Raw genomic sequence first — 57,671 nt, forward strand, 5'->3', positions numbered from 1 at the left:
AACAGGCTTATCTCCCCCAAGAGTCCACATCGACGGGGAGGTTTGGCACCTCGATGTCGGCTCATCGCATCCTGGGGCTGTAGTCGGTCCCAAGGGTTGGGCTGTTCGCCCATTAAAGCGGTACGCGAGCTGGGTTCAGAACGTCGTGAGACAGTTCGGTCCCTATCCGTCGTGGGCGTAGGAAATTTGAGAGGAGCTGTCCTTAGTACGAGAGGACCGGGATGGACACACCGCTGGTGTACCAGTTGTTCTGCCAAGGGCATCGCTGGGTAGCTATGTGTGGAAGGGATAAGTGCTGAAAGCATCTAAGCATGAAGCCCCCCTCAAGATGAGATTTCCCATAGCACAAGCTAGTAAGAACCCTGAAAGATGATCAGGTTGATAGGTCAGAGGTGGAAGCGCGGTGACGTGTGGAGCTGACTGATACTAATCGTTCGAGGACTTAACCAAACATGAAAGGCGAAAGCGACTGTACAACCTCGACAAACACTGGAGGCTCCGACGAAGAAGCGAGATCTTTCTTCTGAAGGAGGAGGTGATGTGGTCTAGAGGTTAGGAGCTGTAGCTGGACACTATCTTAGTTGAATGTCTAACGTTATCTAGTTTTGAGAGAACGAATAATTCTCTTGAAAAAACTAGAAAATATATTATAATAGTAGTTGTCTTCAAAAAAAGTCTGGTGACTATGGCAAAGAGGTCACACCCGTTCCCATGCCGAACACGGAAGTTAAGCTCTTTTGCGCCGATGGTAGTTGGGGGTTTCCCCCTGTGAGAGTAGGACGTCGCCAGGCTTGTAACATTCCACAGTAGCTCAGTGGTAGAGCTATCGGCTGTTAACCGATCGGTCGCAGGTTCGAGTCCTGCCTGTGGAGCCATTTGGAGAGCTGTCCGAGTGGTCGAAGGAGCACGATTGGAAATCGTGTAGGCGGTTACCACTGTCTCAAGGGTTCGAATCCCTTGCTCTCCGCCACTTTAAATATAATAGATTAGAATAGTATCAAAAAGGCCCATTGGTCAAGCGGTTAAGACACCGCCCTTTCACGGCGGTAACACGGGTTCGAATCCCGTATGGGTCACCATTTAAACGGAAGGCATACTTAATGCGCGACTTCCTGTCGCAACACAAGCATTTTCGCATTCTGTGCTACTCGGAGGATTAGCTCAGCTGGGAGAGCACCTGCCTTACAAGCAGGGGGTCGGCGGTTCGATCCCGTCATCCTCCACCATTTTATACTAATAATATTATCGCGGGGTGGAGCAGTCTGGTAGCTCGTCGGGCTCATAACCCGAAGGTCGCAGGTTCAAATCCTGTCCCCGCAACCAAATGGTCCCGTGGTGTAGCGGTTAACATGCCTGCCTGTCACGCAGGAGATCGCCGGTTCGATCCCGGTCGGGACCGCCATTTTATTTAGTAGATCAATTGGTAGAGCATGCCCGATTAAGTATCTATTAATAATAATCAGTGTACTCAATGAGTTATTTCTTGAATTTGATATTTGAGGTGTCTACGAAGTATACTAATTAATCTTAGAGTTAAGTAATAGGAAATTAAATATTAAATGGCTCAGTAGCTCAGTTGGTAGAGCAAAGGACTGAAAATCCTTGTGTCGGCGGTTCGATTCCGTCCTGAGCCACCTTTTTAAATTCAAGAATATATTTGCCGGTGTAGCTCAGTTTGTAGAGCAATGAGCGTTACATCAATGAATATGCTACGAATTGTACACATCGAGCTGCTACTTGATTTAGCTTCCTGAGATGTGGACACATCAGAGTGTATTTCCACAAACTTTTTGTACTAATCGAGCCACATCTTGAATAGCTTTTTGAGATTAGGACTACAAGTACCAACTATTAGAATTAGTAATTATACTTTCTTAGTTTGCCGGTGTAGCTCAGTTGGTAGAGCAACTGACTTGTAATCAGTAGGTCGAGGGTTCGACTCCTTTCGCCGGCACCATCTTTCCTTATAATGTGGAGGGGTAGCGAAGTGGCTAAACGCGGCGGACTGTAAATCCGCTCCCTCCGGGTTCGGCGGTTCGAATCCGTCCCCCTCCACCATTATTTTAATAGGGGCATAGTTTAAAGGTAGAACTGAGGTCTCCAAAACCTCCAGTGTGGGTTCGATTCCTACTGCCCCTGCCAATTTTTTTGCTTATGGCGGTTGTGGCGAAGTGGTTAACGCACCTGATTGTGGTTCAGGCATTCGTGGGTTCGATTCCCATCAGTCGCCCCATAATTTTTAATTATTGAATTGGATATTGGGCTATAGCCAAGCGGTAAGGCAACGGACTTTGACTCCGTCATGCGTTGGTTCGAATCCAGCTAGCCCAGCCATTTGCGGAAGTAGTTCAGTGGTAGAACACCACCTTGCCAAGGTGGGGGTCGCGGGTTCGAATCCCGTCTTCCGCTCCAGTGGCGGCATAGCCAAGTGGTAAGGCAGAGGTCTGCAAAACCTTTATCCCCGGTTCAAATCCGGGTGTCGCCTCCAAAAAATTAAAGACCACCTTATTAACATGCCGGGGTGGCGGAACTGGCAGACGCACAGGACTTAAAATCCTGCGGTAGGTGACTACCGTACCGGTTCGATTCCGGTCCTCGGCATATTTTCAACTAGAAATACACAGTAAATATTACCATATTTTGCCGGTGTGGCGGAATTGGCAGACGCGCACGACTCAAAATCGTGTTCCTTCTGGAGTGTCGGTTCGACCCCGACCACCGGTATCATATTACAGCTAAAAACGCTGATAAATCAAGCTTTGCACTATATGTGCAGAGCTTTTTTTATTTTTATCACACACTACAGATTTACCACTAATAATGTGCGGGGGTAGTGTGCAATGGCTAAAAAAAGAAGAACTTTATTATCCGAAGACGAAATCAAAATAGCAACAAAGTCCTCATATGTAACCACAAACGAAGAAGCTTATAAATTATTTTTCGATGATTGTAAGCTTAGAAATTTACGACCCCATACTTTGAAATACTATCGTGAGCAGTTTCAAGCAATCAAAATGAATTTGGTAACCATGACAGAAAACGATATTAAAAACCTAATTTTAAATATGCAGCACTCGGGTTTAAAAGTAACGTCTATCAATTCAAGATTGCGAGCTTTACGGAGTTTCTACAACTTCCTTCATAAGAATAAACACATCAAAAGAAATCCAATGGCTAACATAAAGCTTTTGAAAGAGCGTAAACAAGCAGTTAATTCACTTTCACAAGACCAACTACAATTATTATTTTCGCTATGTGATACAAAAACTTTTGTCGGCTTAAGAGATTACACAATCTTAATGTTATTCGTTGATACTGGTATTCGGCTCAATGAATTAGCTGGTATTGAAATATCAGATGTAAAAGAAAGCTCAATATTGATACGACAAACCAAAACATATTTTGAACGATTGCTACCGATAAGCAAAAAGATGAAAGAACAACTTGATATTTATATGAAGATACGAGGAAGGGCAGATACTGAAGCGCTATTTATCAATCAAGATGGAGGAGCTTTGAAACCTAGGAGCATACAAAATCGAATTGAACATTACGCAAAACTATCAGAAATTGACGGAGTTCGTGTTTCCTGTCATACCCTAAGACACACTCATGCTAGGTTGTTTATACAAAATGGTGGGTCAGCATTTCATTTACAATCGACACTTGGTCATACATCAATGGAAATCACAAAACGATATGTAAATTTATTTGCTACAGACATTGCAGAAAGCCATAAGAAGTACACACCATTAAAGAATTTGTTTTGATAACAAATGCAAATAGGTAGTTTAGAGCCACGCTGATTTATGTTAGTATCATTTAGTTTACAAAATAAAGAACGCTCCCCACAGTTTGCAGACCCAAGGGAACGTTCACAAAATAGCAACTTCATTTTAGCATGATTGCTTGATGAAGTCCAAAGGAGACATTTACAAATGACGGAATTGAATGGAATTGTAAAAAGACGTAAGACCTCGGATTATGCACAAATCCACAACACTGCTCTACAACAGCTCGAAGATATTAGGTCAATCGGTTTAATATCACATTTAATGTCATTACCAGAAAGCTGGGTAATAAGTAAAATGCAACTTTATAGCAAGTTTGGTCGAGGTCCGATAACCAATGCAATCAAGGAGCTTGAAGCTAAAAAATATTGGGTGACAATCAAATATCGTGAAGGGAAAAAGACCTTTTATTACTACAACGTCAGTGACGTAGCTTTTGACGATACTGAGGTGTTAGCAATGATTTGGGAGGTAAAGGGTGCAGGGTTTAAAATACTCGCAATATCGCAAAGCTTTCAACATTTAGTTTCAATTGGTGAAAATCGACAGCCCAAAGGGTCTGACGAAACGCAAGACCCTTCTGAAATTGTGAGTTCTTCAATTGTTGGTTCTCAACAATTGACGGTCAACAATTCACCATCAACAGTTGAAAATCAACAGGTAATAAATAAAGAAGTTAAAAAAGAAACAAAGAAAAATAAAAAAACTAAAAACAAACATTCAAATACATATTTTGAAGAAGAAGGAAATGCAGAAAGCCAACCTAAAGGTAAATTAAAATTTCAATCCGATTTTTCAAATGATGAAATAATCGAGGCGAAAAAATTTATCGCTCCACAAATGATTGAAACATTTAATGATTTAGTTTTGTCAGATGAATTTAAAGACAGAATTATTTGTTACATGGCTATGGCTGGAATGAAATACATATCAGCTTCTGAAATCCGTAAAAAACATTTAGAGATTGAGCGTGGTAAAAAACATATTGCAGACAAAGCTTTTTATATCGTTAAAGGCGTTTTGCTTAATCGTCACAGTGCGAATGGCGACCAATTGGAGTATTCCCTTGAAAAGGCGAAGAAACAGCAACAGGAACAAAAAGCTCAACGAGAAAAGGAAATGTTACATCGTATGTTGCATGGCACAGAAGAGCGAACAGTTCCTTTCTATAATTGGCTTGAAGAGTAAATCGTGTGGATCAACTCAATACGTTCGCAAAATCATTAAGGTCATTAGATATTGCCTTGAATTTTAGGGTCGTTTGAAACGACCTTGAATAAACGCCCAGCTTTGCATTTAGTTGGGCGTACTATACGAAACTATTACAATATCAATTTACTATCAAAGCTGACACATTCAGTGCGTTTTGGTGACGAAATGGGGAGTATACAATGGGGAAGAAAATTAAATATACAATTTTAGGTTTGCTTTGTATCGTTATGGTAGGAGTCATTGGTTACGAATTTTGGAATGGCATATTTCCGTATGATGAAGAGGAAGCGAAACTTGCTGAGTTTAGAAAAGAGCGTGCTGAGAAAAGGGCGAAGTATTATGCAGAAAAAGAAAAAGAGTCCAAGGTCATTAGCAATGACCTCGAAAAAGAGTTTCCTTCCGTTATATCCGAATATGCAGTGCAAGATGCCATCCATAAAATGAGCCATCAGAAAATAAAAGCCGAGGACGGCAAGAAATGGGGCAGCCTACAAATTACCGATGAACGAATTGCAAGGCTGATTGAAGTGGTTAAACATAACCAAGGAAGATATGAAGACCCACAATTATATTTAAATATCTTGGAACGGTGGCAAGCTGGGGATTTTTCACAAGCTGATGAAGACCACAACGATATCTGGAATTTACAAGGTGGCACAGTAGGGAAAGCAACTGGAGTGTTATCGGAAAAGGAAGAAGCTGAATATGTAAAGCGTAATTTTGAAAATTAATATTCAATTTTAGTTATAAATATAAGGGTGTATATTAAATATACACCCTAGTAAATTTTTTATTTTATATCAAAAAACTGGCATTTCATCTTCACAATCATCATCTGAGTATTTTGCTAACATTTCTTTTTCCCATTTTTCAGCTTCTTCTTCTGGGTCGTTTTTAAAATATCTTGTAACACCCATATAATTTTCAAAGCCAAATCCCATATACATCATATCGTGATAAGGATAATGCTTTTTGATTTCATTTTTAAATTCTTCTGATACTCCAGAAGCTACTTTTACATATCTAGCTTCTTTTGGTATATCTATATTCTTAGGAAAAGCAACATCATCTTTATAATAAACGTCTTTGTCCGTTAAAATCTGATTTTCTGGCTTTTCCATAATAGTAAATGCTTTTGCAACGTTATCTAAAACTTTTTGTAAATCTGTCATAATAATAAATCCTCCAATTAATTTGTTTGTTGTTACAATGTCATTGTATTGTGATTGGAAAATGTGTAAGGCAGCCAATAAAATATTTTTAAATTTGTCCTAATCGTTAGCGATTAGTATAATAGTAATATATTGGCAATAGGGAGCTGAAGAAATGCAAAATATCGGAGTAGAATTTAAGTTAAGAGTTTACAGCCAACGTTGGGGGCATAGGGACAATTACAACCTAACAAAAACAGAAAATGGCTGGGCAATCACAACAAATAAATTGAGAGGTCTTGAAAGCGACAAACATGGAAGTCCTGGCATTGAAAAAGCTTTTACTTCTGAGTCGATTTCATACCCTCATGATATTGGATATTTCTTATCGGATATTTGGGACGCTTCACAAAACAGAAGTGTTGAGGAAGTTCAAGGGTATTTTGACCAATTAGCAGACTGGATTTCTAAAACGGAAGAAAGTAAGCCGAATTTCGGACCTTTACATCTATAAACGCTAAACGACCATAGTCAATCACTGGCTATGGTTTTTATTATTTGAATAGGAAAGATCATAACGAAAACAAAAACACCAGCTCGAATGAACTGGTGTCATTTTTATAAACTTTCTTTTTCAACTTCGTCTTTAGCTCTCGCCCATTTTTCCCCATGAAGATTGATGCCATTTAATTCGTACTCTTTTAAAAGTTGATATAGCTCAACGAATAAAGAATGCTCATGAACTTTGTTATTGTAGTCAAAGAATACTTGAAATTGAAAAGCTTCAGAAGTAACTGATACAAAAACATCTTCAATACCATCTACAACAGTTAATAATTTAGCAAACTCATAAGCTTCTTTTCGATTGCTCGTCCAAACAGTTTCAGCCATTAATAACACCTCCTATTATTATTGTACTCTCTCAATTACAAATTCCAAAGCTACTAGAGTAATTTTTTTCAATAAATTTATATCCGTTTAATTCAGCAATATCTCGCTCCAGTTCCTCAGTCAATTCAAACATATAGCATTGATATTTTTCATTTTCTCGATTTCTTGTAGAATATAAAAAGTTATGATTTCTTTTCACAAGCTCCACGAACAGTGATTTCTTGTAAACGACTTTAACTGGCTTAGCCATCATTCAACCTCCCAAGGACGATATTTTGCTCTTAATTCAATTAATTCTTCTTTCTTATCAAGCAAATCTTGTTTGAAAAATATCGAAATGGCTCCAGATTTCTTAAGTGGTGTAAGCTTACCCTTTTTAACCATTTGATTTAATCTAGCTCTTGATACTCCTAAAATTTCTAAAGCTTCTGATGTAGTACAACTTTCTTCAATTATAAGTTTCCTCAAATCTAAAGCTTGAACTGCGTAAATTTCCATTTTACTTCACCAACTCGTCAAGCACTTGCGCTGCTTTATAATCGTACTTTTCGATTTCATCAATTAAATAAATAGCTTCTTTTTCTTTCATCGCTTCAGCTAGAGTCTGCAAATCTTTCAATATGTAATACGGACTTTCACTATCACATAAGCCTTCCAAGAACATTAAAAATACGGCTCTGTCCTCATTGTAATGTGATATTAAAGCTGATACTGATTGTTTAACAAAATTTTTGTTCAAATCATTCACTCCCAATATATGTAAATTCATCTATTACTTTACTATAATAGCAGGACTAACTGATTTCTCAACTATAAATAAAGCTACTTTCTAGTGAGCAAAAAATGCTCAACAGATTGAGAGTAAAAAAATTTTTGATGAGCAAAAATTGCTCATTAGATAAAATCTGATGTTTAAAAATTGCTCAACAAAATGGATCTGATGAGCAAAAACTGCTCACAGTTTATATAACATTAAAATAACATATTAGATAACATGGGCGATTTTTAGCAAAATCACCCTTGCCCCTTGCTGGGGCATTATCATTTCTCCCTTTGGGAGATTTTTTTATTTGTATATAAATGAAGAAACTAAGAAATCTATAAAAATATCAAATCAAACCTTACAAATTACTTCAAATCAATATAATAGCGTTGTAACAAAAAAGGAGAAAAAAAGATAAAAAAGTTTTCATTTATCTACTTATTTTACCTTTTGGTATGCACATATATTTTGTACGCAACTAAATCAAAAAGGAGTTTTATCAATGGAAAACAAAGCAAAAAAATCTGTATTTAAACTGCCAGTAGACGTAGACAAATTTTATGAAGAAGAAGCAAAAAGAAAAGGTATCAAACCTAATGCGGTAAAAATTTCGGTGCTGGTTCAATATGCAAGAGAAAACAAACTTGAATATTAATATTCAAAAATATCAAATCAAATCTAAGGAGAATGCAATTATGAAAAAATCTGAATTTATCAAACAAGCAATGAAAATCGGTGCTACAAAAGAAGAAGCAAAATTTTTAGAAAAATATTTCGGTAAATCTGAAAACAAAGTAACGCTTGAAGATAATCGAAAGCTTGAAGAACTTTTTGAAAACAGCAATTTAACAAATGAACAATCGGAAAAATTATTAAACCTTGGTTGGCCTTATGAATTTATCAAGGAAAAGCCGTTTAAAAAGTTCTTGTTTATATGGGTAATACCATCAATATTCTATTATCCAGCAGTCCTACTTTTCAATATGGGAAAAGAAGATGATTTAGCTACTTTTGGATTACTTGTATTGTTTTTAGCAACATTCAACATAGGACGAATAATTCAAGAAATAGCGATGGACGAGCTCGAATAATCGGGCTCTATCAAATCAAGCCAGATGGAGTTGATTAATATGACTAAGGAGTAATTGCTATGAAATCAAAACAAAAACCAAAACTGAATTACATAGGCAATAAACATGAAAAGCCTATTGGCACGTTTACACAATTGCCAGATGAAATATTATTCGGTTTAGGTAAATATGAAGCACTAAAACCAAATGATGTTCGGATATATGCAATCTTGTTAAAGGAAGTTTCTTGGAGAAATAAACTAAAGCAAGTCGATGAAGCTGGTGACGCTTTTTGTTTTATGACTCAAGATCAATTAGGAGAAAAGGCAAACATAGCTTCACGAAATACTATTAAAGCTTCAATCAAGAGACTTGAAGAGTTAAGTCTTGTATATGCCTGTAATAATGGCGTAAAAAAATCGAATACCTATTTTGTCGCTTACCCAGAGAAGCAAAATGATGAAAAAGCTTTAACTGATGATAGGGAAATCGGCAAGAAACTTACTGATGAACAAAGGAAAAATCGGAAAACAAGGCGTGTTAGCAATCGTGATAGAAAAGAAGTTAATAGCTTTGTTAATGGCACAGATGATGATATGCCAGATTTTAATTAAAAATTCAAAGGAGAAATGTAATTATGGAAAAATGGTCGCAATTCACTGAAACGGAAATTAAAAATTATTTTGTATCAACTGCTGGAAGGATTAAACACGTTTGCAAGACATCTGGAGAAGAATTTATAATGACACCTACTTCAAATAAAACTGGTCGTAAAATGATAACTGTAAGAGAAACTGGCAAAAGATATTACGTTTATCGACTTGTAGCACAAGCGTTTATTCCTAACCCAGAAAATAAGCCAACAGTAAATCATATTCATGGAATAGATGCTGGTGACGATGTTGAAAATCTCGAGTGGGCTACACAAGCGGAACAGGACAAACACGCCCGAGAAACAGGTTTAAAAACAAGTGGTTTTACTCCAACTGTTGTTTTAAATACAAACAGTGAAATAATCGCACAATACGAGTCTATGACAAAAGCTTTGTCGAACTATGATGGCAAAATCACTTATTATAACAAAGATGTTCAAATCCTTGGAAACACAATTGTAATGAAGCAATCATATTACAATTCATTATATAAAGGTGAGCCGAACGAAGATTTGTTTGATGAAAACGGCGAAGTCAAAAAAGATTTATCTGCTATTGTTAATGATTGTTTTGAACGTATGTTGAGATTTGCTTATGTTGTCGATGGTCAATTGGTGGATACCGTTGTAGAAACAGCTGATATTGTTGAAAGTCCAATACCCACTGTTTACACAAAAACCAAAAATAAATTATCTGTAGATATCAACGGTCTTAATGTATCACGATTTAAAAATTTAATTGGAGTGAATGATTATGAATAAAAATTACATTCTCGATACTGCTATTGGCATTAAAGGTTTTAAGCACATAGAAGGAGTAATTGAAGCTATCAATACTAAATCAGCGTTGATGGCTTCAGAAGATAAATCAATTCAAGATGGCTTGTGGTTAATACTATTGGAGATTGAAGATGACATTACATTACAACGTGATACTTGGTATCAAACAATGCTCAATGTAAGGAACCAATATGCTCTACGCAATAGGCACAATCATACAGCACTACAAATGAATGCTATTACTCTAGCGATTGCTCATGTTAGAGATTGTATGAAACTAAAGCGATTAAGAAAACAGGTGGCTTTGGTTAAATGAGCAGAATGAAATTGTGTAGCTGTGGGAAAGTCATACCAGATACTGAAACGTGTAAATGTAAGAAGCAACGAGTACGCAACAAAGCAACTGAAGATGAAACAGATAAGCTTATGCGTACTCAACGTTGGAAGAAGTTACGAATGAGAATTATTAAGCGTGACAAGGTTGTATGCTTAAGATGTATTATCAAATATAATTACATCACTCAAGAAGATTTAACCGTTCATCATATCAAACCACGAAAGCAATATCCTGAGCTTATGTTCGATGAAAGTAACTTGATTACAGTTTGCCAAAGGTGTAATGGTCAATTAGGAACAAAGGGAGAATTAGACTTTGCTTGGGAAATTCCTAATAATCATGAGCCAGTGTTGTAATAATGCTGGCTTATTTGATTTGACCTATCCCCTATCATTGCTAAGAAAAAACAGTAGGGGAATTGCGAAGACAAGGGGACAGTCACTCACACCACAGGTACCTATTGGACTTTTTAGCGGACTTTGCTCTAGCTTACTTTTGTTTGAGAAGTGTATATAAGCAGGACAAATTTATATTGCTTTGAGCAAGATCAATTCAAATAAATTTAAAAAAGTTGAAAAAAATAGCTTACTTTATGTCGAGCAGCACACATATATTAAGAAGCTAGATACGAAACGTAACTATAAGGAGTTGATAATATGGCTTTAAATGACTCAGAAATCATAGATAGAATTGGTGTCGATGATTATTACAAACATGAACGAAAGCTTTTCGTGAAGCTTTGCAAAGAAAAAGGTTTATCACAATCTAAATCACATACTGCAATTAACATTTGGCTCAAATCAGAAAGTCAAAAGCCAGTGTCATTATCTTATGTGAAAAAATATTGGAATTAGCTTATTAGCTACAGTATAGTAATCGTCAGTTCCCCCATGTTCTCGGCGGTTACTATAGTGTAGCTAATTGCTATGCGAATTTTTTAAGTTGATTTCATAGACATTTCTCCGATGAATAGAAAACACGAGTTCGGCATAGCTCGTGTTTTCAATTTTGTTGAGGGAAAACTCAACACTGAGCTTTATCAAATATTTAATGGTAAACAAAACCTTCCACTTCTGTTTACTGCTCTTTTCGGTTCTAGTTCTTGTCAATGCTCAAAAGTCCACATTTAGAAAGCACGAATTTATCGTGCTTTCGCTAATGTTGGCTTGATTACCCAACATATTTAACAGCTTTTCTCCTGTTAGATTGAATTTTTTTAACCATTTTTCATTTATGTTAGACACCAACAACTGTTTGCCCTTTTGTTGGTGTCGATAGATGAATGAAAACATTTAAGCTCGTAACTTCGGTTACGGGCTTTTTATTTTGTATGAAAGTAGGTCGTTAAATGCCTTTATTTAATAACAAACAAAAGGACGAAATAAGAGCGTTAAATGCTAAAGTTGAAAAACTTGAAAAACGTGAATTAAAAATTGGTGGCGTATCAATACCAAGCATTAGTTCAATAAATAATGTTCCTTCAGGTTCTAACGAAGACAACGTGCTAAAAATTCCTACAGTATCAGCTTGTGTTGATTTAATCACTGGCTCAATCGCACAAATGCCTGTTTATCTTTATAAACAAAATGCAAATGGCTCGATTGAAAAAGTTGAAGATAAGCGTGTTAGTTTGCTCAATCATGAAAATGAAGCTGAAGTAATGTCAGCTATTGATTTCAAAAAGCTAATGGTTACAGATTACCTTTTACGAGGACAAGCATTTGCATATTTGGGGAAACAAACTGAAACAATTGATGTTGGTGGCTCACTTGAAGAAATTGAAGAGCTTGTTGAATTAAATCATCAACCAGCTAAAAACATTCAAGTTGAACCTTTACACGATGGCATTAAATATGTTGGTGCCAAATACACGAAAACAACAATGACTGGCAAATTGATTAAACGAACTCGAAAAACAGAGTTTAGCCAAGATCAATTGCTCCGAGTTTTAAACAATCCAATCAATGCTTTTGAAGGAGTTGGCGTTTTAAAACGGGGTAAAGATGTGTTTGAACAGGCACTTGCTGAAATGGAGTATACGAAAGCACTTTACAACAATGGTGCAATGCCTAAAGGTATTTTGAAAACTTCTGGACGATTATCACAACCAGCCATTGATAGATTAAGAGACTCTTGGTCGAGTATGTATGCTGGTGTAAAAAGTTCAGCTAAAACAATAATTCTTGAAGAAGGAATGGATTATCAAGCTCTTTCGATGAAACCAAACGAAATTCAAATTTCTGAAACGAGCAAGGAAACTGAGTCCAAAATTTGTAAGCTTTTCAACGTACCCGAAAGCATGATTTCAAGTTCAGCTAACAAATACAATTCAATTGGTCAAAATCAATTGCATTTCTTAAAGCACACATTGGCTCCAATCATTACATCATTTGAAGGTGCTTTTGATAGGCAATTGTTAACCGAACAAGAAAAACGTGAAGGATATTACTTCCGATTTGATACATCTGAATTGTTGAGAGCTACGGAAAAAGAACGAGTAGAAGCAATTGGTGAAGGACTTGCAAAAGGTATTTATACAATTAATGAAGCTCGTCAAAAGCTTGACCTCCCAGACATTGACGAAGATATGTTCATGTGGGGTCTACAAACAGTTTTATACAATCCTAAAACTGGCGAAATGAAAGTTCCTAATATGGATGGTGGTAACAAAAATGAAAATTGAATTAAGGAAAATTGATACGAAGCTTGTCGGTTCTGAAACCGATGAGCTTCTTTTTGTTTCTGGCTATGTCAACAAAACAGGCCAGTGGTCGCAAATGCTCGGTAAAACAACTCGTTTCAAGGAACGGATTGAAAAAGGTGTTTTTCAACGAGCTATTGATGAAGCAACCGATATTGCATTTTTAGCTGAACATGACCCTCAGAAAATTCTTTCATCAACGAAAGCTGGCTCTTTAACATTGCGTGAAGATGAAAACGGCTTGTATATGGAAGCTCGGATTTCTCCTACTACATGGGGGCGTGATTACCACCAGCTAATCAAAGACAAGTTGCTCGAAGGAATGTCTTTCGGAATGCGTGTTCTCAAGGATAACTGGAACAAGTTAGCTGATGGAACTTATGAGCGTTCAATTAGTCAATTGCAATTATTCGAGATTACGGCAACAAGAAATCCAGCCTATTTGCAAAGTCAAATTCAAGCAAGATCAATCGAGGTCGTTGAAGACCCAAAAATCGAAGAAAGGAATTTTGAAACTATGACTCTTAAAGAGCTTTACCAAATCAAACAATCAAAAGTCCGAGAATATAAGCAATTAATCAATACTGCTAAATCTGAAAATCGGAACTTAGATAGCGAAGAAACAGCTCAAGAAAAAATTCTTGAGATTGAAATTCGTGAGCTAAATGAAGAAATTGAAAAGCTTGAAAAAGCTAATAAACCTAAAGGAGTAACAAATACAATGAATAATTTTGAATTTGAACAAGAAAAACGAGCACTGGAACAATTCATCAAACGTGAATTTAACGGCGAAGAACTACGTGCTATAACTGTTAGCGACCCTGGTCAAACAGGTTCTGCTTTAATAATTCCTACACATTTGTCTAATTTAATCGTGGAAAAGCTTTACGAAAGAGCTCCAATTTTCTCTCGTACTCGTAATTTCACACCTGTAAATGGTTACCTTGAAATTCTTAAAGAAGGTTTCCATGGTACTGCTGCTTTTGTTGGCGAAATGGCGGAAAACGTAACACCAAGTGACTTCACTATGGCTAAAGTTAAGCTTGACCAAAAACGTGTAGTATCAGCTATTGAGCTTTCTCAACATTTAATCAATGACTCTGGTATTGATGTTGTTGATTACGCTGTTAAAATGTTAGTGAAACGTATTGGTCAAGCAATTGACACTAACGTACTTCGTGGTCAAAAAGATAATGGTCAGTTTGAAGGAATTCTTACAACTGCTATCACTGACATTGACAAAGTAGCTGCTGCATCTGGTTCAGCTATTACATTGGACGAACTTTATGATTTATACCTTTCAATGAACCCCGAATATCTTGATGGAGCAGTATGGGTTGTTTCTCGTAAAACTTTCAACATGATTGCTAAGCTTAAAGATAATGACGGTAAATATTTTTTAGTTCCTAATGTAGCTTCAACTGGAACGGTTTATAAATTGTTTGGTCAACCAGTATTAATTCAAGAAGCTATGCCCGACCATAAAGCTGGTGCAGGTCGTACTGTAGTATTCGCTAACTTTGGCGAAGGTTACGCTACAATGACCAAAAAAGGTCTTAACTTGAAGCACATCGACAACGATAGCAAGCAAGCTCTTAGAGGTTCAGCTTTATTAGTTCTTGATGGCTACATGGATGGTAAAATTCTTAATGAAGATGCTATCCGTTGTTTAAAAGCTCCAGCTGTTTAATATTTTCAAAGTTTAAGAGTCGATGAAAATCGGCTCTTTTATTTTTTTAAAAACTCAGAAAAGGAAATGATTATAAATGAAAAAACGATTAGGTGGATTTAAAAATATCCACGTTGCTCAATTACTATCTGACGGCTCATTCCAAGCTCCTGTTCCTGTAACTGGTGCTAAGTCGATTGAAGCCGAATTAACATACGAAAACGTACAATTCTACGCAGACAACGCTATTGATTACTCCGACTTCATCTTTAACGGTGGCGAAGGTACATTAACAGTATCTGGCTTAACTATGGACGAATACAAACTATTGTTTGGTTCAACTGTAGCAGATGGTGGCGTGTTAGTTAAATCTGGTGATATTGCTCCAGAGGTTGCAGTACTTTTCGAGAGAAATAAACTCGGAACAAATCATAAAGTTTTATATGCTATTTATGCTTGTAAATTCGCACCTCCAGCCATTTCAGCGCAAACGATGGAAGGCTCTGTTGAAGAGGAAACCGTAGAACTCACGTTCAGCGTTCGTGAGCTAGCTGAAGGTGAAGTATTCTATATGCTCGACACTGAAACACACGTTGGCGGAAAAGACGCTGTTTGGTTTGAAACTGTTCAAAAAGCTTAATAAAGCTTGATTAAAGACGTGATTATTCTTCACGTCTTTTTTTGTTTATTGAAAAGAACATTGATACACAAACAAAGGCGTGAAGCTTTACGCAACTAAATGAAATTATAAGGAGTTTTATATATGATTAAAACAAATGCTGAACCAGGAAATTTAACAGTAGCACAAATTTTATCCGATGTAATCACTCAGTCAAAAAACGTGTCAGTAATAGCAAACCAATTCGATTTGTTTGTTACTGAAGGAATTGCAATACGATTGTTTTCAGTTGATGATAATAAAGCACAAATTGTTGACGAAGATACTTCACTTGTACCTTCCAACATTACTTTTGCTGAAATTAGGTTTAACTCGAGGCGAGTTGGAGATGCTTTTGAAGTTTCTCAAGAATTATTAAACAATGAAGCTATTGGTTTGAAAAATCATTTGAAATCAATCATAGCCAAAAGAAACTTGAAAGTTTTCACTGCACAAGCTCTTGGGTACGGTACTCCTAGTGGTACAAACACAACATTTCAGAGCATTCTTGATTACAATGCTCAAACTGCTGGTAAAAAAATAAATGGCTTATCCATCGAAGAATTTATTGGTGGAGCTACAGTAGACAACGTAAACAAAGCCTACGGAAAATTTGTTCAAGATAATGCTGGCGAAGCGATTATTGTTGTTGACTCAGCAGACACTGCTTTAGCTCTTGTTGATGGCGATAAAAGAATGTTGAATACTGATAACAGAAATTCATTAACTGGCTCAATTGGAACAATTCATGGTATCCATGTTCATGTTCACGATATGAACGGAAAAGCTAAAATGGTGCTTATGAACCCAAAAGCTTATGCAGTTAAGATTTCAGCAGACATTGATAAAACTGGTGAAAATGCACTTAGTGGTAAATCTACAATTACAGCTTCTGTATATGCAGATGGTAAAGTTGTTGACCCTAACGCTATCAAAATTATCAAAGCGTAATAGCTGTAAAATACGCATTTTATGAGAAAAAAGTTTGTGAAACTCGTTGGTATGCTTGACGCCATTTTTCACAAACTAGGGAGTCCTTACGGGCTCCCAATTTTTTTTGTTTTCTGCCTTACAGCCAAGATCAATACAATATAATAATGTTGTAAGTCACAATTATTCGCTTGATTTTTCAATTAATTTGTTTGAGCCATCGACTTAACGGTTGATGGCTACTTTTTTGTTTATATACATCATATATCCTTCTCATATACATTCCACATAGAAATTATATCTTCAGCATTTTCAATATATCTTTTATAAATCTCTTTTATATATCATTTATCAAACATAAATTCAGCTTGGTATTCAGCGTGAGTTTTTGTGACGACACGCTTTGTTGTGCCAGCCTTTTCCATCAACTCAAATAAGCCATCTCGATTAATTAATTTTACTTTGTGTTTATTTGCTAAAGTATTAGCATTTTCAGTAAAGTAGGAATTTGTTATCACATACGCTTCATGGCAATTGTAAAAGTGCATTCCAGAAAAAACTTCTTGAATAGCGCTATTGGTAATTTTGTTGCTATACCTCTTACATTGAACAGCAATTTTCTTTCCGTTTTTATATGTTATTATATCAACGCCTTCATCACCAGAAGCTTTTGTTATTTGTGGGTTTTCATAGCCGTTCTTTTGCAGAAGATTTTTGACAAAATGCTCAAATTGTTCGCCTGTCATTTTATCAATTTCCTCCATTGAATAATTCATTTTTTCTTTTTTAATTCTGGCTTGTTCAATTCTCCATTTTGATACAATATTCGCTTCAGCTTCAACAATAGAACGAGCATTAGGTATATGTATTGATTGTTGCCTTCTAAAGCTGGATATTTCGTTTGATTTCTTTTCTAAATAATCACAGCGTCTCCAGAGAATAAATGCTAATACACCAAACAAACCCGCATTTAACAATGCTAATTCCATATTGTAATTCGCCCAAATAATCATTGAGCCGAATACAGTTACCATAAGACTTATGGCAGATGCCCAATTATATTTATATGCTCTACTCGATAAGTCTACGGTGCTTTCATTACCGAACTTTTCAACAACCTTACGTGATACTTCATTTTGCTCTTCAGATATTTGTTCCTCTAAGCATCTATAACATTTTAATTCTACTTTCTTTTTATCATTATTAAAGCTTTCATATATAACTTTTTCAAACGATTGTGTATATCCAATTAATTCGCCATGCTTTGAGCAATACATTTGTAATCTTCTATTGGCTGGAACATTTTTATTGTTTGTTTTCTTTTTATATCGGCGCTTTCGATAATACCCCATGTAATCACTCCCTTACATAATTTTACCATTGTTTATTATGTAAAATGACTTAGAATTTTACAATCTTGAAATATAATATAGGAGAAATTCTTTATGATTAACTGAAATTGAATATTAATAATCAAAAAAGGAAAATTCGTTGATTAGCTTTCCAAATCAAAAAACTCCAATACAATCTTATTGGAGGTGGAAGCTTTGAACAAAAAACAGCACCCATTATATACGACTTGGAATGGCATGATTGCTCGTTGCTACTACAAATCAAACACTCATTATAAATATTATGGAGCTAAAGGAGTTACGATTTGCGATAGGTGGCGTGAAAACTTTTGGCACTTTGTTGAAGATATTGACAATCATATGTTAAACGGACATTTGTTGTATGATGATGGCTATGTACTTGATAAAGATTTAAAAGGTGGCAATGTTTACTCTTTAGAAAATTGTATGGTCATTCCTAAAGGCATAAATAGTTAAAAAGCTCGACTAAAGCAACAAAAGTCTGTGATTGCATTTAATGAAGTTCAAGAAATTGAGTTTGTGTCACTTGCTGAAGTTAGCAAAATATTAAACATTCCTCGCTCTAGCATTATCAGTTGCATAAGGAGAAATAGCCAACATAAATCTGGTTATTATTTTAAATATTCCAGCTAAACTATTGACGATTTATTAATTATTGGCGTAAAATGTGGGGAGTAGTGCGTGATGAAATTTAGCACATTAGCCGTAATAATTGATAAATCTCACTTTTTTGATGTTGAGCCTAAGTACTCGACTCAAAATCGTGTTCCTTCTGGAGTGCCGGTTCGACCCCGGCCACCGGTATCGAAAAAGGCGGGGGAAAGCCTTTAGGAATAAGGGATCTCACATATTGTGAGGTCTCTTTTTTGCGTTCCTCGAACACGTTTGATTAGGAAAAATCGTGTGCGTAAAATCGTGTTCGTAGGGGTGATAAGTGATGAACAGAAAACGTGAAAGTGAGAAAAAGCAGGATGAAAGCAAGAGGGGAAGGAGAGATGAATTAAGTCGTGAGGAGTTAATGATTTTAGGAAATGCTGTAGAAGATGATTACACTTACGATGATTTATTGAAAATGTTCATTGATGATTGTGAGCTGAGAAATCTTCGAGAACATACGATAAAATATTATCGTAGTGAATTAAATGTTTTAGAAACCTGCTACAAAAACAAGAAGTTGATATGAAAGTTAGAGAATGGACAGGGGATACTATTAAAAGGCATGGAATTCTCTATATGAAGGAAAAGGAGTTAAAGCCAGTCACTATTAACACTCGTTTAAGGGCGGTACGAGCGTTTTCAACTTCTTGGAACAACAGCATTGTTTTTTTGAGCCAATTCAACTCAACCGTAAGTTGGCCAATTTGATTGATAAGTTCCTCCTTTTCGGTTTCATGTTCTAGTTTAAGTTTTTCTGTTTCCGAAGCTTTTTTGTCAAAGACCGCGGGCATATTGTCCAAAAACTCTGTCTGCCATCTGCTAATTAACTGGGGGCTTACACCGTACTTTGGGCAATCTCATTAACTGTACTTTCTTCCCTTAATATTTCTAAAACGATATTCGCTTTTTCTTCAGGTTTGTAAGTTCTTCGTTTTTTGTTCATACCATTATCTTTATCTTATTTTATTGTCCAATGGTACGGATACATTATAACGTGCTCCGGCATCAGCCAGGTAGCGATCGTAATATGTTCGATTAGATGCCATTTGACGCGTTCTACCACTTTTTAGTTCTCGTGATATCGTTGATTGACTTACATCTAGCTCTTGTGCCATTTCAGCTTGCGTGTAGGTGCCTTGCCTTGCCATTTCCTCAAGTCGTCCTCTGTGAATATCTGTCAGGTGTTTAAAGATTCTTTCGGTTGTGGTAAAATTAGTATTGTTCATGTAGATGCTCCTTACTTATTGGTTTGGTCACTTTTAAGTATATCGCATCTACATGATTTTTTATATTTTCTCTATGCATTTCATTTTACAACTAACCTATAAATAATGTACTTCTAAAAGCACCTTGAGTAGGAGCTAAATTAAATTACTTAACAATAATTTCGAAGATGGACATGATTTTTTTAATACTATTATAATTAACTGTAACACAACCTTCCGAAAAACATACTTAAAGGTTTGTCTGAGGAAATCGAAGTCGTGTCAACCTAAACTAAAATCAACGAAGACAAGATGTCCCATAAATCCCATATCTGATGCGGGTTTTCCGACCTCGACCGACTTCCTGACCACCCGCACGACTGTTTGTGATTTTTTTTACTTTGGTGAGAATCAGATTGAAAAAGGTAAGACTTGAATTCGTTTTACACAAATTTCACACAAAAATTTTGCTAAGGTTCTTCTTTATGGCTTTGAGATATGATTACTTATCAAAAACCGAGAACAATTTAAGATGTAAAAACATTTCTTCTTTATATACTGTAGATAAAGTCCAGATTGTGGAGTAACTTTTATATTACGTAAAAGACCTATACGGCGCAGCAAAGACAATCATTTTTATAAGATTTTGTGGAAAAAGCACCTATAATTGAATTAAAAAGGATGCCATGAAAAAGAAAAGAATGTAAACTAGAAGCTAAGATCTTTGGTCTAAAAAAGTAGGATTTAGGAGAGGAGCCGTTAGTAAAATGACTTCAAAAAAAAATGACATTATTTGCACAGTTTCCACCCTCTTTCATTCTAAAGGATACGAGAACACCAAGCTTGGTGAAATTTTAGCAGAAGCAGGGATTGGAAAGGGGCAGTTCTATCATTATTTTAAGTCGAAGCGGGATTTAGGAGAAGTGGTCATTGATCATATGATTTCTGAAATGGTAGAAGGCTTGTTTGAGAACATCCTTGACCAACCTCTCCCTCCGAAAGTGAAGCTAAAGGAAATGCTCGATAAAATTCTAATATTACAATTAGAACATGAAGGGAAGCAGGGATGTCCCATTGGTAACCTAGCGATTGAATTAAGTGAGCATGATCCAATATTTAGAGAGAAGTTGGCACGTTTTTTTGAACAGTGGGTGGAAAAAGTTCAACAGATTCTTGATGAGATGAAGCAAAATGGTGAGATCGCCCCTAAACTAAACACGTTGAAAAAAGCCCGTGCAATGATTGCCACCATTGAGGGGGGGATTTTATTAATGAAAAGTAAACAGGACGTAGAAGTGTTTCGGGATATTATCGAAATGATTCAATATGAATATCGAATATAAAGCCGACATTGAAGATTGTGTAGTCTATATGAAAAGGTAAAAAAGAAAAATGGATGACAACCAAGCATTTACGTTGACTCCGTTTTTCTTTTTTGTTAAACTCTGTTGTACCTACCTGTTGGTACAGTTTTATTTAAAAAGTTAAGAATAACTTTGGTCAGTGAAATACAACCTACAGAAGACAAATATATGGAGGTTATCAAAAGTCATGACACTAGAAAAATTTTCGACTTTATTTTCATCAACGAATATAAAATATATTCAATTAGCAAATCGTATCGGTTTAGCTCCTATGACACGTACAAGTGCGACACCGGAAGGATTAGCAACAGAAGAAATGGCTCAATATTATACAAATTTTGCAAATGGCGGTTTTAGTCTCATCCTAACAGAGGGTACTTATACAGATGATAAATATAGCCAAGGCTATTTCAATCAACCAGGAATTATCAATGAAGAACAAATTAATGCATGGAAAAAAGTAACGAAGTCTGTAAAACAACAAGGTGCTAAAATCTTCGTTCAACTCATGCATGCAGGTGCATTGTCACAAGGTAATCGCTTCACTTCTGAAACCGCTGGGCCTTCTGCTATTAAACCACAGGGTGAACAACTTGGTTTCTATGGTGGGAGTGGGGAGTTTGCTCTACCAAAAGAAATGATGGAAGCAGACATTATAGATGTCATAAAAGGATTTGTAGTTGCTGCTAAAAATGCAAGGGAAGCAGGCTTTGATGGCATCGAAGTACATGGTGCAAACGGATATATTCTTGATCATTTTTTAACGGACTATACAAATCAACGTCAGGACCAATATGGTGGCTCTCTTGAAAACCGTCTTCGCCTACCAATCGAGGTTGTGAAAGCTATTCGTGAAGCTGTAGGTGCCGATTACCCAGTAGGAATTCGTCTTTCTCAGGCGAAGGTAAACGATTCTGATCATAAATGGAAGGGTGGCGAGTCTGATGCTGAAGTCATTTTTACCAAATTAGTAGATGCAGGCGTTGACTATATCCATATAGCTGAGCCTAATGCGGCTGCACCTGCGTTTGGAGAGACTGGTCCATCTCTTACAGAGCTAGTGAAAAAATATACGAATACAGTGGCCATTGCAAATGGTGCTTTAGGTGTTCCAAATGCAGCTGAAGCACTTCTTAATGAAGGGAAAGCTGATATCGTAACAGTAGGAAAAGCTGCACTTGCAAATCAAGACTGGGCTAATAAAGTGAAGAATGGTAGGGAGTTAGAGGAATTTGACTTCCAAAAAATCCTATTACCACAAGCTTCTTTAAAAGAATTTGAAATAAAGCCGCGAAATTGAGTTTTTTGGTGAAGGCATGGCGTGCGGTACAGACGATATTTGTGAATAAGAAGGAGAATTAACAGATGAAAGCAATTGTTATTGAGGAATATGGAGATAAAAACGTTTTAATAGAGAAAAATATCAAAAGACCAAGTATCTCGGAGAACCAAGTTTTAGTGGAAGTGCATGCAACTTCTATTAATCCAATTGACTGGAAGGTTCGAGCTGGTTATTTAAAAGAAATGCTTCCTTTTGAATTTCCAATCATTTTAGGATGGGATGCAGCAGGTGTCATTGTAGAAGTAGGAAGCAATGTAACAGATTTCAAGGTAGGTGACCGTGTTTTTACTCGTCCAGCAACTACAAATCGAGGAACGTATGCAGAATACCTTTCTGTAGATTCTAATTTACTGGCAGAAATGCCAGAAGAAATGAGCTTTGAAGAAGCGGCATCTATTCCTCTAGCTGGGTTAACCGCATGGCAATGTCTTGTTGACTTTGGAAATATTCAAAAAGGGGCAAAGGTGTTAGTTCATGCTGGTGCAGGTGGGGTTGGAATATTTGCCATCCAAATCGCGAAAAGCTTTGGTGCTTATGTTGCGACAACCGCTAGTGAGAATAATATTGAATTTTTAACATCGCTTGGTGCAGATGAAGTCATTAATTATAAGGAAGATGATTTCAGTGAGATGTTAAATGGATTCGATCTTGTGTTAGACACTATGGGTGGAGACATTCAGTCAAAAAGCTATAAAGTTCTTAAAGAGAATGGAAAGCTTGTTTCTATCGTCCAACCACCTTCTGAAGAAGAGGCTGCAAGTTTTAACGCTGAAGCTGGATTCGTTTGGTTAGAGCCGAATGGCGAACAGCTACAGAAATTAGCTGACCTTTATGTAGAGGGTAAAGTGAAGCCTGTTATCGGTAAAACATTTGACTTTAGTGAACAATCTCTAAAAGAAGCACATGACCTAAGTGAATCACATCATGCACGTGGGAAAATTGTCATTCACGTAAAGAAATAAGAACTTGAAGATCAAATCACAATAGTGGTTTGGTCTTTTTTCCTTTTTAGGTTTAAATAGACAGCGTAAACCCCACCTAAAACCTTCCATGACTTAAAATCGAGTTAATTCCAAAATGAATGTATACAGAAATCTTTCTAAAATATTTTTAAATATTTATACAAATAAAAGAACGGCCCAATATGGAGGATCGAACGAAAATCGTGTTCGTCTGTTAGTAGAAGTTTTACAAGCAGTTCGTGAACAAGTTTTTAATCCAGAAAAATTTTTACATCCACATGCGAAAATAGCCTTGTTCTCATCATGGTAGAACTGGTCCATGCGCTGTTGCAATCCGAGAGTCTTTAATGATTATCTCCTTTTTGTTTTTGATCGGAGAAAAGTGTGAGTGAAAATGAATACTTTTTTTCCAGAAGAGGATTATAAGACCAAAGTGAATTCAAGTGAGATCGGTTATAGGAAAAAAACAATAACTAATATTTTAATCAGCAGTGAAAAGGTTTGTGTTATCATGTTTTTCTTTGGTTGATAAACACTAGATAAAAAAATATCGTAGGAGAGTGTAAAACAAAATGGAACAAATTCAACGGTTTGAACTCAGAAGGACCAATCAAGATAGTGACACCTATATGTTAGTGCTAAACCTCGACAACCACCTTACCGAATTTTCTTCTGAATTAGGTACGGAACCTGAGGCTAAACAGCGTATTCTTGCAACAGCAATGCAAGTCTTACGGGAGCGATATCCGAACGTAAAAGTCAATATGGTCAAAGTGATGCTTGGTGGGATGGTGGTTGCTTCGATACCATTAACTGCAAAGACATCATCTGCTCAAGCAGCAGAGCCAACGATCGCCACAACACAAGTAACACAGTCAAGTACCGTTTATTATAATGTCACTTCAGGTGATACCCTTTGGGCATTATCCAAACGATTTAATACATCTGTCGATGCGGTTAGGCAGGCTAATAGTCTAACAAGTGATGTATTGAAACTTAACCAACGTCTTATTATCCCAAAAGCCTTTCATAGGGTTGCAACAGGGGATTATTTAACCGTTCTTGCCAAAAAATATGGAGTCACAGTGGATGCAATTAAGGAAGCTAATCACATGACAAATGACGCTACACGTCTTGGACAAACACTTGTTATACCGGTTGTCATGGGGAGCGGGACAAGTGAACCAGCACCAACCATTACACCAACAACCCAAACCCAAGGCTCAACTTATACCGTGGTGTCGGGAGATAGTCTGTCTGTCATTGCGAAACGCTTTGGAGTCACAACTGAGGCATTACGAAGCGCTAATGGGCTTACCTCTGATGTCATTCGGGTAGGGCAAGTACTGACGATTCCATCAAGTAGCACAGAAACGACACCAACACCAACTACTCAAGCCCCAAGTTCCTATACGGTTGTAGCGGGAGATTCATTGTGGGGTATTGCTCAAAAATTTGGTATAACTGTTAATGCTTTAAAGAGTGCGAATAGCCTAACCAGTGACAGCCTTCAAATTGGTCAAACATTAGCCATTCCAAAGGGAGGGGAAGTATTACCAAGCACAAGTCCAGAACCAGCACCGGGTGAAATCGCAACCACTCATACAGTGATAGCAGGAGATACTCTATGGGGAATTGCAAGTCGTTATGGAACAACGGTTAATGCTCTGAAACAAGCCAATCAATTGCAGTCTGATGTTCTTCGAATTGGACAGACTCTTACCATTCAATCTGGAAGTGTAGAAACACCTACGGGTAACACAGAAACACAAACCCCTGCACTAACGGCAGAAGAAGAACGAACTACGTTTATTTACTCCGTTCGTTCTGGTGATAGTCTGTCTGTTATCGCCAATCGTTTTGAGGTAGGAGCGGATGCAATTCGTACAGCCAATCAGTTACGGACTGATACCTTACAAGTCGGGCAACTCTTAACCATTCCAAACGGACTCAACGCACCGACAGAAACAAATGCCAATACGATTACTTATACCACCCATTCGGTTGCATCGGGGGATAATATTTGGGATTTAAGTGTCCGGTACGGGATTCCGCAATCAGAATTGTTACGTGTAAATAACTTAACGACTTCGAGTATGCTTTCGATTGGTCAGAAGTTGACCATTCCTGTTCACAACATTGCGGTCAAAGATGTCGTAAGTGAGCGGCATGGAGAATATCTGGATTGGTGGACCGAAGCTCAATATGTGTTTTCGATTGGTAAAAGCGCAAAGGTCACCGATTTTGCTACGGGTAAAAGTTTCTACATCAAACGAACCATTGGGGCTAATCATGCTGATACAGAAACATTAACAACCAATGAAACGAATATCGCAAAATCCATTTGGGGAGGGTTTTCTTGGAAAACTAGAGCCGTTATTTTAGAAATAGACGGAAGAAAGGTTGCTGCTAGTATGACTTTTATGCCTCATGACAGGGAGTATATTTCAGGGAACGGAATGACAGGTCACGTAGATGTGTACTTTGGAAATAGTACCCGTCATGTAGATGGAAAGGCAGACCCAAATCATCAAGCACAGGTAGAGATAGCGGCAGGAATTCGCTAGGTAAGAAGGAACTTATCAATCAAATTGGCCAACTTACGGTTGAGTTGAATTGGCTCAAAAAAAACAACAACAGGCCTCGGATTGGAGGGTTTACAATTTAAAGTTGAGGATAAGGTCTTAACTTCTATAGTTTATTTCCTGGTATGATTGTATAAATAACCAGTCTTCTCTCCGACTCAGAATTGTGTCCTTGAATGGAGTGTCGATTTGAGCCTGGCCACAGGTAGCTAATCTAAGCACACAAATAACTAATATTATTATCGCAAGAAATGAGACAGGGTATAAATCCTTGTCTTTTTGCATTTAAAATGGAACAACCGTTATTATATTAAATGATTAATTATTGTGTAATAACTTTACAGTAAATTTCAAAATGGGGTGATGCCCGAAACTCCGAAAAAAATGAAAAACGGTAATCAAAAGGGTAATCTGATGCCCGAAACTCCGAAAAAAATAAAAAACGGTAATCAAAAGGGTAATCTGATGCCCGAAACTCCGAAAAAAATCGAAAACGGTAATCAAAAGGGTAATCTGATGCCCGAGACTCCGAAAAAAATTGAAAACGGTAATCAAAAGGGTAATCTGATGCCCGAAACTCCGCAAAAAACCGAAAAACGGTAATCAAAAGGGTAATCTGATGCCCGAAACTCCGAAAAAAATCGAAAACGGTAATCAAAAGACGTTTTAATCGACGTTCCTCAATACGGGCGCCCTGTGCTTTTCTTAAAAAATTAATTAGTCAAAATTTTACACCAAATAGGTCAATCTAGTGTCCCCTAATAAAATAATCTTGCATGTATAATAGAAAGAAAGCGATTACATAAGTTAGCGAGGTGGTGATACAAGGGTGATTCCGAAGCTTGAAACGAAAGTATTAAATACAAAAGCAGAAATTAAAAGAATTTCGAGGAGGAAAATTAGATTTCAACGTTTTATTGGATACGCGGCCTTTGTTGGACCAGCACTGTTGTTCTTTTTAGTCATTCAAATTATTCCTTTCGTTATGGGGGTCTATTATTCTTTCACATCATGGAATGGAGTTAGTTCAGTTGTCGAGTGGGTAGGATTTGAGAACTATAAAAAAGTCTTTACAAGTGATCCTAAATTCTTAAATTCTTTCTTATTTACAACAAAATTTATGCTTGCTGCTGTTGTTGTAAGTAATATCATTGGTTTCGGCTTTGCATTGCTTTTAAATGCTGCATTAAAAACTAGGAATCTATTACGGACTGTTTTCTTCATCCCTAACGTTATCGGGGGACTATTATTAGGTTTTATTTGGCAGTTTATTTTTGTTAAGGGATTTGCATCAGTAGGAAATTTAACAGGTCTAGCATTTTTTAAACAACCTTGGTTAGGAGATGAAAAAACAGCTTTCTGGGGGATTGTTATTGTATTTGCATGGCAAATTAGTGGTTACATGATGGTGATTTATATTGCTGCTCTTCAGGGAGTAGATAATTCTCTATTAGAAGCGGCTAAAATTGACGGTGCATCTAATTTCACTTTATTAACCAAAATCATTATACCTTTAATATTACCAGCTTTTACTATCTGCTTTTTCCTTACAATTTCTATGGCTTTTAAAATATTTGACTTAAACCTTTCACTAACAAATGGCGGACCCTTTAACTCAACACAATCAGTAGCTATTAATATTTATCAAGAAGCATTCCAAAACAATCGATATGGTTTAGGAACGGCGAAATCGATTATTTTCTTCCTGGTGGTAGCGATTTTCACTACTGTTCAAGTGATGCTTACCAAAAAGAGGGAGGTTGAGGCTTAAATGGACCAGAGGTATACGAAGAGAACCTTTTTACTTGAGATTATTGGTGTGATACTAGCGATTATTTTCTTAATTCCCTTTTACTTCGTATTAGTCAATTCTGTAAAAGGCTTCGCTGAAATTTTAATTGATGCGGCTGCATGGCCTAAGGAAATTTTATATTCAAATTACGCTAAAGTTTGGGAAGTGATTAATTTCCCAAGAGCATTCTGGAATTCATTAGTGATTACAGTATTTAGTAATATCGGCCTTGTCGTAATAAGCTCTATGGCTGCTTGGAAGATGGTTCGAACACCAGGGAAGTTTAGTAAAATATTATTTATCTTGTTTGTATCGGCTATGGTTATTCCATTTCAAACTGTCATGATTCCACTGATGAAACTAGGTGGTACACTTGGTATAACGAATAGTATTCCTGGTCTTGTTATCATGTATTTTGGATTCGGCGTACCGCTATCATTATTTCTATATCACGGATTTGTGAAAACGGTCCCAATTGAGATAGAGGAATCTGCAAGGATTGATGGTTGTAGTCAATTCGGTGTTTTCTGGAGAATTGTCTTTCCGCTCCTTAAGCCGATAACAGTAACAGTGATCATTTTAAATACACTATGGATCTGGAACGACTTCTTGTTACCTTTACTAGTATTACAGGATGCTGAACTTCGGACGATTCCATTAGCTACAAGCTCGTTTTTTGCACAATATACAAAACAATGGGATATGGGTCTAGCAGCCCTTGTGCTTGGAATAACTCCAGTTGTGATATTCTTTCTATTTCTACAAAAACACATTATTAAAGGAATTGCGTCAGGATCTATTAAATAGTTATAAAGTCTTTGTAACTACTAATATGGTAGATACAAAAATTTATATATAAAGAACAAAAGCACAAGGCGCCCCCCTTCGGCGACAAGCATAAGTAAAGCCGGCTGGAAGGTTGTTCTTTAACATCCGGACGGATTGGCTTGTGAACTCGAGCCGATGGCGCCTGGAGCTAGACGTAGATAGACAAAGACACGAAGTTCTACACAACCTTACAATTTTATAATTTCCAAAACAACAAAAAAGTAAAGGGAGGTCACAAAAGTATGAAACGTTTTTTTCTTCTTTTTTTATCCATGTTAGTAGTAGTTGGAATTATAGCTGGTTGCTCATCCTCTAAAGAAACGACAAGCGACGAAAAACCGAAGGATGACGCAAAACCGGCAGATGAAGAAGTAACACTAAACTTCTTCCAGTTTAAGGTTGAAATTGCTGACCAGCTTCAAGCAATGATAAATGAGTTCGAAACAGAATATCCAAATATCAAAGTGAAACTTGAGACAGTTGGTGGCGGCGCTGATTATGGTGCAGCGTTAAAGGCGAAATTTGCTTCAGGCGAAAAACCGGATATTTTCAACAATGGTGGCTTTAAGGAATTAGAGCTTTGGAAAGAACATTTAGCAGATCTTTCAAATGAACCGTGGGCTAAAAATGTACTGCCTATTGGTAAGGTGCCAATGACCGACACGGATGGTAAACTTTATGGTATGCCAGTTAACCTTGAAGGATACGGGTTTATTTATAACAAAGAACTATTTGAACAAGCAGGAATTACAGAAGCACCGGCGACTATTTCAGAGTTAAAAGCTGCTGCTGAAAAATTAAAAGGCGCTAAAATCACTCCCTTCTCTGCAGGATATGGAGAATGGTGGGTTATTGGTCAACATTTATTAAATATTGGCTTTGCGCAACAAGAGGATCCTGTAGCATTTATTGATGGTCTATATGCAGGTACTGAAACGTTTGTTGGAAATGAACAATTCTTGAAATTTAAAGAAGTGCTAGATACGGAGCTTAACTTTGGAAACGATAACCCACTAACGACAGACTATAATACTCAAGTAACTTTGTTTGCTTCAGGTCAAACTGCGATGCTACAACAAGGTAACTGGACCGAGAACATGATTTATGAAATTAATCCTGATATTGAAATGGGATTCTTACCAATTCCTATTAGTGATGATGTGGCTGCAAATCGTCTACCAGTAGGCGTACCTAATAACTGGGTATTGAATAAAAATTCAGAAAATTTAGAGGAAGCAAAACTTTTCTTAAACTGGATGGTATCTTCAGACACAGGAAAGCGTTATATAACTGAAGAATTTGCGTTTATTCCTGCTTTCGATAATATCGAACCAACTGGTTTAGGAGCGTTAGGGCAATCAATTCTCGAATACTCTACGGCAGATAAAACCATACCTTGGACTTGGTTTAGATGGCCAGATGGTGCTAACATGGAATTTGCTGCGACAATTCAAGAATATGCAGCTGGCAAAATAGACTATGAAACTGTTTTAGAACGTTTTCAATTGACATGGGATAACCTGAAATAAAAATACTTTTAAAAGAAAGCATGTCCTTTATAGACGTGCTTTCTATTTTAAAAAACAAATGAACGCTTTATCCCACCTTAAGGGGACAGTAAAACCTCCACTAATTGAAGTTTTATTATATACTGTGTATATGGCGCTGCTTTTTTGGGAGGTAAAATGTTTAAGAAAAGCATTAGAAATAAACTTATAGGTCTTTTACTCATAACAACGATCATACCTTTTGGAACCTCCATCATTATTACCTATTTTCATACGAAAGACTATTTAGAGAAGCAGGTTGTTCAAGAGAATAGTAACCTTCTTTATCAAGGTAGAGTTAATCTAGAAAACTATATAAATGAATTAAATGGGTTAACGCTATCGCTTTACAATAATCCTGACTTTATAAACTATCTGAGGTCGTCTAGTAATACCGATAATTATCTAACTATTGGTATTATTAAAAATGTTATGCAAACGATTCTATATGCTGAAGATAACATCAATGCGGTCCACATTACGCTTACTCGTGATAATAGGGTCGTTTCTGCATCTAAACGTTCAACGGTTGTGTTTTCAAATCAAATGAATGGTGCAGAAAAAGAGCCTTTTTTAAAAGCAAAGGAAAGTCCGTTCAATATGTATATTGAATCAATGAATGTTAAGCAGCCTATAACAAAGACGGGTATAAATGAAATTTCCATTCATAGATCGTTTACCAATATTCCTTCGGATGAGGTGCTAGCATATATTTCACTTGAGCTATCACCAGAAAACATTTTAGAAATAAGTAAAAATCTCTATAACGATGACTCTGAGGAATTCTATCTTTTAGCTCCAGATGGAACGCTTATATATAGTTCAAACAATGACGTTTCAGTCAATGAAGACAAACAAAAATGGATTAACAAAGTAATACATTCCAATCAAGAAAAAGGGACTATGGAATGGAAAGAGGCCTCATTTAATGGTGTCATGATTTATGATCAAATACCAGAATCAGCGGGTGGGTGGTTTTTAGTTAAAAGGGTACCTTATGTGACACTGTACGAAAGTGCATTCAATGTTGCCAAAATTAATATTATGTTTGGGATAATCGGGTTGCTTCTTGTTATTCTAGCCACAATGTTTGTATCCTTTAAAATTACTTCACCTATCAGAATTCTTTCGCAAAATATTCAGCAAGTTGAAGAAGGAAAAATGGAAGTCCAATTTGAATCATTAGGAAAAGATGAAATTGGCATACTAGGCTATCGTTTTAAACAAATGGTAGAAAAGGTTAATCATTTAATTAATAGAGAATACAGACTAGAATTGGAAAATAAAACGAATCAATTAAAGGTTCTACAATCTCAAATAAATCCGCATTTTTTATATAACGCATTACAATCAATTGGTACGGTAGCTTTAAAAAATAATGTGCCACAAATCTATACTCTTATAACGCATCTTTCAAAAATCATGAGATATGGGATGAATATGGAAGAAGACATTGTTCCATTGATAAAGGAAATTAACTATACAAAGGCCTTTCTTCTTTTACAAAAAGAACGTTTTGGTGATCATTTACATTATTCAATAACCGTTGATGAAGATGCTGCGAATGTAAACATACCCAAAATGATCTTGCAGCCTATTATCGAGAATTATTTTAAGCATGGTTTTGATATCCGCGATGGCGTTGGGAGTATAAAGGTTGAATGTGTAAAAGTAGGTGAGTTTTTATTAATAAATGTGATAGATAATGGAGTAGGAGTTTCAGAAAAACGTTTTGAAGAAATTTATCAGCATTTTGAAGAAGGTTCGCGCAATGAAAGTGGAGAAGTATCAAATATCGGTTTGAAAAATGTATACGTTCGGTTAAAGCTTTATTATGGTGAGCTAGCCACTTTACAACTTAAGAATGTAAATGAGGGGGGCTTTTTGGTGTCGATTATGCTTCCAATAAGTGTCGAAGGTGGACAGAAATGAAGACGATTATTATAGATGACGAGAAGCATGTTCGAGAAGGACTTCTGCTGTTAGCGGACTGGAATAGATTTGGCATTAACAAGATATTTGAAGCAGAAGACGGTCAAGAAGCTATTAAACTCATATCAAAGCATAAACCGGAAGTCATTTTTACCGACATGATAATGCCAAAAGTAGATGGAGTTAATCTCTTAAAATGGATTCACTCATCTAACCTAAACAGCAAAACCATTGTGGTTAGTGGGTACGATGATTTTGAATACATGAGAAATGCTATTTTTTATAATAGCTTTGACTACATTTTAAAACCAATTGACCCTGAATTATTAAACGAAACGTTAGGAAGGGCTGTGGATGAATGGAAGAAGCAGTTTCTATCAGAGAATAATCACACGTTGACCCAAACGCTCCCGCACGAAAAGTACCAGGCAGCGGAAAATAGCATGAAAAAAATTGGCGACTATTTACGACAAAATTATCAGCAGGACATCAATCTCCAAGAAATTGCGGACCGTTTTTTCTTAAGTCGAGAGTATATTTCAAGGAGATTCAAACAGGAGTTCGATGAAACGATTACAGACTATCTGACTAGGGTTCGGATGGATAAAGCAAAAGAGTTACTTAGAAATCCTAAAAGGAAAATCTATGAAATTGCGTACCATGTAGGTTATCAAAATGAAAAATACTTTAGCAAAGTATTTAAAAAGGTAGTAGGGTTAACCCCAAATGAATATCGTAACTCAATGGTTTCTAAATAAAACAATGGAGGTCTTTAGATGTTGAATGTTACTGTTTGGAATGAAAATCGTCATGAACAGAAAGACGAAGAGGTGAGAGCCGTTTATCCTGAAGGTATTCATGGAGCAATCGCAGCTTTTTTAGGAAATGAACATTTTAATGTTCGAACAGCTACATTAGATGAACCAGAACATGGATTAACAGAAAATGTATTAACATCTACAGATGTACTGATTTGGTGGGGGCACCTTGCACATGATGAGGTAAAAGATGAAATCGTAGATAAAGTGAAACAAAGAGTACTAGAAGGAATGGGACTGATTGTTCTTCATTCAGGGCACTTTTCAAAGATTTTTAAAATTTTAATGGGAACATCTTGTGATTTAAAATGGCGTGAAGCGGATGAGAAAGAAAGAATCTGGATTGTGGACCCAAGTCATCCAATAGTAACGGGATTAGGAGAATACATAGAACTTGAAAAAGAAGAAATGTATGGAGAGCATTTTGATATACCGGTACCTGATCAATTAGTAATGGTTAGCTGGTTTGAAGGTGGAGAAGTATTCCGTAGTGGATGTACCTATCAACGCGGAAATGGTAAGATTTTTTATTTCCGCCCAGGGCACGAAACGTATCCTACCTATTATCACAAAGAAATTCAGCGTGTTATTACGAATGCGGTAACATGGGCAAAGCCGAATGGGAATCTAAAGCCAATTTATGGAAATGCTAAACCTCTTGAAGAAATGAAAGGGAATAAATAGGGGGAATAATCCAATGGAAAAAATTAAAGTTGGTGTGATTGGCTGCGGAAGTATTGCAAAGCACCGTCACCTGCCTGAGTATGCCTTTAACGAGTTAGTAGAAATCGTTGCAGTATGTGACATTGTTACGGAGCGTGCGAACGAATTTGCAGAAAAGTACAATGCAAATGCCTATACGAATTATGAAGATTTATTGTTAGATCCTGGCATTGAGGCTGTAAGTGTTTGTACACCGAACTATCTACATGCACCTATTTCAATAGCTGCTCTGCATGCAGGTAAACACGTTCTGTGTGAAAAGCCAATGGCTACCTCTCGAGAAGAAGCAGTAAAGATGATTGAAGCTGCTCATATAAGTAACAAAAAACTGATGATTGCTCATAATCAGCGCTTTGTTCCATCACATCAAAAAGCGAGAGTATTGATTGAAAACGGTGATGTAGGAAAAATCTATAGCTTCCGTTCTTCATTTGGTCACGGCGGACCAGAAGGCTGGAGTGCAGATGGTAAAGATAGTTGGTTCTTTAGAAAACAAGAAGCATTTATAGGTGCAATGGGTGACCTAGGTGTTCATAAAACAGATCTACTCCGTTTTTTATTAGGTGAAGAATTTGTGGAAGTAGCCGCTTTCGTTGAAACAAGTGCAAAAGAAAATACAGATGTGGACGATACAGCTGTATGCGTGTTAAAGACAGAGAGTGGAATCATTGGTACACTTGCAGCAAGCTGGTCATACGTATCGAAGGAAGATAATTCAACGATTATATATGGTGAAAAGGCAATCCTACGTTTAGAGGATGACCCGATCCATTCTTTAATTGTTCAGTATAAAAATGGTGAGGTCGTAAAATACGAGCTTGGTGGAATTCAAACGAATAATGATGGTGGACAAAAAGATACACAAGTAATAAAACATTTTGTTAACTCGATCATTTATGATGAGCAACCACCAGTAACAGGTGAAGAAGGGATGAAATCTCTTCAAGTGGTGATTTCCGCGCTTGAATCAAATGAAACAAAACAAATTGTTAGAATGTAGTCGAGGTGTGGGAATGCAAAAACTACGAATGGGCATTATTGGAGTTGGAGGAATAGCGCAAACTCGCCATATTCCAACCTTTATAAAGATAAATGACAAAGTGACGATTAATGCAATCAGTGACTTAAACGAAGCAACAGCAAAATCTGTTGCAGAAAACTACAATATCTCAAAGGTGTATTCAAATTACCGTGATATGTTTCAAGAAGTTGATGCTGTTACGATTTGTACACCTAATAAATTTCATGCCGAAATGACAATTGCCGCACTAGAAGCCGGGTTGCATGTCTTTTGTGAAAAACCAATGGCAATAACTCCTGAAGAATGTCAAGCTATGATTAACGCATCAGAAAAGTCAGGAAAGGTTCTAGCAATTGCGTACCACTACAGGTTTATGAGAGAATCACAGGCTGCTAAAAAGGCTGTCCTAGAAAACGAAATAGGCCGACCATTAGTTGCAAGAGTGAAAGCACTAAGGAGAAGGAAAGTTCCTGGTTGGGGCGTTTTTACAAACAAAGAGCTTCAGGGTGGAGGAAGCTTGATTGACTATGGTTGTCACTTTTTAGACTTGTCCCTTTGGTTATTAGGTAATCCTACCCCAGTAGAAGTGATTGGTACAACCTATAACAAATTGAGTAAAATGCCGAATCAGGTGAATTTATGGGGAAGCTTTGATCATAAGACATTTGAAGTTGATGATCATGTTACTGCTTACATAAGATTTGAAAATGGTTCATCCATGCTTTTTGAAACATCATGGTCTGCAAATATAAAGGGTGATGAGGAATGTGTAAGTATTTCAGGTGAAACAGGTGGGGTGGATTTATTTCCATTTCATTTAAATCAAGCAAAGCATGGAATGTTATTGAATAGCAACGCAGAGTGGGTGCCAGGTGATGAAGATCCTAGTTATCCGCAAGGCTTGAACTTTATCAACAGCTGTTTAGGGTTGGAGGAGCTAGTAGTAAAACCAATGGAAGCATTACAAGTATCGCAAATCATCAGTGCCATTTATAAAAGTAGTGAAACGGGGAAAAGTATCCGATTTAAATAGGAGGACTACACATGAAATTAGGTGTATTCACAGTATTATTTTCACAGAAAAACTTTGAGGAAATGCTCGACTATGTTAAAAACGCAGGACTGAATGCAGTAGAAATTGGAACAGGGGGATATCCAGGTAATGCCCATTGTATGGTTGATGAATTGCTTGAGAACGATGCAAAGCGCACAAATTACTTAAAGGAAATTACGTCAAGAGGACTAGAGATTAGTGCTTTTAGTTGTCATGGTAATCCCATCTCACCTGATCTTACTTTTGCAAAAGAATCACATCATGCACTAGTTAAAACAATTAAACTGGCAAGCTTAATGAACGTCCCGGTTGTTAATTGTTTCTCAGGCACAGCGGGTGATCATGAGGGAGCTAGCTATCCTAACTGGCCTGTTGCACCATGGCCAAACGAGTACGGGGAAATCCTCAAGTGGCAATGGGAGGAAAAACTCATTCCTTATTGGAAGGAATTAGGCCAATTTGCAAAAGAACATAATGTGAAAATTGGTCTTGAACTTCACGGAGGTTTTTTAGTACATACACCCTACACTCTCCTCAAGCTAAGAGAAGAAACATGTGATGCTATTGGCGCAAACCTAGATCCTAGTCATTTATGGTGGCAAGGAATCGATCCCGTGGCAGCTATAAAAATATTAGGCAAAGAACATGCGATACACCATTTCCATGCAAAGGATACATACATTGACCAAGATAATGTGAATATGTACGGTTTAACGGATATGCAACCATACGGAAATGTCCAAACTAGAGCATGGTCTTTTCGTTCGGTAGGCTGTGGACATAGTCTACAAGAGTGGTCAGATATGATGAGTGCTCTTCGTACGTATGGGTATGACTTTGTAGTGAGCATTGAACATGAAGATCCACTCATGTCGATAGAGGAAGGTTTCGCAAGAGCCGTTAAAAACTTGAAATCTATTATTATTGAAGATCCGCCGTCAAATATGTGGTGGGTTTAGTATTAGACGGGAAGAGAAAATAGAATCTCTTCCTTTTTACGATGTCTTCATAGTAGATTAGGTTTAATAAAAATCCCTTTTTTTGATAAAAAGGTTGCATATTTCGACAACAATCGATATAATAATAATTGTTCACTTCTTGATAAACAATCAAATTAAGTGTTGCACAAAGTAAGATACATTGGTATAATTACCAACATAATATTTTTGCGGGTGTAGTTTAATGGTAAAACCTCAGCCTTCCAAGCTGATGTCGTGAGTTCGATTCTCATCACCCGCTCCATACATAACATAGGTCACAACGCAGTGTCTCGTTTCTTAGTAAAACGATGCATTGCGTTTTTTAATTGTTTAGGAATTTACAAAATTGTAAGGTTGTGTATAACTTCGTGTCTTTGTCTATCTACGTCTAGCTCCGGGCGCCATCGGCTCGAGGTCATAAGCCAATCCGTCTGGAAGGTCAAAGAACAACCTTCCAGACGGCTCGTCTTATGCTTGTCGCCGAAAGGCGGGCGCCCTGCGCTTTTCTTATGACCTATTTGGTATGAATGAATATCTAAATAAATTTAAGTAAGTATGGAAAAGTGACCTGTGCCACCATTCACTTGAATGAACATATTTTGCAGGGATTCTACTAATTTCATACACTGTTCCGTATCTAGAGAAGGCTTAAGATAGATAATTTGGATAGCGTTTTTCGTGTCTTCATTAACTGCAGTACGGTTTGAGTCAATATATGGACTACCAAATGGGCCAATAGCATCACAAGTCACGAGCTTTTTCTCCATGTTAATTAATCGTCCATTTATTGCAGGATATTGATCACTGTTAGACCCGATTTTTAGTGTAATCTTTCCGTTAATTTTGTCTGCATCATAAATGCCAATTGGAACCTCATATTGTAAAGAAAAAAAGTTGTTCAAATCCGCTGCAGAATTGATAGTAGATAAATAATCTTGTTTTTTTATCCGGCGATATAGTGATTCTACAGAAGGACGATATCGACTAGGATCTGTCCCCACTTTTTTAAAAAGTGTTCTCCATTCCATTATTCCTTCGATATCTGTTACTAATTTGTTTTCTAAATCAAAGTAAATGGATTCTTGAAATAGTTGTAATCTTCCTTTTAACATTTGTGGTGATTGATCGATAGTCGTATTTGAATAGTGTATCACTCCTAATTTAAAATTAGGGATGAGCGATTTTATTTCTTCTGTGATCGTAATTTCCATTATTTCTCCCTCCAAACATCATTACAGGTAGTTTACCATAGGGATTATTAGTTTTAAAATGAAGGGTATTCGTTTATAAAAATTGAAAGGAGGTTTGCCTCAAATGGATGCAGGAAAATTTAAAAAAGAAATTATTGAATATAGTAAATCAATTGGTATTGATAAAATCGGTTTTGCGAGTGCAGGTGTATTTGAAGAGCTTAAAGAAAGATTAATTGTCCAGCAAGAGCGAAGGTTTCAATCGGGGTTTGAAGAACCAGATATTGATAAACGGACAAATCCAGAGCTCTTGCTACCGAAGGCAAAATCTATCATTGCGATTGCACTTGCCTATCCTTCAAAAATGAAGGATGCCCCGAAAAGTACAAGGAATGAACGACGAGGTATCTTTTGCCGGGCATCATGGGGACAAGATTATCACCATGTGCTTCGAGACCGCTTGCAAAAATTAGAAGCGTTTATACTAGAGAAAGTACCTAGTGCGAAAATGAAATCAATGGTTGACACTGGCGAGCTTTCAGACCGTGCTGTTGCAGAACGAGCAGGAATAGGTTGGAGCGGTAAGAACTGCGCAATCCTTACACCTGAGTTTGGTTCATATGTTTATTTAGGTGAAATGATAACGACCATTCCTTTTCCACCAGACACACCTATCGAAGATCAGTGTGGTACCTGTAATAAATGTGTTGAAGCTTGCCCAACTGGTGCGCTTGTTCAAGGTGGACAACTCGATTCGAATAAATGTGTCGCTTTTTTAACTCAGACAAAGGGCTTTTTAAAGGAAGAATATAGAGTGAAAATTGGCAACCGTATTTATGGGTGTGACACCTGTCAAACGGTATGTCCTAAAAATAAAGGTATGGATTTTCATTTTCATCCAGAAATGGAACCAGATCCTGACATTGTAAAACCAGTTTTAAAGCCGCTTTTACACATTAGTAACCGGGATTTTAAAGAGAAATTTGGCCCCATATCTGGATCATGGCGTGGAAAGAAGCCGATTCAAAGAAATGCCATAATAGCCCTTGCTCACTTTAAAGATGAGTCAGCAATACCTGATTTACTTCTCTTATTAAAATCGGATCCAAGACCTGTAATCAGAGGAACTGCTGCTTGGGCTCTAGGAAAAATAGGCAATAAGATGATAGTTAATGAACTAGAAGAAGCGAAAATCTCTGAAATCGATGAAGAAGTTCATAAGGAAATTGAGGCTGGTCTCATGATGCTAACTAAATAATGTATAAAAGGACTTGCCATTTGCGGTAAATCCTTTTTGTATTAAGGTGACAAAGTGTAAAATGTTTAATTTTGTTCACTGTCTAGCTCCGGACGCACTGCGCATTGCTAGTGACTCAATCAGTTTTGTTAATTCAGTATAAAAACCATTTCAAATCATATTGTGTAGTAACAAACCTAAAAAGGTTGGTGATTACGTTGTCGATAAGGAAAACGATTATAAAACGAATAGAGTCGCGAGTTGCGTCGTATGTAGGTAGTTTTCGTAATGACCTACCAAAAGAGGATATGGTATATGTAATACAGAAAAAGGAATTGTGTAGAAAGCGAAATTCAGAAATTTTGAAATGCCGAGCAGAAGGGCAGATACTGGGAAAAAACAAATTTGATAACCAAATTCACATTACCTATCTGGTACATTATCAATTTTTAATTAACCAAAACGAGAAACTATATTTAGAAGAATACTGTGAGGAAAGAAGCGCCATTTTCGAGTCAAATGAACTTATAAAGGATAGTGAGGTAATTAAAAAAGAGGAGTTTGACTTTGAGCCACTTGAAAGAGAAAGCGATACAAGAGAATCTAGGGCCTTTAAATATAACCGCTTGGAAGCTGTTCGTTATGCTGAGAGATGGTGGAATAGCTATAATTCCAACTATAAAAAGTTTGATGTAGATTGTACTAATTTTATATCTCAATGCTTACATGCAGGTGGTGCGCCTATGACGGGTCAGCCAAATAGGAGTAAAGGCTGGTGGATGGCAAATAATAATTGGAGCTACAGCTGGTCAGTAGCTCATTCGTTTCGATGGTATTTAAGTGGTTCAAAATCTGGTTTGCAAGCAAAAGAGGTTTCTTCACCAAGCGATTTATTGTTAGGAGATGTTATTTGTTATGATTTTCAAGGAGATGGACGATTTGATCATACGACTATAGTGGTCGCGAAAGATCATGATAATATGCCGTTAGTGAATGCGCATACGACAAATAGCAGATTGAGGTACTGGAACTATGAAGACTCAACTGCCTATACACCAAACATTAAATATAAATTTTTTACTATTGTAGATCATGATTAGACGAGTTGTTTTAATTTTTTTAGCTTTAAGTGTATAATAACACCGAGGTGAGTAGTGTGGGTCTGCATGTCGTATTATATCAACCACAAATTCCAGCAAATACAGGTAACATTGCCCGTACTTGTGCAGGAACGAATACAACATTACATTTAATCCGGCCATTAGGTTTTTCAACAGATGACAAAATGCTAAAACGAGCTGGATTAGATTATTGGCAATATGTAAACATCCAGTATTATGACTCTTTAGAGGAATTGTTGGAAACAAATAAAGATGGAGAGTTCTACTTCATTACGAAATTTGGTAAAAAGCCACATTCAACATTTGATTATAGTGATGAAACAAAAGAACATTTCTTTGTTTTTGGAAGAGAAACAACGGGGCTACCAAAGGAACTAATTGAGAATAATATAGAACGTTGTTTACGACTGCCAATGACTGAAAATATAAGGTCGTTAAATGTATCAAATACTGCTGCCATTCTAGTGTATGAAGCCCTAAGGCAACAGAATTATCCTGGACTGTCATAATAATAAAAATGATCTTCGTCAACTAACTGGACGAAGGTCATTTTTAGATTACATACATTATTTTTTTACACCTGGCTTATCATCGTATCCAGAAGTGAAAATGGCTGATAAAAATGCTAAGGTGACACCTAAAATAAGAATTAGTTTCATTTGTATTCCTCCTTATTACTATATTACCCAAACAAAACACAATATAGTTTTATTATAACTTAATGAAAGTGCCATGTGAATGAAAACTGGACAAATTATTATTTTTTTGTTAAGGGATTTATAAAATTGTAAGGTAGTGTATAACTTCGTGTCTTTGTCTATCTACGTCCAGCGCTTATGTTCTTCTGCATATAGTATATCAAATTTGAGATATGCACGATTCTTTAAATAGAACATATTCTAAAGGGATATTTCAGTTCATAGCAGGAGTTCTAGTCTGAAATATCTTTATGGTTTGAAAAGAAAGAATTAATGTGTCTAGCTAAATTAAAAATCGGAAATTTTAATTGTTACTATACATCTTGTGAATCCTGATGTCCCACGAATAGTAGCGTTTTTTTATATTTTCTAACGAATGATACCGGACATCCTCGCATAAAGTGTAGTAACATGCACTCAACCTAAAACCTGGAGGAGGCCCATATGGATATTTTAAAGAAAGTCGAACAGCTTCGTGAAGAAGAACAACGTTTAAAGTGGGAAGGTACCTTCGCTGATTACTTAGAGATTATCAAAGAACGCCCAATAGTGGCACAATCAGCTCACTCAAGAGTTTACAATATGATTAAAGACGCAGGGATTGAAGATGTGAATGGGCAAAGAAAGTATAAATTTTTTGATCATCAACTTTATGGCTTAGAAGAAGCCCTTGAACGTCTTGTCGAGGAATATTTTCATCCAGCAGCAAAACGACTTGATGTCCGAAAAAGAATTTTATTACTTATGGGTCCAGTAAGCGGTGGTAAATCAACGCTTGTTACGATGTTAAAAAGAGGGCTAGAGACTTATTCTCATAATGAAAGAGGAGCTGTCTATGCAATTAAAGGCTGTCCGATGCATGAAGATCCACTTCATTTAATACCACACAATTTACGACAAGACTTTTATAATGAATATGGAGTAAGAATCGAAGGAAACCTTTCCCCTCTTAATATGATGCGACTTGAACAAGAGTATGGTGGCAGAATTGAAGATGTAAAAGTAGAGCGCATTTTCTTATCTGAGGATAAACGAACAGGGATAGGTACATTCAGTCCTTCTGATCCTAAATCACAGGATATTGCCGATTTAACGGGTAGTATCGACTTTTCAACAATTGCTGAATATGGTTCTGAGTCAGACCCGCGTGCCTATCGATTCGATGGTGAGTTGAATAAGGCAAACCGTGGTATGATGGAATTCCAAGAAATGCTTAAATGTGATGAGAAATTTTTATGGCATTTATTATCCTTAACACAAGAAGGTAATTTCAAAGCAGGACGTTTTGCTCTAATTTCCGCAGATGAACTCATTGTCGCTCATACAAATGAAACGGAATATCGGTCATTTATTGCTAATAAAAAGAATGAAGCCTTACACTCTCGTATTATCGTAATGCCTGTTCCTTATAACCTCAAAGTAAGTCAAGAAGAGAGAATCTATCAAAAAATGATTAGTGAAAGTGATGTTAGCGATGTTCATATTGCACCACATACTCTGCGTGTTGCAGCTATGTTTACAATATTAACCCGCTTAAAGGCTCCTAAAAAAGGTGATATTGATCTGGTTAAGAAGATGAGATTATATGATGGAGAAAGTGTTGAAGGCTTTAATTCAGTTGATGTTGATGAGTTAAAGAAAGAACATTCCGATGAGGGGATGAGTGGAATTGATCCGCGTTATGTTATTAACAGAATATCATCAACTATCATTCGAAAAGAAATTCCTTCATTAAATGCACTAGACGTATTACGTTCACTAAAAGAAGGTCTTGATCATCACTCTTCTATATCAAATGAGGACCGTGATCGTTATCTGAACTTTATTTCTGTAGCGCGCAAAGAGTATGACGATATCGCTAAAAAAGAAGTACAGAAAGCATTTGTCTATTCTTATGAAGAATCTGCGAAAACGTTAATGGATAACTATCTAGATAATGTCGAAGCATATTGCAACAAAAATAAACTAAGAGATCCATTGACTGGAGAGGAAATGAATCCAGATGAAAAGCTAATGCGTTCCATTGAGGAGCAAATTGGTATATCCGAAAATGCAAAAAAAGCGTTCCGTGAAGAAATTTTGATTCGAATATCTGCTTATGCTCGAAAAGGTAAAAGGTTTGATTACAAATCTCATGAACGCTTAAGAGAAGCGATTCAGAAAAAGTTATTTGCAGATTTAAAAGATATTGTGAAGATAACAACTTCAAGTAAAACACCGGATGAGCAACAATTGAAAAAAGTGAATGAGGTTGTAGCAAGATTAATTGATGAACATGGTTATAACTCTACATCTGCTAACGAACTACTTCGCTATGTTGGAAGTCTATTAAATAGATAGTGTGAAAGCAAGGTCAGGCCATTTGGGTCTGTCCTTTTTTTCAGGCTTGCCACTCGCAAAATCGAAATAAGTTAGATTCCCTGCTAAGTAACCCCTAGCAGGACTCTTATCCTAAAAAAACGTTTTAAGCTGATAACTCTTATCAACAACTTGTCTAATTTTAGTGGATACTAACTCAATTTTCAAATTATTTGTCAATAATTCTTCTTTCTTGCATAGGATAGAGTAATCCACTTTATATGTAGATAATGTTTTTAAAAATCCGTCAAGATAATGTATGAAAATAGAGGTGGAAACGTGCAATTTTATATTAAAAAAATTAATAAAAATGTAGGAGGGGATAAAGTTGACAAACGGAAACGAAAAAAACTTTGCGATTTCAAGAGAAGATTGGTCCCTCCACCGAAAAGGCCACGATGATCAAAAAAGGCATCAAGAAAAGGTCCAGGAAGCAATTAAAAGTAATTTACCTGATCTAATTACAGAGGAAAACATCATTATGTCGAATGGGCGAGATGTTGTAAAAATTCCGATTAGATCCTTGGATGAATACAAGATACGCTACAACTACGATAAAAATAAACATGTTGGCCAAGGGGATGGAGAAAGTCAAGTAGGTGATGTTGTCGCACGAGATGGTTCGGGTGAAGGGCAGAAGGGTCCTGGAAAAGGTCAGGGAGCGGGAGACCAAGCAGGAGAAGATTATTACGAAGCAGAAGTTTCATTAATGGAACTAGAAGATGCATTGTTTAAAGAATTAGAATTACCTAATTTACAGCAAAAAGAAAGAGACGAAAACGTTATTGAAGAGATTGAGTTTAATGATATAAGAAGAACAGGGTTAATGGGTAATATTGATAAGAAAAGAACGATGTTATCAGCGTATAAAAGAAATGCAATGAGTGGTACTGCAAAATTTCATCCGATTTATCCTGAAGATTTAAAGTTTAAGACATGGAATGAGGTTGTGAAACCTGACTCAAAAGCAGTCGTTCTGGCAATGATGGATACAAGCGGATCCATGGGAATCTGGGAGAAATATATGGCGAGAAGCTTCTTCTTCTGGATGACACGGTTTTTACGGACAAAGTACGAAACAGTTGAGATCGAATTTATCGCACATCATACAGAAGCAAAAGTAGTTACGGAAGAGGACTTTTTCTCTAAAGGGGAAAGCGGGGGAACGATTTGTTCATCAGCATATCGAAAAGCACTTGAATTAATTGATGGCAAATACCAACCATCCAGATATAACATCTACCCATTCCACTTTTCAGATGGTGATAATTTAACTTCAGATAATGCTCGGTGTGTAAAACTTGTGACAGAGATTATGAAAGTCTCTAATATGTTTGGGTATGGTGAAGTCAACCAGTATAACCGTCATTCAACACTAATGTCCGCGTATAAAAACATTTCAGATGAGAAATTTCGTTACTTTATCCTCAAACAAAAAGCAGACGTTTTCCATGCGATGAAGAGTTTCTTCAATAATGAAGAGAATAAGATGTATGCATAGAGAGAGGGCGAACCCCTCTTCTTCTGATTATAAATAACAAAACGTACTAGAGAGATCTTTTCTAGTGCGTTTTTTTATTCACAGTGCATCTTATTCTTACTTTCTCTTTTCCAAATCTAGTCGAATATCAGACTCGTTTACTCGTTTTTATAACTAATCAACCAAAAAAATCGTGCTATAATGATAAAATGAAAAGAGGTGGATTTATTTGGGAGCGCTAGCAAAACAAAAAAATTTACATAAAACCGTTCAGACACCTTTTTATTATGGCTGGATTATAGTGATGATGGGGGCTTTAGGTGTTTTCTTTTCCGGTCCAGGACAGACCTATTCTAATGCAGTATTTATAGATTATTATCTTGCAGATTTTGGTTGGAGTCGCTCGGTTGTTTCGTCAGTATATTCATTTGCGACATTACTTGCAGGTTTATTGATGATTGTTGTTGGACGTTATATTGATAAGTACGGTCAACGGTTTGCAATGGTATTTGTTGCATCAGCATTAGCGCTAGCGTGTTTTTTTAACAGTACCGTAACGAATTCAGTCATGCTGTTTATAGGTTTCTTTCTTATTCGTCTATTTGGGCAAGGATCTATGACACTAGTTCCAAACACACTGGTCCCACAGTGGTTCATTGAAAAAAGGGGAAGAGCCTTTAGTTTAATGGCAATAGGTGGATTTTTAAGTTCAGCAACATTTCCTTTATTAAACCTTTGGATGATTGAACAATGGGGATGGCAGCATACTTGGAGAATATGGGGATTCCTTTTATTAATAATATTTGTCCCATTAACCTTATTTTTTGTCAGAAATAAACCAGAAGATATAGGTTTACTTCCTGATAATAGACAAACTAACAAAACGACATTAAAGCAAAGTGTACCAGTTGAAGAAGAAAGTTGGTCCCTATCCGAAGCAAAGAAAACAAAAACCTTTTGGCTATTGTTATTTTGCGTAAGTATTCCCGCAATGGTGAATACAGGATTAACATTTCACTTGTTGTCAATTTTTACTGGTAATGAACTCTCACCAGCTCTTGCAGCCACCGTGCTTAGTCTAATGGCAATTGTTGGCTTCCCAATTACAGTATTATCAGGATTTATTTTAGAAAAAATTCAGGCCAATTACATGTTGGTTGTTACTTTTATAGGACAAATTCTTTTTCTCTTACTCCTTATTTTCTCAAAATCTATCATACTCGCGGTAGCGTTTGGTGTTCTTTGGGGTATTGTAGGTGGAGTTGAAAGAATTGCATTAAATGTGATTTGGCCAAACTTTTTTGGTCGGAAGCATATTGGAAGCATTAAAGGTTTAGCAATGTCAGTTATGGTAATAGGTTCTGCGTTTGGACCATTACCTTTTGGGATATTTTATGACTTTTTTGGTGGTTATAATGAAATTCTACTGGTAATGATGATCTTTCCAGCTTTAGGAGCGGTATCCGCATTACTGGCGGAAAAGCCAATAATAAAAACTTAAAATTGTTTAAAACAAAACACCCTTGAGTGTATCATCATTGATAACAATCAAGGGTGTCTTTTTGTTTAAATAGTATTGCTCCAATCGGCTTATTTAATAATGTAAATGAATTATTTGAATTTTTTTTCTTTTAAATATGTGTCGGTTTTGTGAAAAATAAAGCAAGTGGAAGATATTAAGAGATTTATAGAGAATAAAAACCATGAGGTACGCTTACATCCTAATTTCATAGTTTGTGAATTTGTGATAAGATTCACTTGTTCACAACGGTCCCGACTTTCATGAGAGTTGAAAGTCATTCTAAAAAATAGGAAGAGGTGTTCTTTTGAATTTAGAGACAATTAAACAAGAATGGTTTGGTAACATAAAAGGCGATACACTTGCTGGAATCGTTGTTGCCTTAGCTTTAATCCCAGAAGCAATTGCTTTTTCGATAATTGCGGGGGTTGACCCAATGGTTGGGCTTTATACCGCCTTTATTATTGCTGTGGTCATCGCGTTTGTAGGTGGAAGACCTGCAATGATCTCAGGAGCGACAGGTGCAATGGCTCTTCTCATGGTTACATTGGTTGCAGACCATGGTTTGCAGTATTTATTTGCTGCGACTATATTAACTGGAATCCTTCAGATTGTTTTTGGTGTGCTTAAATTAGCACGATACATGAAGTTTATTCCACGATCAGTTATGGTCGGATTCGTGAATTCGTTAGCTATTCTTATCTTCATGGCTCAATTACCAGCCTTTGTTGGTGAATCATGGCCAATGTATGCAATGGTTGCGGGGGCATTAATTATTATATACTTGCTTCCGCGTTTCACGAAGGCTGTTCCTTCACCACTTATTGCGATTATTGTTATTACAATAATAGCTATTTTTACAGGGAGCGGTGTTCGAACTGTTGGAGATATGGGTGAACTAACGCAAGCGTTGCCTTTGTTTGCAATTCCGATGGTTCCGTTTAATCTTGAGACATTAACGATTATTTTTCCATATTCACTCGCATTAGCTATTGTTGGATTGTTAGAGTCACTGTTGACTGCTTCTATTGTGGATGACATGACAGATACAGGCAGTGACAAAAATAAAGAAAGCCGTGGCCAAGGTATTGCTAACGTTGTTACTGGTTTCTTTGGTGGTATGGCAGGATGTGCGATGATTGGTCAAGCGGTTATTAACGTTAAATCAGGTGCAAGAGGAAGACTTTCATCACTTGTCGCCGGTGTGTTTTTAATATTTTTAATCATGGTCCTTGGTGGAGTTGTTGTTCAAATCCCAATGGCCGCATTAGTTGGAGTTATGATCATGGTATCCATAGGTACATTTGATTGGTCTTCTCTGAAAGTATTACACAAGGCACCATTAACTGATTCGATAGTTATGGTCGTGACTGTTGTGACAGTAGTCGTTACCCATGATTTATCAAAAGGTGTATTTGCGGGTATTATTTTAAGTGCTATATTCTTTGTTGCAAAAATATCAAAGGTACATGTTTCGAGTGTGTTAGTTGAAGGAAGTGAAACAAGATTGTACCGAGTGACGGGTCAAGTCTTTTTTGCTTCAGTTACGGATTTAGTTAATAGTTTCGACTTGAAAGAAGAAATAAGCAAAGTCGAAATAGACTTTTCACAGGCACATGTATGGGATGATTCTGCTGTGGCTGCTATAGATAAAGTCGTCATTAAGTTTAGAGAGAATAATACTGAGGTTAAAATCATTGGGCTAAATGAACCTAGTTCGACATTGGTGAATCGTTTGGCAGTACATGATAAGCCAGGCGCAAAATTATCAGGGCATTAAAATATATGAGGATACTGGTTGTCCATTATCCTCACTTACATAGTAGGAGATAAGCGCATGTTTACTAAAATCTTAGTTGCTTCAGATGGATCAAAACATGCAATTAGTGCAGCAGAAAAGGCTGTATATATTGCATCAAGTAATCCAAAAGCAGAACTTGAAATTGTATATATTGTTGATCCATCAACTTCAAAATCTGATGTGTTACACAATGTTGATAAAGTGACAGTAGAAATGGAACGAAAAGCGAGACTGAAAGAAACAGAACAAAGGTTTATCGAAAAAGGTATTGAATATAAGGTCACTATGTTACATGGCGAACCAGGTCCATCAATTGTTGAATATGCAAATCAAAACCATTTTGATTTGGTTGTTATAGGAAGTCGCGGGTTAAACACGCTGCAGGAGATGGTATTGGGCAGTGTGAGCCATAAAGTAGCAAAGCGAGTGAATTGTCCAGTTTTAATTGTAAAATAAAGTAATGAATTGGTAACCTTTAAAAAATTAACTTTTAGTACAATTATGTATAAGCCCATTTTACTAAAATCCATAAACTTTTATGGGTTTTTTTGTTATTTTATTTTTTTTTTGAAGTAACCAGTCATCTCATTTTTTTATATGGGGACACTAACATCAATTACAAATTTTGAAGGGTGAGCTAAATGAACATAAAAGAAACGTGGTTCGGTGACATCAAGGGTGACCTTCTAGCCGGGGTTGTGGTCTCTTTTGCATTAATACCTGAAGCCATTGCGTTCTCGCTCATTGCTGGTGTAGATCCAATGGTTGGTCTGTATGCCTCATTTGTTATTTCAGTTATCATTGCATTTGTTGGGGGAAGACCAGGAATGATCTCGGCTGCAACAGGAGCAATGGCCCTACTCATGATCGATTTGGTAGCAGATCATGGACTCAATTATCTTCTAGCAGCTACTATCTTAACCGGAATAATACAGATTGCATTTGGTGTTGCAAGATTAGCTAAATTTATGAAGTTTATACCTCGTTCAGTGATGGTCGGGTTCGTAAATGCACTTGCAATCTTAATTTTTACTTCTCAGCTTCAACATTTCATAGGTGAGGGCTGGGAAATGTATGCCATGGTTGTAGGCGCTCTTGCAATTATCTATCTTCTTCCATACCTAACCAATGTCATTCCGTCTGCACTTGTAGCTATTATCGTGATTACTTCCATCGCATTGTTAACTAGAAGTGAAGTGAGGACGGTTGGAGATATGGGTCAATTATCCAAGGCTTTTCCGAATATTGTTTTTCCACTTGTACCTTTATCCTTTGAAACATTAGCAATCATCTTTCCATATGCTATCGGTTTAGCCATAGTTGGATTAGTTGAAACACTATTAACTGCCACAATTGTTGATGACTTAACTGACTCTCCAAGTAATAAAAATCAAGAGTCAAGAGGACAAGGGATTGCTAATATAGCAGCAGGTTTCTTTGGTGGAATGGCAGGGTGTGCAATGATTGGGCAATCAGTTATAAATGTGAAATCTGGGGGTAGAGGCAGGTTATCATCGTTGGTTGCTGGTGTGTTCTTAATACTTTTGATTGTATTTTTAGGAGATCTTGTTGCCAAAGTTCCAATGGCGGCTTTGGTCGGGGTAATGTTCATGGTGTCAATAGGTACTTTTGACTGGAACTCGTTACGTACACTACGAATTGTACCCTTAACGGACACTATAGTAATGGTTGTTACCGTAGTTACTGTTATTTTTACTCATGATTTAGCTATCGGTGTTTTAACCGGAGTTTTATTAAGTGCAGTATTTTTTGTTTCAAAAATTTCTAAAGTTAAGGTGAAAAAAATAGTCAAAGACAATCGTGTCGTTTATGAATTTAAAGGAGAACTTTTCTTTGCCTCTGTGTCTGAGGTTTTAGAATCATTTAACTATGATATCGAAAATAAGGAACATGTAATTTTAGATCTAAATCAATCTCACTTATGGGATGACTCATCAGTTGCTGCAATTGATAAGATTGTACGTAAGTTTGAAGAAAAAGGAGTAAATGTGGAAATACTAGGATTAAATAAATCAAGTTCTGATCTTATTGATAAATTAAGTACACATTAATAAGGAGTTGATCAACGTTTTTAAAAACATACTTTTAGCATGGGATGGATCCGAACATTCTACACGTGCAGTAGATAAAGCGATTGAAATAGCAAAATGTGATTCTGAATCGAAAGTGGTTGTAGTTTATGTAGCTGATACGTCAAAAGCGAAATCTGAGGTATTACAAAATTGGAATAATATAGACATAACAGGAACAAAGGAACTGCGATTCAGGAATATAGAGGAAAAGGTAAAAAAATCAGAGATTCAGTATGAAATAAAAATGTTACAAGGAGAACCTGGTCCAGCAATTGTAGAATATACGAATAAAAATCAATTTGACGTAGTTGTAATAGGGAGTAGAGGCTTAAATGCTCTGCAAGAAATGGTGTTAGGGAGTGTAAGTCATAAAATTGCTAAACGTGCAAATTGTCCAGTCCTGATTGTGAAATAGCCTAGAGTAGAGATTCCTCTTATATAGGCTATTTTAAATTTTATGAAAGCGCTTTAATTACCTTCCTTTTCATTGTATAATTTTAGTAAAAGGGGAGAAGGGATCAGATTTGTTTAAAAAGATACTAGTTGCATCTGATGGTTCTGTACATTCTTTTAGAGCGGCAGAAAAAGCAATAGAGTTAGCGAAGATCGATTCAGAATCGAAAATTAACGTATTATATGTAGTAGATGGAAATCACTCAAAACATGATATTTTACGTAATTGGGATTTAGGTGAAGTATCTGAACAAAGACAAGGAAAACTTCGAACCATAGAAGAGAAAGCAAAAGAAGCAGGCGTGAATTATGAAATTATCATTATACGTGGGGAACCAGTCCAAAAAATTCTTCAATTAGCTAAAGAACTACAAACGGATGTCATCGTATTAGGTAGTAGAGGGTTAAATGTGCTACAGGAAATGGTACTTGGTAGTGTTAGTCACCAAGTTGCAAAAAAAGCAAAGTGTCCAGTAATGATTGTGAAATAGTTAGAGTTATGGTTGTAATTATCTTAATATTCAGTCTTTTAGTTACTTATAACAAGAGTGAGGAAAACGGTAATGATAAAGGCGTTAGGGCGTAATGACAAGACTAAAAAATGGAAGATACAAGATATTAAACTTATAGTAAAGGATAAATAAGGAATCATACATTGAAGTATTTACTCTTAACTTATCGGGTGGTGGTAGATGAAAAAATAAACAGTAGCAATAGAAAAACGCAGAGATGTTAAAATAAACCTTTCCGTTTTGAGGTACATAACGGAAAATTGACATTAGAAATGGCATACGAATCGATGTATGCCATTTCCTTTTATATAGGGATTTATAATACCTCTTATAGTAAAATAAAACCACTAATGACAAAATAAATTTAAAGGACAATGCTTATTGGACACTCAAAATTAAGTGTCAATTGGGATGTCCATTCTTACGATATTTCTAAATACATCAGAAGTCATCTCCTAAATTTAGTAACCATTGATAGTTAAATTAAGAGGAGATTTTCCGGTTAAATTACGTAATAAGGCTTGGTTCGGGGTATATAAGCGGAGGTTTTCCGCTTAAGCAATGCAAAATGATCCATTTTGACGTTTTTTGTGTAAATAGTCGGAATTCTTCCGTCTATTTAAGCTATTTTAAGTGCTATTTCGTAATTAAGAGAAATTTCTCCGCTTATTTATTAAACCATGCTGATTCCCTCATCTCTTGGTCCTTGAGGGTTCACTCTTTCTTTTTATTTATGGGTGTCAAAGAGGTGTCAAATCTGTTGTCAGATTGCACGCTTTTGTTCAAAGATAAGAAAGTATAAAAGTTTTTACCAAGTTTTAGTGCCTAGCTCCGGGCGCCATCGGCTCTATGGTATAAGCCAATCCGTCTGGAAAGTCAAAGAACAACCTTCCAGCCGACTTGCTTATGCTTGACTTGCACAGGATGTGCTGATGTCGATGTTCGCCACAGGACGTGGCGGGTTTTAATCGACGCGCCGATAGGCGGGCGCGCCTTGCGCTTTTTTTATTGTCATTTATAGGATTTTCACCTCAAAACGGAACCCTTTAATGTTAAAAATCTGCGTTTTCTTATGCAATTAAGTTGTGTAATAAATATGTGATTTAGCTTGTTAATTCGAGTTCCCTACTTCATAACCGAACTACTTAGAAAATCTTACTGCTTGTATTTTTATATTTCAATAAACTTGGAGATGATAAGTGGATTCCGCTTTGTTTTTTTATAAATAAAGTCAGAAAGCGATTTTTTAATTTTGTATTCACTAATGTGTCTTTCTTCTAAGAGTTCTAAAATCGTTTTTCTAATGTCTTTAATAAGTTCTTCTGAGTCTCTAATATATACAAACCCTCTTGAAATAATCTGCGGCAAACCGATGATCTCTCCGTCTTTGCGCAAGATAAAGATAGAGATCATCCCGTGTTCAGATAATACTTTTCGTTCTTGTAGAACACTGCGCCCAACTTCACCAATACTGCTTCCGTCTACATAAACAGAAGACCCTGGTACTTTATTCTCAATATGTGCACCGGTGAAGTTAATACCTAAAACATCCCCATTGTCCAAAAGGAATGTATTCTCTTTGGCTACGCCACATTGGATGGCCAATGATTGGTGCATTTTTTGCATTTTAAATTCTCCGTGTATGGGTAGAAAGTATTTTGGTTTCATTAAACGAATCATAAGCTTTTGTTCTTCTTGCGCACCATGACCTGATGTATGGATGTCACTTAATTTATGATTAATTACTTCAGCACCGGATCTTACCAATTTATCGATCACACGATTAACCGCTACCCCATTACCTGGGATTGGTGATGAAGAAAATATGATAGCGTCCCCTGGAATAACACTAATGTACCTATGTCTTCCTTCTGCTATTCTTGATAGTGCTGCAAACGGCTCTCCTTGACTGCCTGTACATAAAATTGTAAGTTCATTTGCTGGGTACCCTTTTATTTCATGAGCCGTTATAAAGGTTTCAGGAGGTGCACTTATGTATCCAAGTTCCCTGCCTAATGCAATGTTTTTTTCCATACTTCTCCCGATCATACAAACTTTTCGGTTTGTAAGGACAGATGCTTTAATCGCTTCTTGTAGTCGATAAATATTCGATGCAAACGTAGCAAAAATGACTCTGCCTTTTTGCTTTTGTACGATATCTACAATGTTTTTCCCAATTAATTGTTCTGACATTGAAAAGCCAGGTATTTCACTATTTGTACTATCGGATAATAAACACAACACGCCATCTTTACCAATTTCACCCATACGGATGAGATCGGGTTCTTTTCCTACTGGGGTAAAATCAAATTTAAAATCTCCAGTATGGACGATTTTTCCGAAAGGGGTATCGACAACAATACCGTATGAATCTGGAATACTGTGGGTTGTAGCAAAAAAAGTAATTATTAGTTCATTGCATGAGACATCTGTGTCTTCGTTAATTTCATGCAGCACAGCGTCTCGTAATAAATGATGTTCCTCTAGCTTACTTTTTATTAATCCAAGCGCAAGTCTACCAGCATAAATAGGGATATTTATACTTTTTAATAAAAAGGGAATCCCGCCAATATGATCTTCATGACCGTGTGTGATAAAAAGACCTTTTATTTTATGGGAATTTTCAACAAGGTAGGTATAATCTGGAATAATATAGTCTATACCAAACAGCTCACTATCAGGAAATTTGATACCTGAATCAATGATGATAATTGTTTCATTATACTCGACCAGGTACATGTTTTTCCCCACTTCACCTAGTCCACCTAAGGGAATTACCTTTACAGTTGTCGCTCTATTTGCCATATTATCCTCCATCAGATGCTCTATTTCTTACTTAAAGTAGAAATTATTTTCATCTATTTTAGTTCTTAGACAAAGGAATAATATTTTTATTCCTTAACCTGTACATTGTAAATTTAAATTATCTTTATTCTTTTTGGAAATTAGAAAGGGGAGAAGAGGATACAAAATCTAAACCGTTCACTTCATCTAACGTATTTCCTTGGCTTTAGCCGTAGTTCTAATCCTTTACCTGAAAAATACTCATAGCTAAAGGGATATTTCGCTAGGTCTTCAAGTATCGGTTATATTGAAACTGAAATAACATTTTCACCAGTGTGTGGTAATACTGACACTTGCTACTTTTTATTACTTTAGAAACGGTCTCCTTTTTTCTGCTTTTCAATAAACTCTGATAAGTCAACTTTTTTTACTCTCCAGTGACGTCCCACCTTAAAAGCAGGTATTTTCCCTTCTTGTACAAGCTTATAGGTTGTCATATCGCTTATTTGAAGGTACTTTGCTACCTGTGTGATTGTCATAATTTCTTGATCCATTGGAGCAACCCCTATAGAATAGTTATTTATTTCTATATTATAATCAGTTCGTTTGAAAACGTCAAAATTATAGATGAATATAAATGGTTATAAAAGGATTAAGTCAATTTTTTTTGCTAATCAGAATTTATATCCATAAATTCTAAACCACATAAGTGCAACTACGCCTCAGTCTTCGCCCTTTTAGGCTCGCCACTCCGGCGAGTTTTCTTTAAAAGATAAGAAAGTATAAAAGTTTGTACCTAGTTTTAGTGTCTAGCTCCGGGCGCAATCGGCTCTATGGTATAAGCCAAGCCCTTCCCGAAGGCAAAAAACGCCTTCAGTCAGGGCTCGTCTTATGCTTGACTTGCACAGGATGTGCTGATGTCGATGTTCGCCACAGGACGTGGCGGGTTTTAATCGACGTTCCCCGAGGCGGGCGCCCTGCGCTTTTCTTATAATATGCATGGGTGTGGTGTTTGTTTAATATATGAAAATGTAGTTAGTTTTTCTAGAGAACTTTTACCCCGAAACCGATTATTGATTAGAGATATTTCCATTTGCTACTACTTTTTTAGTAAAAGGAACGATTTTCATTTATAATAGTATGTAGTTTAGTTTTAAAAAGGAGATCAGAATGATAGCTAACAAAGTTTCACTATTATTATTAAGTGTTACCTTACTATTTGTCACTGGTTGCAATAACCAAGCTCAAAAAAATGAGATAACAATCGCAGCTGCATCAGATGTGTATTTGGCTTTTACTGAGATTGGTGAATTGTTTAAAGAAGAAACTGGTATTAATGTTACCTTTAGTTTTGGTTCAACTGGACAACTCAGTAAACAAATTGAAGAGGGTGCTCCGTTTGATTTATTTGCAGCAGCAAATGATTCATTCATTCGAGATTTAAGTGAAAAAAAATCAATAATAAGTGATTATCAAAAGATATATGCTATCGGACGTTTAGGAGTCTATTACCCACACTTGGAAACGATGGATTTTAACGTAAATCAGCAGTTACTTGATACAACTATAAAAACGATTGCCATTGCTAATCCTGAACACGCACCTTACGGAAAAGCAGCTAAAGAGGCGCTTGAATCGATGGGGATTTGGGACCAGGTTAAAGAAAAGGTAGTTTATGCTGAAAATATTAGACAAGCCTATCAATTTGTTGAGACGGGAAATGCTGATGTTGGGATTATTGCACGAGCTTTAATTGAGGAACAAACGGTAGATAAGTTTTTACTCTTGGATAGTCAAACACATCAGCCCATTACTCAAACCTTTGGCATACCAGCACAATCGAAGAATAAGGCTTTTTCAAAACAATTTGTTGACTTTGTAATGAGTGATACGGGCCAAGAAATTTTAATCAAATACGGATTTGAGATTCCGCAGGAGTAAGCATGGAACCAATATTTTTTCCACTTTATTTATCATTAAAAATAGCATTTATCGCTACCATTTTATCTTTTATATTAGGTATCATTTTTGCCTGGATTTTTACATTTAAGAAAAATGCTTGGACAGAGCTTCTTTCGTTACTTGTTACCTTACCATTAATTTTGCCCCCAACTGTTTTGGGATATTATTTGCTCATTGCAATCGGAAATAATAGTACATTAGGGCGGCTTATTGAATCGCTAACTGGAGGGCAATTAATCTTCACTTGGAAGGCTGCAGTAATTGCAGCTACAATTGCTTCATTACCACTATTAATACGCCCAATTCAAGTTGCGTTTGAATCAATTGAAGCAGATATATTGAATTCGGCTAGGTTAGATGGAGCAACGAACTGGGACCTATTACGAGCTGTGATTCTTCCTTTATCATATAAAGGGGTGTTAGCAGGTGTAGTCCTTGGATTTGCTAGAGCAATGGGGGAATTTGGCGCAACCTTGATGGTAGCAGGAAACATTCCTGGTAAAACACAAACACTTTCCATCGCAATCTATGATGCTGTACAAGCTAATCGAATGATGGATGCACACACTATGGTTCTTATCTTAAGTATCGCGACAATCACTATCCTTTTTATTGTCCATAGATGGTTAAATAAAGGATGAAATATTAAGGTTGTCGACACCTTCGATTTCGACACCTTCACGGAAGATGTCGAATGCTGTTTTTTCGACATGTTCACGGAAGGTGTCGAAAAGTTTTTAACTCTTTTTTTCTTTGTGAGGCCAGAAATAAATATTATAATATTCAGAAAACAAATAAAATAATGTATTTTCTGTTAGATATAATTTATAATCAATATGAAGACAAACTTAAAAATGTAAAGGGGGAAATTAATTGGAACAGTTTGCGAATTGGTTAAGTGGAATCATCTGGAGCCAAGCACTTATTATTTTATGCTTAGGGATTGGCTTGTACTTCACACTTGCAACTAGGTTTATGCAAGTAAGGCATGTGAAAGACATGGTAAAATTACTGTTTACAAAAAACAAGTCGTCCGCAGGAATCTCTTCATTTCAGGCACTTAGTTTATCATTATCTGGAAGGGTAGGGACAGGTAATATAGCTGGGGTAGCTACTGCGATTGCGTACGGAGGACCGGGGGCTGTGTTTTGGATGTGGCTTATTGCCTTTTTAGGTGCTGGGTCTGCATTTATTGAGTCTGCGTTAGGTCAGGTTTATAAAACAAAGAAAGATGGACAATATCGTGGGGGGCCTGCATTCTACATTGAAAAGGGCTTGAATATAAAATGGTATGCTATATTGTTTGCGGTTGTGACAGTAATTGCAACTGGAGCGTTGTTACCAGGGGTTCAAGCAAATAGTATTGCCACAGGTATTGATAATGCCTTTGGAATCAGCCCATGGATCACCGGATTAGTTATTGTTATAGCATTAGCTCTTATCATTTTTGGTGGTGTTAAACGTATCGCTCGTACAGCTGAATTTGTTGTGCCATTCATGGCGATAGGTTATATCATTGTATCATTAATCGTTATTGCATTAAATGCTTCTGAAATTCCAGCAGTTATCTCACTTATATTTTCAAGTGCTTTTGGCTCAAATGCTGCCTTTGGAGGTATACTAGGTGCTGCGATTTCATGGGGAGTAAAACGTGGAATTTATTCGAATGAGGCAG

General features: G+C 36.6%; 57 protein-coding genes, 17 tRNA genes and 2 rRNA genes (1 of these 76 running past the window's edge). 65 read left to right on the forward strand and 11 right to left on the reverse strand.

The genetic code is table 11. The annotated features are described in order from the left end of the window. From PY093_RS10975 to PY093_RS11075, 21 genes are all read left to right on the forward strand, one after another. A 23S ribosomal RNA gene (locus tag PY093_RS10975) occupies positions 1 to 450 on the forward strand; the annotation flags it as partial. A 225-nt stretch (positions 451 to 675) separates the two neighbouring features. Next, a 5S ribosomal RNA gene (gene rrf, locus PY093_RS10980) occupies positions 676 to 791 on the forward strand. Between the two features lie 9 nt (positions 792 to 800). Continuing rightward, positions 801 to 875 (forward strand) — tRNA-Asn (locus PY093_RS10985). Positions 876 to 878: 3 nt separating this feature from the next. Then, a tRNA-Ser gene (locus tag PY093_RS10990) sits at positions 879 to 970 on the forward strand. Positions 971 to 1,004: 34 nt separating this feature from the next. After that, positions 1,005 to 1,079: transfer RNA gene (locus tag PY093_RS10995), tRNA-Glu, on the forward strand. A gap of 71 nt (positions 1,080 to 1,150) precedes the next feature. Then, positions 1,151 to 1,226: transfer RNA gene (locus PY093_RS11000), tRNA-Val, on the forward strand. Positions 1,227 to 1,246: 20 nt separating this feature from the next. After that, positions 1,247 to 1,323: transfer RNA gene (locus tag PY093_RS11005), tRNA-Met, on the forward strand. Positions 1,324 to 1,326: 3 nt separating this feature from the next. Beyond that, a tRNA-Asp gene (locus PY093_RS11010) sits at positions 1,327 to 1,402 on the forward strand. A gap of 159 nt (positions 1,403 to 1,561) precedes the next feature. Further along, positions 1,562 to 1,634: transfer RNA gene (locus PY093_RS11015), tRNA-Phe, on the forward strand. Between the two features lie 247 nt (positions 1,635 to 1,881). Continuing rightward, positions 1,882 to 1,957, forward strand: a tRNA-Thr gene (locus tag PY093_RS11020). Positions 1,958 to 1,973: 16 nt separating this feature from the next. Further along, positions 1,974 to 2,058: transfer RNA gene (locus PY093_RS11025), tRNA-Tyr, on the forward strand. Positions 2,059 to 2,068: 10 nt separating this feature from the next. Next, a tRNA-Trp gene (locus tag PY093_RS11030) sits at positions 2,069 to 2,142 on the forward strand. A 15-nt stretch (positions 2,143 to 2,157) separates the two neighbouring features. Continuing rightward, positions 2,158 to 2,233, forward strand: a tRNA-His gene (locus PY093_RS11035). 26 nt (positions 2,234 to 2,259) lie between these two features. Then, positions 2,260 to 2,334: transfer RNA gene (locus PY093_RS11040), tRNA-Gln, on the forward strand. A gap of 3 nt (positions 2,335 to 2,337) precedes the next feature. Continuing rightward, positions 2,338 to 2,412: transfer RNA gene (locus PY093_RS11045), tRNA-Gly, on the forward strand. A gap of 2 nt (positions 2,413 to 2,414) precedes the next feature. Continuing rightward, positions 2,415 to 2,488, forward strand: a tRNA-Cys gene (locus PY093_RS11050). Positions 2,489 to 2,515: 27 nt separating this feature from the next. Next, a tRNA-Leu gene (locus PY093_RS11055) sits at positions 2,516 to 2,601 on the forward strand. Between the two features lie 41 nt (positions 2,602 to 2,642). Next, positions 2,643 to 2,724 (forward strand) — tRNA-Leu (locus tag PY093_RS11060). Positions 2,725 to 2,840: 116 nt separating this feature from the next. Next, entirely contained in the window at positions 2,841 to 3,770 is a 930-nt protein-coding gene (locus PY093_RS11065) for a tyrosine-type recombinase/integrase (protein ID WP_275645941.1), read from the forward strand. A gap of 168 nt (positions 3,771 to 3,938) precedes the next feature. Continuing rightward, on the forward strand, positions 3,939 to 4,979 hold the full coding sequence (locus PY093_RS11070; RefSeq protein WP_275645942.1) for a hypothetical protein: 1,041 nt from the start codon (positions 3,939 to 3,941) through the stop codon (positions 4,977 to 4,979). Positions 4,980 to 5,182: 203 nt separating this feature from the next. After that, the gene (locus PY093_RS11075; protein ID WP_275645943.1) at positions 5,183 to 5,734 is read left to right on the forward strand and encodes a DUF6241 domain-containing protein; all 552 of its coding nucleotides are present in this window, start codon (positions 5,183 to 5,185) and stop codon (positions 5,732 to 5,734) included. Between the two features lie 69 nt (positions 5,735 to 5,803). On the opposite strand, the gene PY093_RS11080 is transcribed toward PY093_RS11075, so the two are convergent. Beyond that, a complete protein-coding gene (locus tag PY093_RS11080) occupies positions 5,804 to 6,175 on the reverse strand; it encodes a hypothetical protein (protein WP_275645944.1) in 372 nt (123 codons plus the stop codon). Positions 6,176 to 6,329: 154 nt separating this feature from the next. Between PY093_RS11080 and PY093_RS11085 the strand changes: the two genes are divergently transcribed. Continuing rightward, positions 6,330 to 6,668, forward strand: a complete 339-nt coding sequence (locus tag PY093_RS11085) for a hypothetical protein (RefSeq protein WP_275645945.1) — start codon at positions 6,330 to 6,332, stop codon at positions 6,666 to 6,668. Between the two features lie 104 nt (positions 6,669 to 6,772). Here the strand turns inward: PY093_RS11085 and PY093_RS11090 are convergent, their stop codons facing one another. From PY093_RS11090 to PY093_RS11105, 4 genes are read right to left on the reverse strand one after another with little or no spacing between them, the layout of a single operon-like run. Next, positions 6,773 to 7,045: a hypothetical protein gene (locus tag PY093_RS11090; protein WP_275645946.1), complete on the reverse strand. Its 273-nt coding sequence runs from the start codon at positions 7,043 to 7,045 to the stop codon at positions 6,773 to 6,775. A 31-nt stretch (positions 7,046 to 7,076) separates the two neighbouring features. Further along, complete coding sequence (locus PY093_RS11095; protein ID WP_275645947.1) at positions 7,077 to 7,295, reverse strand: hypothetical protein; 219 nt, start codon at positions 7,293 to 7,295, stop codon at positions 7,077 to 7,079. Continuing rightward, on the reverse strand, positions 7,295 to 7,543 hold the full coding sequence (locus tag PY093_RS11100) for a helix-turn-helix domain-containing protein (protein ID WP_275645948.1): 249 nt from the start codon (positions 7,541 to 7,543) through the stop codon (positions 7,295 to 7,297). Before PY093_RS11100 ends, PY093_RS11095 begins: the two co-directional genes overlap by 1 nt. A gap of 1 nt (position 7,544) precedes the next feature. Further along, a complete protein-coding gene (locus PY093_RS11105) occupies positions 7,545 to 7,784 on the reverse strand; it encodes a hypothetical protein (protein ID WP_275645949.1) in 240 nt (79 codons plus the stop codon). Between the two features lie 526 nt (positions 7,785 to 8,310). Here PY093_RS11105 and PY093_RS11110 point away from each other — a divergent pair. The 11 genes from PY093_RS11110 to PY093_RS11160 all read left to right on the forward strand — a co-directional run bounded on the left by PY093_RS11110 (position 8,311) and on the right by PY093_RS11160 (position 16,626). Beyond that, positions 8,311 to 8,463: a hypothetical protein gene (locus PY093_RS11110; protein WP_275645950.1), complete on the forward strand. Its 153-nt coding sequence runs from the start codon at positions 8,311 to 8,313 to the stop codon at positions 8,461 to 8,463. A 40-nt stretch (positions 8,464 to 8,503) separates the two neighbouring features. Continuing rightward, positions 8,504 to 8,899: a hypothetical protein gene (locus PY093_RS11115; RefSeq protein WP_275645951.1), complete on the forward strand. Its 396-nt coding sequence runs from the start codon at positions 8,504 to 8,506 to the stop codon at positions 8,897 to 8,899. A 59-nt stretch (positions 8,900 to 8,958) separates the two neighbouring features. Continuing rightward, positions 8,959 to 9,492, forward strand: a complete 534-nt coding sequence (locus PY093_RS11120; protein ID WP_275645952.1) for a helix-turn-helix domain-containing protein — start codon at positions 8,959 to 8,961, stop codon at positions 9,490 to 9,492. Positions 9,493 to 9,515: 23 nt separating this feature from the next. Beyond that, the gene (locus PY093_RS11125; RefSeq protein ID WP_275645953.1) at positions 9,516 to 10,292 is read left to right on the forward strand and encodes an NUMOD4 domain-containing protein; all 777 of its coding nucleotides are present in this window, start codon (positions 9,516 to 9,518) and stop codon (positions 10,290 to 10,292) included. Then, entirely contained in the window at positions 10,285 to 10,626 is a 342-nt protein-coding gene (locus PY093_RS11130) for a hypothetical protein (protein WP_275645954.1), read from the forward strand. The genes PY093_RS11125 and PY093_RS11130 overlap by 8 nt, the downstream gene beginning before the upstream one ends. Further along, positions 10,623 to 11,003: an HNH endonuclease gene (locus tag PY093_RS11135; protein WP_275645955.1), complete on the forward strand. Its 381-nt coding sequence runs from the start codon at positions 10,623 to 10,625 to the stop codon at positions 11,001 to 11,003. Before PY093_RS11130 ends, PY093_RS11135 begins: the two co-directional genes overlap by 4 nt. A 300-nt stretch (positions 11,004 to 11,303) precedes the next feature. Further along, positions 11,304 to 11,501 carry a hypothetical protein gene (locus PY093_RS11140; RefSeq protein ID WP_275645956.1) on the forward strand — a complete coding sequence of 66 codons (198 nt, stop codon included), beginning with the start codon at positions 11,304 to 11,306 and terminating at the stop codon, positions 11,499 to 11,501. 494 nt (positions 11,502 to 11,995) lie between these two features. Continuing rightward, positions 11,996 to 13,330: a phage portal protein gene (locus PY093_RS11145; RefSeq protein ID WP_275645957.1), complete on the forward strand. Its 1,335-nt coding sequence runs from the start codon at positions 11,996 to 11,998 to the stop codon at positions 13,328 to 13,330. Beyond that, entirely contained in the window at positions 13,320 to 15,038 is a 1,719-nt protein-coding gene (locus PY093_RS11150; protein ID WP_275645958.1) for a phage major capsid protein, read from the forward strand. The genes PY093_RS11145 and PY093_RS11150 overlap by 11 nt, the downstream gene beginning before the upstream one ends. Positions 15,039 to 15,114: 76 nt before the next feature. Then, positions 15,115 to 15,657 carry a major tail protein gene (locus tag PY093_RS11155; RefSeq protein WP_275645959.1) on the forward strand — a complete coding sequence of 181 codons (543 nt, stop codon included), beginning with the start codon at positions 15,115 to 15,117 and terminating at the stop codon, positions 15,655 to 15,657. 123 nt (positions 15,658 to 15,780) lie between these two features. Further along, positions 15,781 to 16,626: a phage major capsid protein gene (locus PY093_RS11160; protein ID WP_275645960.1), complete on the forward strand. Its 846-nt coding sequence runs from the start codon at positions 15,781 to 15,783 to the stop codon at positions 16,624 to 16,626. 323 nt (positions 16,627 to 16,949) lie between these two features. On the opposite strand, the gene PY093_RS11165 is transcribed toward PY093_RS11160, so the two are convergent. After that, positions 16,950 to 17,957, reverse strand: coding sequence for a restriction endonuclease (locus PY093_RS11165; protein WP_275645961.1), 1,008 nt, complete (start codon positions 17,955 to 17,957; stop codon positions 16,950 to 16,952). Positions 17,958 to 18,152: 195 nt separating this feature from the next. Here PY093_RS11165 and PY093_RS11170 point away from each other — a divergent pair, with 195 nt between their 5' ends. Then, complete coding sequence (locus PY093_RS11170) at positions 18,153 to 18,434, forward strand: hypothetical protein (protein ID WP_275645962.1); 282 nt, start codon at positions 18,153 to 18,155, stop codon at positions 18,432 to 18,434. Between the two features lie 481 nt (positions 18,435 to 18,915). Beyond that, positions 18,916 to 19,161 carry a hypothetical protein gene (locus PY093_RS11175; protein ID WP_275645963.1) on the forward strand — a complete coding sequence of 82 codons (246 nt, stop codon included), beginning with the start codon at positions 18,916 to 18,918 and terminating at the stop codon, positions 19,159 to 19,161. A 46-nt stretch (positions 19,162 to 19,207) separates the two neighbouring features. Here PY093_RS11175 and PY093_RS11180 read toward each other — a convergent pair whose 3' ends face one another. Next, entirely contained in the window at positions 19,208 to 19,435 is a 228-nt protein-coding gene (locus PY093_RS11180) for a hypothetical protein (protein WP_275645964.1), read from the reverse strand. Positions 19,436 to 19,588: 153 nt separating this feature from the next. Beyond that, complete coding sequence (locus PY093_RS11185; protein ID WP_275645965.1) at positions 19,589 to 19,861, reverse strand: helix-turn-helix domain-containing protein; 273 nt, start codon at positions 19,859 to 19,861, stop codon at positions 19,589 to 19,591. 746 nt (positions 19,862 to 20,607) lie between these two features. On the opposite strand from PY093_RS11185, the gene PY093_RS11190 reads away from it, so the two are divergent. The 16 genes from PY093_RS11190 (at position 20,608) to PY093_RS11265 (ending at position 37,050) form a co-directional block, all read left to right on the forward strand. Beyond that, on the forward strand, positions 20,608 to 21,183 hold the full coding sequence (locus PY093_RS11190; RefSeq protein ID WP_275645966.1) for a TetR/AcrR family transcriptional regulator: 576 nt from the start codon (positions 20,608 to 20,610) through the stop codon (positions 21,181 to 21,183). 208 nt (positions 21,184 to 21,391) lie between these two features. Then, positions 21,392 to 22,504, forward strand: coding sequence for an NADH:flavin oxidoreductase (locus tag PY093_RS11195; protein WP_275645967.1), 1,113 nt, complete (start codon positions 21,392 to 21,394; stop codon positions 22,502 to 22,504). 65 nt (positions 22,505 to 22,569) lie between these two features. Beyond that, positions 22,570 to 23,508 (forward strand): NADP-dependent oxidoreductase, encoded by a 939-nt coding sequence (locus PY093_RS11200; protein ID WP_275645968.1) that lies wholly within the window; start codon positions 22,570 to 22,572, stop codon positions 23,506 to 23,508. Between the two features lie 115 nt (positions 23,509 to 23,623). After that, positions 23,624 to 23,818: an oxidoreductase gene (locus tag PY093_RS11205; RefSeq protein ID WP_275645969.1), complete on the forward strand. Its 195-nt coding sequence runs from the start codon at positions 23,624 to 23,626 to the stop codon at positions 23,816 to 23,818. A gap of 262 nt (positions 23,819 to 24,080) precedes the next feature. Further along, positions 24,081 to 26,075: a LysM peptidoglycan-binding domain-containing protein gene (locus PY093_RS11210; protein ID WP_275645970.1), complete on the forward strand. Its 1,995-nt coding sequence runs from the start codon at positions 24,081 to 24,083 to the stop codon at positions 26,073 to 26,075. A gap of 381 nt (positions 26,076 to 26,456) precedes the next feature. Beyond that, entirely contained in the window at positions 26,457 to 26,696 is a 240-nt protein-coding gene (locus tag PY093_RS11215; RefSeq protein WP_275645971.1) for a hypothetical protein, read from the forward strand. A gap of 271 nt (positions 26,697 to 26,967) precedes the next feature. After that, entirely contained in the window at positions 26,968 to 27,864 is an 897-nt protein-coding gene (locus PY093_RS11220; RefSeq protein WP_275646017.1) for a carbohydrate ABC transporter permease, read from the forward strand. Further along, positions 27,865 to 28,692, forward strand: a complete 828-nt coding sequence (locus PY093_RS11225; RefSeq protein ID WP_275645972.1) for a carbohydrate ABC transporter permease — start codon at positions 27,865 to 27,867, stop codon at positions 28,690 to 28,692. A 263-nt stretch (positions 28,693 to 28,955) separates the two neighbouring features. Further along, the gene (locus tag PY093_RS11230) at positions 28,956 to 30,242 is read left to right on the forward strand and encodes an ABC transporter substrate-binding protein (protein ID WP_275645973.1); all 1,287 of its coding nucleotides are present in this window, start codon (positions 28,956 to 28,958) and stop codon (positions 30,240 to 30,242) included. A 156-nt stretch (positions 30,243 to 30,398) separates the two neighbouring features. Beyond that, positions 30,399 to 32,192: a sensor histidine kinase gene (locus PY093_RS11235; RefSeq protein WP_275645974.1), complete on the forward strand. Its 1,794-nt coding sequence runs from the start codon at positions 30,399 to 30,401 to the stop codon at positions 32,190 to 32,192. Continuing rightward, entirely contained in the window at positions 32,189 to 32,950 is a 762-nt protein-coding gene (locus PY093_RS11240) for a response regulator transcription factor (RefSeq protein WP_275645975.1), read from the forward strand. The genes PY093_RS11235 and PY093_RS11240 overlap by 4 nt, the downstream gene beginning before the upstream one ends. Before the next feature lie 18 nt (positions 32,951 to 32,968). After that, positions 32,969 to 33,694: a ThuA domain-containing protein gene (locus PY093_RS11245; RefSeq protein ID WP_275645976.1), complete on the forward strand. Its 726-nt coding sequence runs from the start codon at positions 32,969 to 32,971 to the stop codon at positions 33,692 to 33,694. 13 nt (positions 33,695 to 33,707) lie between these two features. Beyond that, positions 33,708 to 34,733, forward strand: coding sequence for a Gfo/Idh/MocA family protein (locus PY093_RS11250; protein WP_275645977.1), 1,026 nt, complete (start codon positions 33,708 to 33,710; stop codon positions 34,731 to 34,733). A gap of 13 nt (positions 34,734 to 34,746) precedes the next feature. Next, positions 34,747 to 35,787, forward strand: coding sequence for a Gfo/Idh/MocA family protein (locus tag PY093_RS11255; protein ID WP_275645978.1), 1,041 nt, complete (start codon positions 34,747 to 34,749; stop codon positions 35,785 to 35,787). A gap of 11 nt (positions 35,788 to 35,798) precedes the next feature. Continuing rightward, positions 35,799 to 36,767 (forward strand): sugar phosphate isomerase/epimerase family protein, encoded by a 969-nt coding sequence (locus PY093_RS11260; RefSeq protein WP_275645979.1) that lies wholly within the window; start codon positions 35,799 to 35,801, stop codon positions 36,765 to 36,767. Positions 36,768 to 36,976: 209 nt separating this feature from the next. Further along, positions 36,977 to 37,050 (forward strand) — tRNA-Gly (locus PY093_RS11265). A 283-nt stretch (positions 37,051 to 37,333) separates the two neighbouring features. Here the strand turns inward: PY093_RS11265 and PY093_RS11270 are convergent. Then, a complete protein-coding gene (locus PY093_RS11270; RefSeq protein WP_275645980.1) occupies positions 37,334 to 37,999 on the reverse strand; it encodes a B3/B4 domain-containing protein in 666 nt (221 codons plus the stop codon). 103 nt (positions 38,000 to 38,102) lie between these two features. On the opposite strand from PY093_RS11270, the gene queG reads away from it, so the two are divergent. From queG to PY093_RS11325, 11 genes are all read left to right on the forward strand, one after another. Beyond that, positions 38,103 to 39,236, forward strand: coding sequence for a tRNA epoxyqueuosine(34) reductase QueG (gene queG, locus PY093_RS11275; protein WP_275645981.1), 1,134 nt, complete (start codon positions 38,103 to 38,105; stop codon positions 39,234 to 39,236). A 203-nt stretch (positions 39,237 to 39,439) separates the two neighbouring features. Beyond that, positions 39,440 to 40,315 (forward strand): amidase domain-containing protein, encoded by an 876-nt coding sequence (locus tag PY093_RS11280; protein ID WP_275646018.1) that lies wholly within the window; start codon positions 39,440 to 39,442, stop codon positions 40,313 to 40,315. Positions 40,316 to 40,362: 47 nt separating this feature from the next. Further along, a complete protein-coding gene (trmL, locus tag PY093_RS11285; protein ID WP_275645982.1) occupies positions 40,363 to 40,845 on the forward strand; it encodes a tRNA (uridine(34)/cytosine(34)/5-carboxymethylaminomethyluridine(34)-2'-O)-methyltransferase TrmL in 483 nt (160 codons plus the stop codon). Between the two features lie 633 nt (positions 40,846 to 41,478). Beyond that, entirely contained in the window at positions 41,479 to 43,374 is a 1,896-nt protein-coding gene (locus PY093_RS11290) for a PrkA family serine protein kinase (protein ID WP_275645983.1), read from the forward strand. Positions 43,375 to 43,720: 346 nt separating this feature from the next. Next, positions 43,721 to 44,893, forward strand: coding sequence for a sporulation protein YhbH (gene yhbH / locus PY093_RS11295; RefSeq protein WP_275645984.1), 1,173 nt, complete (start codon positions 43,721 to 43,723; stop codon positions 44,891 to 44,893). A gap of 208 nt (positions 44,894 to 45,101) precedes the next feature. After that, entirely contained in the window at positions 45,102 to 46,373 is a 1,272-nt protein-coding gene (locus PY093_RS11300) for an MFS transporter (RefSeq protein ID WP_275645985.1), read from the forward strand. A 325-nt stretch (positions 46,374 to 46,698) separates the two neighbouring features. After that, positions 46,699 to 48,171 (forward strand): SulP family inorganic anion transporter, encoded by a 1,473-nt coding sequence (locus PY093_RS11305; RefSeq protein WP_275645986.1) that lies wholly within the window; start codon positions 46,699 to 46,701, stop codon positions 48,169 to 48,171. Positions 48,172 to 48,228: 57 nt separating this feature from the next. Beyond that, complete coding sequence (locus tag PY093_RS11310; RefSeq protein ID WP_275645987.1) at positions 48,229 to 48,648, forward strand: universal stress protein; 420 nt, start codon at positions 48,229 to 48,231, stop codon at positions 48,646 to 48,648. Between the two features lie 185 nt (positions 48,649 to 48,833). After that, a complete protein-coding gene (locus PY093_RS11315) occupies positions 48,834 to 50,264 on the forward strand; it encodes a SulP family inorganic anion transporter (protein WP_275645988.1) in 1,431 nt (476 codons plus the stop codon). Between the two features lie 7 nt (positions 50,265 to 50,271). After that, positions 50,272 to 50,700 carry a universal stress protein gene (locus tag PY093_RS11320; protein WP_275645989.1) on the forward strand — a complete coding sequence of 143 codons (429 nt, stop codon included), beginning with the start codon at positions 50,272 to 50,274 and terminating at the stop codon, positions 50,698 to 50,700. Positions 50,701 to 50,809: 109 nt separating this feature from the next. Then, on the forward strand, positions 50,810 to 51,229 hold the full coding sequence (locus tag PY093_RS11325) for a universal stress protein (protein ID WP_275645990.1): 420 nt from the start codon (positions 50,810 to 50,812) through the stop codon (positions 51,227 to 51,229). Positions 51,230 to 52,420: 1,191 nt separating this feature from the next. On the opposite strand, the gene PY093_RS11330 is transcribed toward PY093_RS11325, so the two are convergent. Both PY093_RS11330 and PY093_RS11335 read right to left on the reverse strand, forming a co-directional pair. Continuing rightward, entirely contained in the window at positions 52,421 to 54,055 is a 1,635-nt protein-coding gene (locus tag PY093_RS11330) for a ribonuclease J (protein ID WP_275645991.1), read from the reverse strand. A 350-nt stretch (positions 54,056 to 54,405) separates the two neighbouring features. Further along, positions 54,406 to 54,588: a helix-turn-helix domain-containing protein gene (locus PY093_RS11335; RefSeq protein ID WP_275645992.1), complete on the reverse strand. Its 183-nt coding sequence runs from the start codon at positions 54,586 to 54,588 to the stop codon at positions 54,406 to 54,408. A gap of 616 nt (positions 54,589 to 55,204) precedes the next feature. On the opposite strand from PY093_RS11335, the gene modA reads away from it, so the two are divergent. The 3 genes from modA to PY093_RS11350 form a co-directional block, all read left to right on the forward strand. After that, entirely contained in the window at positions 55,205 to 55,975 is a 771-nt protein-coding gene (gene modA, locus PY093_RS11340) for a molybdate ABC transporter substrate-binding protein (RefSeq protein WP_275645993.1), read from the forward strand. A 2-nt stretch (positions 55,976 to 55,977) separates the two neighbouring features. Further along, positions 55,978 to 56,637, forward strand: coding sequence for a molybdate ABC transporter permease subunit (gene modB / locus PY093_RS11345; RefSeq protein WP_275645994.1), 660 nt, complete (start codon positions 55,978 to 55,980; stop codon positions 56,635 to 56,637). A 232-nt stretch (positions 56,638 to 56,869) separates the two neighbouring features. Further along, on the forward strand, positions 56,870 to 57,671 hold the 5' portion of the coding sequence (locus tag PY093_RS11350; protein WP_275645995.1) for an alanine/glycine:cation symporter family protein. It continues 689 nt past the right edge of the window; only the first 802 of its 1,491 coding nucleotides appear in the window; it begins with the start codon at positions 56,870 to 56,872; its stop codon lies off the right edge, out of view.

This window comes from Cytobacillus sp. S13-E01, assembly GCF_029193815.1.
In the GTDB taxonomy this organism is placed as follows: Bacteria; Bacillota; Bacilli; order Bacillales; family Bacillaceae_L; genus Bacillus_BV.

Excerpts from the sequence above, each read along its gene's own strand:
- PY093_RS11200 (WP_275645968.1), top strand. The coding sequence starts at position 22,570 with ATGAAAGCAATTGTTATTGAGGAATATGGAGATAAAAACGTTTTAATA.
- PY093_RS11135 (WP_275645955.1), top strand. The coding sequence starts at position 10,623 with ATGAGCAGAATGAAATTGTGTAGCTGTGGGAAAGTCATACCAGATACT.
- PY093_RS11165 (WP_275645961.1), bottom strand. The coding sequence starts at position 17,957 with ATGGGGTATTATCGAAAGCGCCGATATAAAAAGAAAACAAACAATAAA.
- PY093_RS11290 (WP_275645983.1), top strand. The coding sequence starts at position 41,479 with ATGGATATTTTAAAGAAAGTCGAACAGCTTCGTGAAGAAGAACAACGT.
- PY093_RS11130 (WP_275645954.1), top strand. The coding sequence starts at position 10,285 with ATGAATAAAAATTACATTCTCGATACTGCTATTGGCATTAAAGGTTTT.
- PY093_RS11160 (WP_275645960.1), top strand. The coding sequence starts at position 15,781 with ATGATTAAAACAAATGCTGAACCAGGAAATTTAACAGTAGCACAAATT.
- PY093_RS11205 (WP_275645969.1), top strand. The coding sequence starts at position 23,624 with ATGAATGTATACAGAAATCTTTCTAAAATATTTTTAAATATTTATACA.
- PY093_RS11335 (WP_275645992.1), bottom strand. The coding sequence starts at position 54,588 with ATGGATCAAGAAATTATGACAATCACACAGGTAGCAAAGTACCTTCAA.
- PY093_RS11100 (WP_275645948.1), bottom strand. The coding sequence starts at position 7,543 with ATGGAAATTTACGCAGTTCAAGCTTTAGATTTGAGGAAACTTATAATT.
- PY093_RS11140 (WP_275645956.1), top strand. The coding sequence starts at position 11,304 with ATGGCTTTAAATGACTCAGAAATCATAGATAGAATTGGTGTCGATGAT.
- PY093_RS11310 (WP_275645987.1), top strand. The coding sequence starts at position 48,229 with ATGTTTACTAAAATCTTAGTTGCTTCAGATGGATCAAAACATGCAATT.
- PY093_RS11155 (WP_275645959.1), top strand. The coding sequence starts at position 15,115 with ATGAAAAAACGATTAGGTGGATTTAAAAATATCCACGTTGCTCAATTA.
- PY093_RS11210 (WP_275645970.1), top strand. The coding sequence starts at position 24,081 with ATGGAACAAATTCAACGGTTTGAACTCAGAAGGACCAATCAAGATAGT.
- PY093_RS11195 (WP_275645967.1), top strand. The coding sequence starts at position 21,392 with ATGACACTAGAAAAATTTTCGACTTTATTTTCATCAACGAATATAAAA.
- modB (WP_275645994.1), top strand. The coding sequence starts at position 55,978 with ATGGAACCAATATTTTTTCCACTTTATTTATCATTAAAAATAGCATTT.
- PY093_RS11185 (WP_275645965.1), bottom strand. The coding sequence starts at position 19,861 with ATGAACAATACTAATTTTACCACAACCGAAAGAATCTTTAAACACCTG.
- PY093_RS11120 (WP_275645952.1), top strand. The coding sequence starts at position 8,959 with ATGAAATCAAAACAAAAACCAAAACTGAATTACATAGGCAATAAACAT.
- PY093_RS11115 (WP_275645951.1), top strand. The coding sequence starts at position 8,504 with ATGAAAAAATCTGAATTTATCAAACAAGCAATGAAAATCGGTGCTACA.
- PY093_RS11330 (WP_275645991.1), bottom strand. The coding sequence starts at position 54,055 with ATGGCAAATAGAGCGACAACTGTAAAGGTAATTCCCTTAGGTGGACTA.
- PY093_RS11065 (WP_275645941.1), top strand. The coding sequence starts at position 2,841 with ATGGCTAAAAAAAGAAGAACTTTATTATCCGAAGACGAAATCAAAATA.
- PY093_RS11230 (WP_275645973.1), top strand. The coding sequence starts at position 28,956 with ATGAAACGTTTTTTTCTTCTTTTTTTATCCATGTTAGTAGTAGTTGGA.
- PY093_RS11080 (WP_275645944.1), bottom strand. The coding sequence starts at position 6,175 with ATGACAGATTTACAAAAAGTTTTAGATAACGTTGCAAAAGCATTTACT.
- PY093_RS11125 (WP_275645953.1), top strand. The coding sequence starts at position 9,516 with ATGGAAAAATGGTCGCAATTCACTGAAACGGAAATTAAAAATTATTTT.
- PY093_RS11090 (WP_275645946.1), bottom strand. The coding sequence starts at position 7,045 with ATGGCTGAAACTGTTTGGACGAGCAATCGAAAAGAAGCTTATGAGTTT.
- PY093_RS11145 (WP_275645957.1), top strand. The coding sequence starts at position 11,996 with ATGCCTTTATTTAATAACAAACAAAAGGACGAAATAAGAGCGTTAAAT.
- queG (WP_275645981.1), top strand. The coding sequence starts at position 38,103 with ATGGATGCAGGAAAATTTAAAAAAGAAATTATTGAATATAGTAAATCA.
- PY093_RS11245 (WP_275645976.1), top strand. The coding sequence starts at position 32,969 with ATGTTGAATGTTACTGTTTGGAATGAAAATCGTCATGAACAGAAAGAC.
- PY093_RS11225 (WP_275645972.1), top strand. The coding sequence starts at position 27,865 with ATGGACCAGAGGTATACGAAGAGAACCTTTTTACTTGAGATTATTGGT.
- PY093_RS11260 (WP_275645979.1), top strand. The coding sequence starts at position 35,799 with ATGAAATTAGGTGTATTCACAGTATTATTTTCACAGAAAAACTTTGAG.
- PY093_RS11190 (WP_275645966.1), top strand. The coding sequence starts at position 20,608 with ATGACTTCAAAAAAAAATGACATTATTTGCACAGTTTCCACCCTCTTT.
- PY093_RS11095 (WP_275645947.1), bottom strand. The coding sequence starts at position 7,295 with ATGGCTAAGCCAGTTAAAGTCGTTTACAAGAAATCACTGTTCGTGGAG.
- PY093_RS11315 (WP_275645988.1), top strand. The coding sequence starts at position 48,834 with ATGAACATAAAAGAAACGTGGTTCGGTGACATCAAGGGTGACCTTCTA.
- PY093_RS11070 (WP_275645942.1), top strand. The coding sequence starts at position 3,939 with ATGACGGAATTGAATGGAATTGTAAAAAGACGTAAGACCTCGGATTAT.
- PY093_RS11215 (WP_275645971.1), top strand. The coding sequence starts at position 26,457 with ATGCCCGAAACTCCGAAAAAAATGAAAAACGGTAATCAAAAGGGTAAT.
- PY093_RS11085 (WP_275645945.1), top strand. The coding sequence starts at position 6,330 with ATGCAAAATATCGGAGTAGAATTTAAGTTAAGAGTTTACAGCCAACGT.
- PY093_RS11075 (WP_275645943.1), top strand. The coding sequence starts at position 5,183 with ATGGGGAAGAAAATTAAATATACAATTTTAGGTTTGCTTTGTATCGTT.
- PY093_RS11250 (WP_275645977.1), top strand. The coding sequence starts at position 33,708 with ATGGAAAAAATTAAAGTTGGTGTGATTGGCTGCGGAAGTATTGCAAAG.
- modA (WP_275645993.1), top strand. The coding sequence starts at position 55,205 with ATGATAGCTAACAAAGTTTCACTATTATTATTAAGTGTTACCTTACTA.
- PY093_RS11150 (WP_275645958.1), top strand. The coding sequence starts at position 13,320 with ATGAAAATTGAATTAAGGAAAATTGATACGAAGCTTGTCGGTTCTGAA.
- PY093_RS11235 (WP_275645974.1), top strand. The coding sequence starts at position 30,399 with ATGTTTAAGAAAAGCATTAGAAATAAACTTATAGGTCTTTTACTCATA.
- PY093_RS11255 (WP_275645978.1), top strand. The coding sequence starts at position 34,747 with ATGCAAAAACTACGAATGGGCATTATTGGAGTTGGAGGAATAGCGCAA.
- PY093_RS11110 (WP_275645950.1), top strand. The coding sequence starts at position 8,311 with ATGGAAAACAAAGCAAAAAAATCTGTATTTAAACTGCCAGTAGACGTA.
- PY093_RS11270 (WP_275645980.1), bottom strand. The coding sequence starts at position 37,999 with ATGGAAATTACGATCACAGAAGAAATAAAATCGCTCATCCCTAATTTT.
- PY093_RS11240 (WP_275645975.1), top strand. The coding sequence starts at position 32,189 with ATGAAGACGATTATTATAGATGACGAGAAGCATGTTCGAGAAGGACTT.
- PY093_RS11175 (WP_275645963.1), top strand. The coding sequence starts at position 18,916 with ATGAACAGAAAACGTGAAAGTGAGAAAAAGCAGGATGAAAGCAAGAGG.